57 protein-coding genes and 1 riboswitch (1 of these 58 running past the window's edge) are annotated in these 54,395 nt (G+C 70.9%); of the genes, 28 read left to right on the top strand and 29 right to left on the bottom strand.

Annotated elements, in window-relative coordinates:
• On the top strand, nucleotides 1-346 hold a 346-nt coding region (locus tag ACFVWD_RS04120; RefSeq protein WP_389593851.1), incomplete at its 5' end, for a YncE family protein.
• A gap of 1,175 nt (nucleotides 347-1,521) precedes the next feature.
• Nucleotides 1,522-1,986, top strand: coding sequence for a hypothetical protein (locus ACFVWD_RS04125; protein ID WP_389593852.1), 465 nt, complete (start codon nucleotides 1,522-1,524; stop codon nucleotides 1,984-1,986).
• A 168-nt stretch (nucleotides 1,987-2,154) separates the two neighbouring features.
• Here ACFVWD_RS04125 and ACFVWD_RS04130 read toward each other — a convergent pair whose 3' ends face one another.
• From ACFVWD_RS04130 to ACFVWD_RS04170, 9 genes are all read right to left on the bottom strand, one after another.
• Nucleotides 2,155-3,282, bottom strand: coding sequence for an LLM class flavin-dependent oxidoreductase (locus ACFVWD_RS04130; RefSeq protein WP_389593853.1), 1,128 nt, complete (start codon nucleotides 3,280-3,282; stop codon nucleotides 2,155-2,157).
• A gap of 13 nt (nucleotides 3,283-3,295) precedes the next feature.
• Nucleotides 3,296-4,429: an LLM class flavin-dependent oxidoreductase gene (locus ACFVWD_RS04135; RefSeq protein WP_389593854.1), complete on the bottom strand. Its 1,134-nt coding sequence runs from the start codon at nucleotides 4,427-4,429 to the stop codon at nucleotides 3,296-3,298.
• Complete coding sequence (locus ACFVWD_RS04140) at nucleotides 4,426-5,814, bottom strand: NtaA/DmoA family FMN-dependent monooxygenase (RefSeq protein ID WP_389593855.1); 1,389 nt, start codon at nucleotides 5,812-5,814, stop codon at nucleotides 4,426-4,428. The genes ACFVWD_RS04135 and ACFVWD_RS04140 overlap by 4 nt, the downstream gene beginning before the upstream one ends.
• A gap of 17 nt (nucleotides 5,815-5,831) precedes the next feature.
• Entirely contained in the window at nucleotides 5,832-7,067 is a 1,236-nt protein-coding gene (locus ACFVWD_RS04145) for an LLM class flavin-dependent oxidoreductase (RefSeq protein ID WP_389593856.1), read from the bottom strand.
• Nucleotides 7,068-7,142: 75 nt separating this feature from the next.
• Nucleotides 7,143-7,310 carry a putative leader peptide gene (locus tag ACFVWD_RS04150; RefSeq protein WP_351299306.1) on the bottom strand — a complete coding sequence of 56 codons (168 nt, stop codon included), beginning with the start codon at nucleotides 7,308-7,310 and terminating at the stop codon, nucleotides 7,143-7,145.
• 28 nt (nucleotides 7,311-7,338) lie between these two features.
• Nucleotides 7,339-8,076: a GNAT family N-acetyltransferase gene (locus ACFVWD_RS04155; protein ID WP_389594041.1), complete on the bottom strand. Its 738-nt coding sequence runs from the start codon at nucleotides 8,074-8,076 to the stop codon at nucleotides 7,339-7,341.
• Nucleotides 8,077-8,194: 118 nt separating this feature from the next.
• Nucleotides 8,195-9,220 carry an ABC transporter substrate-binding protein gene (locus tag ACFVWD_RS04160; protein ID WP_389593857.1) on the bottom strand — a complete coding sequence of 342 codons (1,026 nt, stop codon included), beginning with the start codon at nucleotides 9,218-9,220 and terminating at the stop codon, nucleotides 8,195-8,197.
• A gap of 136 nt (nucleotides 9,221-9,356) precedes the next feature.
• A complete protein-coding gene (locus tag ACFVWD_RS04165) occupies nucleotides 9,357-10,181 on the bottom strand; it encodes an amino acid ABC transporter ATP-binding protein (protein ID WP_389593858.1) in 825 nt (274 codons plus the stop codon).
• On the bottom strand, nucleotides 10,178-11,143 hold the full coding sequence (locus tag ACFVWD_RS04170) for an amino acid ABC transporter permease (protein ID WP_389593859.1): 966 nt from the start codon (nucleotides 11,141-11,143) through the stop codon (nucleotides 10,178-10,180). Before ACFVWD_RS04170 ends, ACFVWD_RS04165 begins: the two co-directional genes overlap by 4 nt.
• A gap of 508 nt (nucleotides 11,144-11,651) precedes the next feature.
• Nucleotides 11,652-11,744: riboswitch (SAM riboswitch) on the top strand.
• Nucleotides 11,745-11,780: 36 nt separating this feature from the next.
• Between ACFVWD_RS04170 and ACFVWD_RS04175 the strand changes: the two genes are divergently transcribed.
• Complete coding sequence (locus ACFVWD_RS04175) at nucleotides 11,781-11,855, top strand: putative leader peptide (RefSeq protein ID WP_351299548.1); 75 nt, start codon at nucleotides 11,781-11,783, stop codon at nucleotides 11,853-11,855.
• A gap of 152 nt (nucleotides 11,856-12,007) precedes the next feature.
• Complete coding sequence (locus ACFVWD_RS04180; protein WP_389593860.1) at nucleotides 12,008-12,697, top strand: glutathione S-transferase C-terminal domain-containing protein; 690 nt, start codon at nucleotides 12,008-12,010, stop codon at nucleotides 12,695-12,697.
• Nucleotides 12,698-12,762: 65 nt separating this feature from the next.
• On the opposite strand, the gene ACFVWD_RS04185 is transcribed toward ACFVWD_RS04180, so the two are convergent.
• Nucleotides 12,763-13,278: a YceI family protein gene (locus ACFVWD_RS04185; RefSeq protein ID WP_389593861.1), complete on the bottom strand. Its 516-nt coding sequence runs from the start codon at nucleotides 13,276-13,278 to the stop codon at nucleotides 12,763-12,765.
• 157 nt (nucleotides 13,279-13,435) lie between these two features.
• Here ACFVWD_RS04185 and ACFVWD_RS04190 point away from each other — a divergent pair, with 157 nt between their 5' ends.
• Nucleotides 13,436-13,981, top strand: a complete 546-nt coding sequence (locus ACFVWD_RS04190; protein ID WP_389593862.1) for a MarR family winged helix-turn-helix transcriptional regulator — start codon at nucleotides 13,436-13,438, stop codon at nucleotides 13,979-13,981.
• A 131-nt stretch (nucleotides 13,982-14,112) separates the two neighbouring features.
• On the opposite strand, the gene ACFVWD_RS04195 is transcribed toward ACFVWD_RS04190, so the two are convergent.
• Nucleotides 14,113-14,907 carry a maleylpyruvate isomerase family mycothiol-dependent enzyme gene (locus ACFVWD_RS04195; protein WP_389593863.1) on the bottom strand — a complete coding sequence of 265 codons (795 nt, stop codon included), beginning with the start codon at nucleotides 14,905-14,907 and terminating at the stop codon, nucleotides 14,113-14,115.
• Nucleotides 14,908-14,962: 55 nt separating this feature from the next.
• Complete coding sequence (locus ACFVWD_RS04200; RefSeq protein WP_389593864.1) at nucleotides 14,963-15,847, bottom strand: dioxygenase; 885 nt, start codon at nucleotides 15,845-15,847, stop codon at nucleotides 14,963-14,965.
• Nucleotides 15,848-16,080: 233 nt separating this feature from the next.
• Between ACFVWD_RS04200 and ACFVWD_RS04205 the strand changes: the two genes are divergently transcribed.
• The gene (locus ACFVWD_RS04205) at nucleotides 16,081-16,626 is read left to right on the top strand and encodes a hypothetical protein (RefSeq protein WP_389593865.1); all 546 of its coding nucleotides are present in this window, start codon (nucleotides 16,081-16,083) and stop codon (nucleotides 16,624-16,626) included.
• Nucleotides 16,627-16,757: 131 nt separating this feature from the next.
• Here ACFVWD_RS04205 and ACFVWD_RS04210 read toward each other — a convergent pair whose 3' ends face one another.
• Entirely contained in the window at nucleotides 16,758-17,384 is a 627-nt protein-coding gene (locus ACFVWD_RS04210) for a MerR family transcriptional regulator (RefSeq protein ID WP_389593866.1), read from the bottom strand.
• Nucleotides 17,385-17,507: 123 nt separating this feature from the next.
• Here ACFVWD_RS04210 and ACFVWD_RS04215 point away from each other — a divergent pair, with 123 nt between their 5' ends.
• The 3 genes from ACFVWD_RS04215 to ACFVWD_RS04225 all read left to right on the top strand — a co-directional run bounded on the left by ACFVWD_RS04215 (nucleotide 17,508) and on the right by ACFVWD_RS04225 (nucleotide 20,915).
• Entirely contained in the window at nucleotides 17,508-17,951 is a 444-nt protein-coding gene (locus ACFVWD_RS04215; RefSeq protein WP_389593867.1) for a DUF3291 domain-containing protein, read from the top strand.
• A 66-nt stretch (nucleotides 17,952-18,017) separates the two neighbouring features.
• Nucleotides 18,018-19,460 (top strand): DHA2 family efflux MFS transporter permease subunit, encoded by a 1,443-nt coding sequence (locus ACFVWD_RS04220; protein ID WP_389593868.1) that lies wholly within the window; start codon nucleotides 18,018-18,020, stop codon nucleotides 19,458-19,460.
• A gap of 162 nt (nucleotides 19,461-19,622) precedes the next feature.
• The gene (locus ACFVWD_RS04225) at nucleotides 19,623-20,915 is read left to right on the top strand and encodes a YhgE/Pip domain-containing protein (protein WP_389593869.1); all 1,293 of its coding nucleotides are present in this window, start codon (nucleotides 19,623-19,625) and stop codon (nucleotides 20,913-20,915) included.
• A gap of 55 nt (nucleotides 20,916-20,970) precedes the next feature.
• Here the strand turns inward: ACFVWD_RS04225 and ACFVWD_RS04230 are convergent, their stop codons facing one another.
• The 3 genes from ACFVWD_RS04230 to ACFVWD_RS04240 form a co-directional block, all read right to left on the bottom strand.
• Entirely contained in the window at nucleotides 20,971-21,456 is a 486-nt protein-coding gene (locus ACFVWD_RS04230; RefSeq protein WP_389593870.1) for a hypothetical protein, read from the bottom strand.
• 119 nt (nucleotides 21,457-21,575) lie between these two features.
• The gene (locus tag ACFVWD_RS04235; RefSeq protein WP_389593871.1) at nucleotides 21,576-22,259 is read right to left on the bottom strand and encodes a TetR/AcrR family transcriptional regulator; all 684 of its coding nucleotides are present in this window, start codon (nucleotides 22,257-22,259) and stop codon (nucleotides 21,576-21,578) included.
• Nucleotides 22,260-22,265: 6 nt separating this feature from the next.
• Nucleotides 22,266-23,486: a cytochrome P450 gene (locus ACFVWD_RS04240; RefSeq protein WP_389594042.1), complete on the bottom strand. Its 1,221-nt coding sequence runs from the start codon at nucleotides 23,484-23,486 to the stop codon at nucleotides 22,266-22,268.
• A gap of 124 nt (nucleotides 23,487-23,610) precedes the next feature.
• On the opposite strand from ACFVWD_RS04240, the gene ACFVWD_RS04245 reads away from it, so the two are divergent.
• Complete coding sequence (locus tag ACFVWD_RS04245) at nucleotides 23,611-25,140, top strand: MFS transporter (protein ID WP_389593872.1); 1,530 nt, start codon at nucleotides 23,611-23,613, stop codon at nucleotides 25,138-25,140.
• A 56-nt stretch (nucleotides 25,141-25,196) separates the two neighbouring features.
• On the opposite strand, the gene ACFVWD_RS04250 is transcribed toward ACFVWD_RS04245, so the two are convergent.
• From ACFVWD_RS04250 to ACFVWD_RS04260, 3 genes are all read right to left on the bottom strand, one after another.
• The gene (locus ACFVWD_RS04250) at nucleotides 25,197-26,459 is read right to left on the bottom strand and encodes an NAD(P)/FAD-dependent oxidoreductase (RefSeq protein ID WP_389593873.1); all 1,263 of its coding nucleotides are present in this window, start codon (nucleotides 26,457-26,459) and stop codon (nucleotides 25,197-25,199) included.
• 164 nt (nucleotides 26,460-26,623) lie between these two features.
• Nucleotides 26,624-27,340 carry a response regulator transcription factor gene (locus ACFVWD_RS04255; RefSeq protein ID WP_389593874.1) on the bottom strand — a complete coding sequence of 239 codons (717 nt, stop codon included), beginning with the start codon at nucleotides 27,338-27,340 and terminating at the stop codon, nucleotides 26,624-26,626.
• A 330-nt stretch (nucleotides 27,341-27,670) separates the two neighbouring features.
• The gene (locus ACFVWD_RS04260) at nucleotides 27,671-28,195 is read right to left on the bottom strand and encodes a MarR family winged helix-turn-helix transcriptional regulator (protein ID WP_389593875.1); all 525 of its coding nucleotides are present in this window, start codon (nucleotides 28,193-28,195) and stop codon (nucleotides 27,671-27,673) included.
• Between the two features lie 374 nt (nucleotides 28,196-28,569).
• On the opposite strand from ACFVWD_RS04260, the gene ACFVWD_RS04265 reads away from it, so the two are divergent.
• Nucleotides 28,570-29,613, top strand: coding sequence for a zinc-binding dehydrogenase (locus ACFVWD_RS04265; protein ID WP_389593876.1), 1,044 nt, complete (start codon nucleotides 28,570-28,572; stop codon nucleotides 29,611-29,613).
• Nucleotides 29,614-29,759: 146 nt separating this feature from the next.
• Here ACFVWD_RS04265 and ACFVWD_RS04270 read toward each other — a convergent pair whose 3' ends face one another.
• The 4 genes from ACFVWD_RS04270 to ACFVWD_RS04285 form a co-directional block, all read right to left on the bottom strand.
• Nucleotides 29,760-30,779, bottom strand: a complete 1,020-nt coding sequence (locus tag ACFVWD_RS04270) for a hypothetical protein (RefSeq protein ID WP_389593877.1) — start codon at nucleotides 30,777-30,779, stop codon at nucleotides 29,760-29,762.
• Nucleotides 30,776-31,678 (bottom strand): helix-turn-helix domain-containing protein, encoded by a 903-nt coding sequence (locus tag ACFVWD_RS04275; RefSeq protein ID WP_389593878.1) that lies wholly within the window; start codon nucleotides 31,676-31,678, stop codon nucleotides 30,776-30,778. Before ACFVWD_RS04275 ends, ACFVWD_RS04270 begins: the two co-directional genes overlap by 4 nt.
• A gap of 61 nt (nucleotides 31,679-31,739) precedes the next feature.
• Entirely contained in the window at nucleotides 31,740-32,618 is an 879-nt protein-coding gene (locus ACFVWD_RS04280) for a hypothetical protein (protein ID WP_389593879.1), read from the bottom strand.
• 125 nt (nucleotides 32,619-32,743) lie between these two features.
• On the bottom strand, nucleotides 32,744-33,697 hold the full coding sequence (locus ACFVWD_RS04285; RefSeq protein WP_389593880.1) for a LysR family transcriptional regulator: 954 nt from the start codon (nucleotides 33,695-33,697) through the stop codon (nucleotides 32,744-32,746).
• Between the two features lie 214 nt (nucleotides 33,698-33,911).
• Here ACFVWD_RS04285 and ACFVWD_RS04290 point away from each other — a divergent pair, with 214 nt between their 5' ends.
• The gene (locus tag ACFVWD_RS04290; protein ID WP_389593881.1) at nucleotides 33,912-35,114 is read left to right on the top strand and encodes a CaiB/BaiF CoA transferase family protein; all 1,203 of its coding nucleotides are present in this window, start codon (nucleotides 33,912-33,914) and stop codon (nucleotides 35,112-35,114) included.
• Nucleotides 35,115-35,176: 62 nt separating this feature from the next.
• On the top strand, nucleotides 35,177-36,343 hold the full coding sequence (locus ACFVWD_RS04295) for an acyl-CoA dehydrogenase family protein (protein WP_389593882.1): 1,167 nt from the start codon (nucleotides 35,177-35,179) through the stop codon (nucleotides 36,341-36,343).
• A gap of 27 nt (nucleotides 36,344-36,370) precedes the next feature.
• Here ACFVWD_RS04295 and ACFVWD_RS04300 read toward each other — a convergent pair whose 3' ends face one another.
• From ACFVWD_RS04300 to ACFVWD_RS04310, 3 genes are all read right to left on the bottom strand, one after another.
• Nucleotides 36,371-36,511: a hypothetical protein gene (locus ACFVWD_RS04300; RefSeq protein ID WP_389593883.1), complete on the bottom strand. Its 141-nt coding sequence runs from the start codon at nucleotides 36,509-36,511 to the stop codon at nucleotides 36,371-36,373.
• A 139-nt stretch (nucleotides 36,512-36,650) separates the two neighbouring features.
• Nucleotides 36,651-37,139 carry a DinB family protein gene (locus ACFVWD_RS04305; RefSeq protein WP_389593884.1) on the bottom strand — a complete coding sequence of 163 codons (489 nt, stop codon included), beginning with the start codon at nucleotides 37,137-37,139 and terminating at the stop codon, nucleotides 36,651-36,653.
• Between the two features lie 10 nt (nucleotides 37,140-37,149).
• On the bottom strand, nucleotides 37,150-37,731 hold the full coding sequence (locus ACFVWD_RS04310) for a dienelactone hydrolase family protein (RefSeq protein WP_389593885.1): 582 nt from the start codon (nucleotides 37,729-37,731) through the stop codon (nucleotides 37,150-37,152).
• Between the two features lie 308 nt (nucleotides 37,732-38,039).
• On the opposite strand from ACFVWD_RS04310, the gene ACFVWD_RS04315 reads away from it, so the two are divergent.
• The 3 genes from ACFVWD_RS04315 (at nucleotide 38,040) to ACFVWD_RS04325 (ending at nucleotide 40,621) form a co-directional block, all read left to right on the top strand.
• The gene (locus ACFVWD_RS04315; protein WP_389593886.1) at nucleotides 38,040-39,122 is read left to right on the top strand and encodes a beta-ketoacyl-ACP synthase III; all 1,083 of its coding nucleotides are present in this window, start codon (nucleotides 38,040-38,042) and stop codon (nucleotides 39,120-39,122) included.
• A gap of 154 nt (nucleotides 39,123-39,276) precedes the next feature.
• The gene (locus ACFVWD_RS04320) at nucleotides 39,277-39,630 is read left to right on the top strand and encodes an SCO4225 family membrane protein (RefSeq protein WP_389593887.1); all 354 of its coding nucleotides are present in this window, start codon (nucleotides 39,277-39,279) and stop codon (nucleotides 39,628-39,630) included.
• A 289-nt stretch (nucleotides 39,631-39,919) separates the two neighbouring features.
• A complete protein-coding gene (locus ACFVWD_RS04325) occupies nucleotides 39,920-40,621 on the top strand; it encodes a hypothetical protein (RefSeq protein ID WP_389593888.1) in 702 nt (233 codons plus the stop codon).
• 142 nt (nucleotides 40,622-40,763) lie between these two features.
• Here ACFVWD_RS04325 and ACFVWD_RS04330 read toward each other — a convergent pair whose 3' ends face one another.
• Nucleotides 40,764-41,333, bottom strand: a complete 570-nt coding sequence (locus ACFVWD_RS04330; RefSeq protein WP_389593889.1) for a TetR/AcrR family transcriptional regulator — start codon at nucleotides 41,331-41,333, stop codon at nucleotides 40,764-40,766.
• A 158-nt stretch (nucleotides 41,334-41,491) separates the two neighbouring features.
• Between ACFVWD_RS04330 and ACFVWD_RS04335 the strand changes: the two genes are divergently transcribed.
• Both ACFVWD_RS04335 and ACFVWD_RS04340 read left to right on the top strand, forming a co-directional pair.
• Nucleotides 41,492-42,349, top strand: a complete 858-nt coding sequence (locus tag ACFVWD_RS04335; RefSeq protein WP_168501437.1) for a MoxR family ATPase — start codon at nucleotides 41,492-41,494, stop codon at nucleotides 42,347-42,349.
• Entirely contained in the window at nucleotides 42,346-43,728 is a 1,383-nt protein-coding gene (locus ACFVWD_RS04340; protein ID WP_389593890.1) for a VWA domain-containing protein, read from the top strand. Before ACFVWD_RS04335 ends, ACFVWD_RS04340 begins: the two co-directional genes overlap by 4 nt.
• A gap of 63 nt (nucleotides 43,729-43,791) precedes the next feature.
• Here ACFVWD_RS04340 and ACFVWD_RS04345 read toward each other — a convergent pair whose 3' ends face one another.
• Complete coding sequence (locus ACFVWD_RS04345; RefSeq protein ID WP_389593891.1) at nucleotides 43,792-44,493, bottom strand: SDR family oxidoreductase; 702 nt, start codon at nucleotides 44,491-44,493, stop codon at nucleotides 43,792-43,794.
• Nucleotides 44,494-44,651: 158 nt separating this feature from the next.
• Entirely contained in the window at nucleotides 44,652-46,106 is a 1,455-nt protein-coding gene (locus tag ACFVWD_RS04350; RefSeq protein ID WP_389594043.1) for an MFS transporter, read from the bottom strand.
• Nucleotides 46,107-46,338: 232 nt separating this feature from the next.
• Between ACFVWD_RS04350 and ACFVWD_RS04355 the strand changes: the two genes are divergently transcribed.
• From ACFVWD_RS04355 to ACFVWD_RS04400, 10 genes are all read left to right on the top strand, one after another.
• Entirely contained in the window at nucleotides 46,339-46,821 is a 483-nt protein-coding gene (locus tag ACFVWD_RS04355; RefSeq protein WP_248297180.1) for a MarR family winged helix-turn-helix transcriptional regulator, read from the top strand.
• 321 nt (nucleotides 46,822-47,142) lie between these two features.
• On the top strand, nucleotides 47,143-47,781 hold the full coding sequence (locus ACFVWD_RS04360) for a DUF4255 domain-containing protein (protein WP_389593892.1): 639 nt from the start codon (nucleotides 47,143-47,145) through the stop codon (nucleotides 47,779-47,781).
• A complete protein-coding gene (locus ACFVWD_RS04365) occupies nucleotides 47,778-48,500 on the top strand; it encodes a hypothetical protein (protein WP_389593893.1) in 723 nt (240 codons plus the stop codon). The genes ACFVWD_RS04360 and ACFVWD_RS04365 overlap by 4 nt, the downstream gene beginning before the upstream one ends.
• 23 nt (nucleotides 48,501-48,523) lie before the next feature.
• A complete protein-coding gene (locus tag ACFVWD_RS04370; protein ID WP_389593894.1) occupies nucleotides 48,524-50,347 on the top strand; it encodes a phage tail sheath family protein in 1,824 nt (607 codons plus the stop codon).
• Nucleotides 50,348-50,379: 32 nt separating this feature from the next.
• Nucleotides 50,380-50,835 carry a phage tail protein gene (locus tag ACFVWD_RS04375; RefSeq protein ID WP_067361825.1) on the top strand — a complete coding sequence of 152 codons (456 nt, stop codon included), beginning with the start codon at nucleotides 50,380-50,382 and terminating at the stop codon, nucleotides 50,833-50,835.
• A gap of 183 nt (nucleotides 50,836-51,018) precedes the next feature.
• The gene (locus tag ACFVWD_RS04380; RefSeq protein ID WP_389593895.1) at nucleotides 51,019-52,578 is read left to right on the top strand and encodes a phage tail sheath subtilisin-like domain-containing protein; all 1,560 of its coding nucleotides are present in this window, start codon (nucleotides 51,019-51,021) and stop codon (nucleotides 52,576-52,578) included.
• Entirely contained in the window at nucleotides 52,575-53,090 is a 516-nt protein-coding gene (locus tag ACFVWD_RS04385; RefSeq protein ID WP_067361828.1) for a phage tail protein, read from the top strand. The genes ACFVWD_RS04380 and ACFVWD_RS04385 overlap by 4 nt, the downstream gene beginning before the upstream one ends.
• Nucleotides 53,091-53,283: 193 nt before the next feature.
• Complete coding sequence (locus ACFVWD_RS04390; protein WP_389593896.1) at nucleotides 53,284-53,505, top strand: putative phage tail protein; 222 nt, start codon at nucleotides 53,284-53,286, stop codon at nucleotides 53,503-53,505.
• Nucleotides 53,505-54,206: a LysM peptidoglycan-binding domain-containing protein gene (locus tag ACFVWD_RS04395; protein ID WP_389593897.1), complete on the top strand. Its 702-nt coding sequence runs from the start codon at nucleotides 53,505-53,507 to the stop codon at nucleotides 54,204-54,206. The genes ACFVWD_RS04390 and ACFVWD_RS04395 overlap by 1 nt, the downstream gene beginning before the upstream one ends.
• A 6-nt stretch (nucleotides 54,207-54,212) precedes the next feature.
• On the top strand, nucleotides 54,213-54,395 hold the 5' end (the start) of the coding sequence (locus ACFVWD_RS04400; RefSeq protein ID WP_389593898.1) for a phage late control D family protein. The gene runs 1,035 nt beyond the window's last position; the window shows 183 of its 1,218 coding nt (coding positions 1-183); it begins with the start codon at nucleotides 54,213-54,215; the stop codon falls past the right edge of the window.

Here is a 54,395-nt window from a genome sequence, read left to right on the forward strand (position 1 = left end):
CCCGGTCGGGGTGGCGGTCTCCCGGGACGGAGGCCGGGCCTACACGGCCAATGCCGGCTCGGATTCGGTGTCGGTGATCAACACCGCCACCAACCACACCGTGGGCAACCCCATCGGTGTCGGCAAGAAGCCAGTCGGGGTGGCGGTCTCCCAGGACGGAGGCCGGGCCTACACGGCCAATGCCGGCTCGGATTCGGTGTCGGTGATCAACACCGCCACCAACCGCACCGTGGGCAACCCCATCGGTGTCGACAGGTACCCGGTCTCGGTGGCGGTCTCCCAGGACGGGGGCCGGGCCTACACGGCCAACTCCGGCTCGGCCTCGGTGTCGGTGATCATGTTCTAGCCTCCCCTTTTCGCTTGGGGCGGCGGAGTCGAGTTGGTCGCGGCGGGCCGGTGGTTTTCGGCTGTTGGTCGCCGGGCGGGCATGGCCGCGGCCCGACGCTGGGGTCGGGTTCTCCAGGGATCCTCGGGACGTAGGCGGGCAGGGGCGAGGTGATTTCCTTGTGGATCTTCCTCGTCTCCGCCTGTGGGACCGTCGCGTGGGAGGGGTCCAGTTGCAATCGATCACGTGGGTGGGCTGTCCGGAGTGTCGCCACTACATGCGGCAGGGGCACACGATCGCGGGACGGCCCCGCAAAGACCGCGCCACTACCGCACCCGCCCCACTGCACTCCCCACCTCCAGGCCGTTGACAGTGGTCCGGCTGTAGCACCAAGCTGTAGTACTTAAGCTGACAAATCAGGAGCAATCCATCACCCTGGCCGAGGGAGATCATCATGGTGACAAGCGTCCGGAAGCACATCCGACACCTCGTTGGTGCGTTTTGCGTTGCTGCGCTGCTCGCCGGAGCGGTGGGCGTGACGAGTGCTCAGGCAATGCCTCAGACAACGAAGGCCACAGCGGAATCGCTGAGCGCGAACTGCGCGGGCCCCCAGAACCCGCCGGGCTGTTAGAAGCTGTCGGTGACCGTTTGTGAGCGGGTCGTGACCGACGCTCCGGTCGTCGGGCATGCAATGCCGTGAAAGGTAAGGTCTGCGGCAGTTTGTCAAGCGGCTTGGGCCGTTGGAGACCGTGATGGGTGGGTGTGCGGGGACTGCGAGCCGGGGTGGGACGAGGAGCCTGTAGGTCCCTGGACCTTGACCAGCAGGTTCTTGCGGGCCCAGGAGCTCATGTGCAAGGCAAAGTGTTCTCGGTGGCGGTCGGCAGCGCGGCCGCGATGTCGCGGGGGCGCCAGTCGCGGGCTGGGTCGGTCTGGGTACGACCACCAAGCTGAACACCTCCGTCGGCGAGACGATCGACCTGGCACCGGCCGGAACCAGCCTGGCCACCATCCACCGTGAGCCGGCCCGACCGGCCAAAGCCTCGACGACCGGTTCGCTCACCACCGGCTTCGAGACCGGACAGACCCAGTCGACCTGGACCGACACCGTCGACACCGTCGACACCGTCGATGCCAAGGGCGGCGGCAACTACGGGGTCACGGGTCTGTGTTGCGGTCTCTCGGGCCCCCAGACTGCCGTGCGCACCGGCGAACAGACCCACACGGGCGACGCATCGCTGATGTACTCGGGCTACGCCAACGGCGGGTCGTACGACCACGCGTATATGCAGGTCTACGGCTTCAACGGCGCGCCGCTCACCGTCCGCGGCGACACGACGCTGAGCTACTGGGTCTTCCCGCAGTCCGACGCCACCACTCCATGGGTGTCCGCCGGGTCCGACGACAGCACCTGCGTCGCCGTCGACCTGATCTTCACCGACGGCAGTGATCTGCGGGACTCGGGCGCCACCGACCAGTCCGGCACCGGCACGCATCCGGCCGACCAGTGCGGCCGTCTCACGCTCGACGCGTGGAACCACGTCACCGTGAACCTCGGCGCGGTCAAGGCGGGGCGAGCGATCAGCAAGATCCTCGTCGGTTACGACCGTCCGGGCGCCACAGGTGGCTATCGCGGCGACATCGACGACCTGAGCATCGACTGACACCGAGAATCCGGTCGGTGGGCCGGCACCTGCCGTCGGCCCACCTCTGCGGAGCGCCGGTGGTCGGACCGCCTTGGGGAGGGCGAACCGGGAATTGGCTACCTGTCGTCCGGGATCTGTTATCTGTTATCTGTTATCTGCTATCGGTTATTTGATATCTGTCATTCGTCACCTGCGTCGCCACTCCTCGGCCAGCAGTTCGTACGAGCGCACCCGGTCCGCATGGCCGTGGGTGATGGTCGTGATCAGCAACTCGTCGGCCCCGGTGGCCTCCTGGAGCTGTTCCAACTGGTCGGCGACGTGTCCCGGGGAGCCCACGAACTGGGTCTCGACGCGATCGGCGACCAGCGCCCGGTCCGGGTCGCTCCACACGTGGGCGCGGGCCTCCTTCGGGGTCGGGAACTTGATGGCGCCCTCGGCGGTACGGATGCTGCGGACCCAGAGGCCGTATCCGGTGGCGAGTTCGCGCGCGGTCCCGTCGTCCTCGGCGACGACCACGTCCGCGGACACGCTGACGTACGGCTTGTCGAGGGCGTCGGACGGCTGGAAGGCGGCGCGGTAGCCCTCCGCCGCCTCCAGCACCGTGGCCGGACTGACGTGGTAGTTCGCCGCGAACCGCAGCCCGTTGCGGCCGGCGACCGTGGCGCTCTCCCCGCCGCTGCTGCCCAGGATCCACACCTGTACGTCCGCGCCCTCGCCCGGGACGACGTGCGCCTCGACGCCGTCCGCCGACCGGTACGTCCCCGCGAGCAGGGCGAGGATGTCGTCGATCTGCTCGCCGTAGTCCTGCGACCGGGCGTGCGGCTGTTGGAGCAGCGTGCGCTGAAGGGCGACGCGGGGTGAGCCGAGCAGGTGTTCGAAGGAGAACCGCGGCGGGATGCGGAGACCGTTCGGGGCGCGGCCGTCCACCACGGGGGTCGCGGTCGGCAGCGGGGCGGTGGGCCCTCCCGGCGGGCGCCCGCCGGAGCGGCCGAGGCCCAGGTCGAGACGGCCGGGGTGCAGGGCGTCGAGCAGACCGAACTCCTCGACCGTGGAGAGCGCGGTGCGGTGCCCGAGCTGTACGGCGCCCGAGCCGAGCCGGATCGTGGAGGTGGCGGAGGCGGTCAGGGCAAGGACCACCGCGGGTGAGGTGCCGGCGACTCCCGGGTTGAGGTGGTGCTCGGCGAACCAGTAGCGGGCGTACCCGAATCGCTCCGCCTGCCGGGCCAGGTCGATGGAGTTGCGCAGGGCCTCGGTCGCGGTGGAGCCGGAGGAGATCGGGACGAGGTCGAGGGCGCCGAGGGGGATGTCGGACATGGGGCGGGGCTCCTCAGCGGTCGGCGGGGATGGACGCGGGCGCGGGAGCGGGAGCGGGCACCGGCTCGGACACCGGCTCCGCCTCGGGCGTCGCGAGCACCGGCCCCCACGGGAACGGCGGATCGGGGATCTCGCGTCGCAGCACCGGAGCGACCTCCGACTGGAAGCGCTCAAGGGAGTCGCGGTGCTGGGCGTCGCCGAGACCGCTGGCGTCCGCGTGCAGATGCAGCACCGTGTGCCCGAACCGCTCGTGGTAGCGGTGCACCTTGTCGATGATCTGCTGGGGGCTGCCTATCAGGGCCGAGCTGCGCTCGACGAAGTCCTCCAGCGTCGGGAAGACCGGCTCCAGGCCCAGGCTCTTCTGGAAGGCCAGGTTCCCCTCGAACACCGGGCGGTACGCGGCCAGCGCCTCCTGCGACGTACGGGCCACGTAGAGGCCCGCCGTGCCCGCGCCCACAGCGATGTCGGCCGGGTCGTGGCCGTAGTGCTCCCAGCGCTCGCGGTAGTAGCGGATCAACTCGGCGTAGGGCTCTATGGGGTTGGTGACGTTGGCGGAGAAGAGCGGGTCGCCGTAGCGGGCGGCCAGGTCGACCGACTCCTTGCTGGTCGCGCTGCCGTGCCAGACCCGGATCGGCTGCTGGTACGGCCGGGGCCACACCTCCGCGTCCTTGAGTTCCGGGCGGAAGCGGGTCTCGGCGGTCACCTTGTCCTGGCGCCAGATCTTGCGGAACACCTCGTAGCTCTCGGCGTTGCGGTCCCACTGGTCCTCGGGGGTGACGTCGAAGAGGTCGCGCTGGGCGGCCCCGTTGCCCTTGCCGATGATCAGGTCCAGGCGACCGTCGGAGAGGTGGTCGAGGGTCGCGTAGTCCTCGTACGCGCGTACCGGGTCAAGGAGGCTGAGCGTCGTCACGGCCGTGAAGAGGCGGATGCGCTTGGTGAGCGCGGCGATGTGGCTGAGCACGACGGGCGGCGAGGACGAGATGAACGGTCGCTCGTGCCGCTCCCCCACGCCGAAGCCGTCGAAGCCCAGCTCCTCGGCGAGCAGGGCGTTGTCGAGGACTTCGCGGAACCGGTCGTGAGTGGGCTTCTGCACGCCGGTGATCGGGTCCGGCCGGTGCACGATCAGGGTGATGGCCAGGAATTTCATGACGCCGCACGCTCGTCGCGCACGTCGTCCGGGTGGGCGAGGCCGAGGTGGTCGCGCAGGGTCGTGCCCTCGTACTCGGTGCGGTACACGCCGCGCTCCTGGAGCAGCGGGACCACGGTGTCGGCGAAGGTGTCGAGGCCGCCGGGGGTGATGTGCGGGACGAGGATGAAGCCGTCACTGGCGTCGGCCTGCACGAAGGAGTCGATGGTCTCGGCGACGGTGGCCGGGGAGCCGACGAAGGACTGCCGATTGCCGGTCTCGATGACCAGATCGCGGATGGACCACTTGTTGGCGGCAGCGAGCTCGCGCCACTCGCGGGCGGTGGCGAGCGGGTCGCGGTACATCCGGACCTGGGCGCGGCCCCGGGCGATGGTGTGCTCACCGAGGTCCGGGTCGATGTCGGGCAGGGGGCCGTCCGGGTCGTACGCGGACAGGTCGCGGTTCCAGACGAACTCCAGGTGCTTGATCGCGGTGGCGCCGCTGACCTGCTGGCGACGCACCTCGCGGGAGATCTCCTCCGCCTCGGTGTCCGTGTCGCCGAGGACGAAGGTCGCGGCGGGCAGGATCAGCAGCTGGTCGCGTGTACGGCCGTAGCGGGCGAGGCGTCCCTTGACGTCCGAGTAGAACGCCTGGCCCTCCTTGAGGGTGGCGTACCGGCTGAAGATCGCGTCGGCGCTGGAGGCGGCGAACTCGCGCCCCTCGTCGGAGTCCCCCGCCTGGAAGATCACCGGGCGTCCCTGCGGGCTGCGCGGGACGTTGAACTGCCCCCGGATGTCGAAGTGCCGGCCCTGGTGTACGAAGGCTCCGGCCTTCGCGTCACGCAGGAAGGTGTCGGTCTGCTGGTCGGCGACGATCTCGTCCCCGTGCCAGGAGTCGAAGAGCTCGTTCGCCGTGTGCAGGAATTCCTCGGCCCGGGAGTAGCGCTCCTCCTGCGGGAGGAAGCCGCCGCGGCGGAAGTTCTCGCCGGTGAAGGCGTCCCAGGAGGTGACCACGTTCCAGGCGGCGCGGCCGTCGGAGAGGTGGTCGAGGCTGGCGAACTGGCGGGCCACCTCGTAGGGCTCGTTGAAGGTGGAGTTGATGGTGCCGGTCAGGCCGAGGTGTTCGGTGACGGCGGCGAGCGCGGTGAGGATCGTGAAGGTGTCGGGGCGGCCGACGACGTCCAAGTCGTAGACCTTGCCGCCCTGTTCGCGCAGTCTCAGCCCTTCGGCGAGGAACAGGAAGTCGAACTTGGCGCGCTCGGCGGTGCGCGCGAAGTGGGCGAAGGAGCTGAACTCGATGTGGCTGCCGGCCTCGGGGTCGCTCCACACGGTGGTGTTGTTGACGCCGGGGAAGTGCGCCGCGAGGTGGACCTGCTTGCGGGGCTTGTCCTGTGACGTGCTGCTCATGAGTGGGTCCCTCCGGCTCAGGCGGTGGCGGCGTAGCGGTTGACGGGGCGGGAGAGGCCGAGCAGCCCGCGCAGGGTGTCGGACTCGTACGACTGCCGGAAGACGCCCCGGCGCTGGAGTTCGGGCACGAGGCCCCGGGTGACGGCGGGCAGGTCGTGGCCGAGGACGGCGGGACGCAGCCGGAAGCCGGACAGGCCGGCCTCCGTCAACTCCTGTAGCAAGTCCGCCAGTTGGGCGGGTGAGCCGGTGAAGATGCGGGCGTCGCTGGTGTACGGGTAGCCGGCCAGCGTGTCGAGACGTTCGCGGCGCGCAGCGGCCTCGGCCGGGTCGTCGTCCAGGAACACCACGAGGTCACCGAAGAGGTGCAGGGGTTCGTCGGCACGGCCGGCCGCCGTCTGCTCGGCGCGGATCTCCTCGACGATGGCACGGGCCTGGCCGGCGTCGTGCGGGGTGACGTATCCGATGTCGGTGGCCCGCGCCACCAGCCGGTAGGGGATGGTCGCGTGGGCCAGGGCGCTGACGATCGGCTGGCCCTGCGGCGGGCGGGGGGTGATCGAGGGGCCCTTGACGCTGAAGTGCTTGCCCTCGAAGTCGATGTAGTGCAGTTTGTCGCGGTCGACGAAGCGTCCGGTGGCGACGTCCCGGATCTCCGCGTCGTCCTCCCAGCTGTCCCAGAGCCGCCGCACCGCTTCCACGTGGTCCGCGGCCTCGTCGAAGAGGTCGGTCGTCAGCTCCCGCACGGCCGGGCTGTCGAAGTCCTCGATGCGCAGCGGCGGGAACGTACGGCGGCCGAAGTGCGCGGCCTCGTGGGTGCGGGCCGACACCTGCACCCGTACGCCCGCACGGCCCGTGCTCACGTAGTCGAGCGTGGCGATCGCCTTGGAGAGGTGGAAGGGCTCGGTGTGGGTGACCACGGCTGTCGGGACCAGTCCTATGTGACTGGTCAGCGGGGCGACGCGGGCGGCGATCAGGACGGCGTCGAGGCGCCCGCGGACCTGGTCGGTGCGGTCGTCGGGCTCGGTGAGGTGCGAGGACTGGAGTGCGAGGGCGTCCTCGATGGTCACGAAGTCGAGGAGACCGCGCTCGGCCTCGGTGACCAGGTCCGTCCAGTACCCGGCGGTGAGCAGCTCACGGGGGCGGGCCACCGGCTCGCGCCAGGCGGCCGGGTGCCAGCCGGCGCCGTCGAGTGCGACGGCGAGGTGCAGAGGGGAGGACGAGGGGGAGGAATCGGGCAGCGAAGATGATGCGGACACGGAGGAGGTGCCTTCCTGGTCGACCGTACGAGAGCGCGGCCCTCTACGCGAAGGGCGCGGCGGCGGGGTGACAGGTCAGGGACGACAGAGCGCGCCGGCTACGCGCTGCAGATCGATGTGCGGCCGGGAGTAAAGACGTACACGGCGGCGCGGGGTGAGCACCATGACGCGAAGATCGGACCCGACTCGCACGTCCCTCACCTCCGCCCTTGCGTCCCGGCGGGCCTGTGGCCGCGCCGACATCGTGAACCTGTTCAACACAACGGCCCGCCTACGCCGTCTGTTCCTGCTGGGCGCCCGGAGTTCGGACGAGGAGGAACTCCGAGCGGCGGCGCAGGGTGAAGCCGATCGACTCGTAGAGCCGGATCGCGCCGGTGTTGGTCGCGGAGGCATGCAGGAAGGGGGTGTCTCCGCGCTCCCTGATGCCGGCCGCGATCGCGCGGACGAGTCGCGTGGCCAGGCCCTTGCCGCGGTGGTCCGGGGCGGTGCAGACCGCGCTGATCTCCGTCCAGCCGGGCGGGCGCAGCCGTTCGCCGGCCAGGGCGACGAGCCGGCCGCGGTGCCGGATGCCGAGGTAGGTGCCGAGTTCCACCGTGCGGGGCAGGAAGGGCCCCGGCTCGGTCAGGGCGATCAGGTCCAGGATCTCGGGGACGTCGTCCAGTCCGAGCCGTACCGCTTCGGGGGCGGGCTCGGCACGCAGCGAGGTGTCGACCAGTTGTACGCCCTGGCCGTGCTGCACCGTCTCCCAGCCCTCGGGCACCGACTTCGCCCCGGTCACGGGGGTGACGGTGCCGGGTCCGACGAGCGCGGCGAGGTCGTCCCAGGCCCGTGGGTCGGCCGGGTCGGCGAGGGCGGTGAACGGGGAGACGTCCAGGGGGTAGCGGGCGGCGCGGCCGACGCGCTCGGCGAGGTGGGCGTGCGGGCCGGTCAGCGCGGCCCAGGCGGCGTTGTCCAGGATGTGAGGTGCCGCCGGGCTCTGCGGCGGGGTAGGTCGGGCAACGGTGGACATGGCGGTGTCGGACCTCCAGGAAGCGGTGCGGATGTCCAGGGAACGGATCCGGACCTCGGGGACAGGCAACGGATCCGGTCCTCCGGGACAGGAAACGGATCCGGTCCTCAGAGAGCGGTCAGGAGTTGCTGAGCGGCAGCCCGGGCGGGTTGATCTGCGAGGTGCTGACGGCCTCGTTGGAGAGGTTCCAGGCGGCGAGCCACTTGGCGTACTGACCGTCCTTGATCAGGTGGTTGATCGCGTCGGCGACCGGCTTGGCCAGCCCGCTGTCCTTCTTCGCGGTGGCCGCGATCAGCCCCTGGAGGGTTGCGCCCGCGCCGGAGAACTTGCCCGCGTTGCGGGTCGGGTTGGGCGTCTTCGCGACCTGGGTGATGTGGTACGAGATACCGGGGTTGGGCCCGAAGTAGGCGTCGATCTTCCCGCTGGACAGCGCCAGATAGACGCTGTTGTTGTCCTGGAAGTACTTGACGGTGAGCTTCTTGCCCTCCTTCGCGAGCTTCGCCTTCCACTCCAGCAGGATCTTCTCCTGGTTGGTGCCCGCGCCCACGGAGACGGTCTTGCCGGCCAGGTTCTCGTAGTTACCGTCGAAGTTCCAGGTGCTCTTGTTCAGCACCTCGAAGGCCAGGTTGTCCTGTCGGTAGGAGGCGAACTCGTACTTCTTCTTGCGTTCCTCGGTGTCCGTGACGTTCGAGAAGGCGACGTCGACCTTGCCGCTGTCGATGCCGACGAACAGGTTCTCCCAGGTCGAGTTCTTCACCTCCGCCTTCAGTCCGAGGACCGCGGCGACCAGTCGGCCGAGGTCGGGTTCGGCACCGGTGAGGGTCTTCTGGTCCTGGCCGACGTACGCCAGCGGCGGGAACCCGGCGGGCAGCGCGCCGACGCCGACGACCAGCTTGCCGCTCTTGGCGACCGACTTGGGCAGCTCGGCGCTGATGGACTTGACCTCGGGCACCTTGAGGTCGGTCTGCCGCGCGGCGCCGTTGGAGAGCGCGCCCACGGTGACGGTGCCGGAGGCAGCGTTGTCGGAGGTGGTGGCCGCGTCGCTCTCGCCCCCGCACGCGGCGAGACCGGCGGCGAGGGTGGCGACGGCGGTGGAGGCGGTGAGGCCACGGAGGAGTCTGCTGCGGAGGGTGAGGGTGCGCATGGCTGTCCTTGTCCGATGTTCGTGAGTGAGGTGTGGTGAGGGAAGGCGTGGTGGATGAAGGTGAGGTGGACGAAAGTGAGGTGGACGAAAGTGAGGTGGATGAAAGTGAGGTGGATGAAAGTGAGGTGAGGGAAGTTCAGAGGACCTTGCTCAGGAAGTCCCTGGTCCGCTCGTGTACCGGGTAGTCCAACACCTCGGTGGGCGAGCCCTGTTCGATGACGCGGCCCTCGTCGAGGAAGACGATCCGGTCGGCCACCTCGCGGGCGAAGCCGATCTCGTGGGTCACGATGACGAGCGTGGTGCCGCTGGTGGCCAGGTCCTTGATGACGGCGAGCACCTCACCGACCAGCTCGGGGTCGAGGGCGGAGGTGGGTTCGTCGAAGAGGATGACTCCGGGCCGCAGCGCGAGCGCGCGGGCGATGGCGACCCGCTGCTGCTGGCCGCCCGACAACTGCCGTGGATAGGCGTCGGCCTTGTCGGCAAGACCCACGCGGTCGAGGAGGGTGCGCGCGAGTTCCCGGGCCTCGGGCCGCTTCAGCCGTCGGGTCGCCACCGGCGCGGCCGCCACGTTGTCCAGAACCGTCAGATGCGGGAACAGGTTGAAGTTCTGGAAGACGAACCCGATCCGGCCGCGCTGGGCCAGGATCGCCCGCTCGGTCAGCTCCTTGAGCCTCCCCCGGCCTTCGGCCGGGGGGACCCCCGTCTCGCTGCGCTCGCCGTGCCGGCGTACGCCGATCAGCTCGCCGTTCAGGCTGACATGGCCGATCTCGGGCTTCTCCAGGTGGTTGATCACCCTGAGGAGGGTGGACTTGCCGGAGCCGGACGGGCCGAGGATCACGGTGACCTCGCCGGGCCGTACGGTCAGGTCCACTCCGTTCAGCACGCGTTGGCTGCCGTACCACTTGTGCACATCGCGCACCTCGACGGCGGCCGGTCGGATCGCGAGCGTCTCGCCGGTCATATCGCCGCCTCCTTGCGGACCCGGGCCCGCAGGTCACGCAGGCCGGTGCGGACCTTCTGCAACGGGGTCGGCGGGAGGGAGCGCAGCGCGCCCCGCGAGTAGTACCGCTCGACGTAGAACTGGACGACGGACACGACGCTCGTGAGGATCAGGTACCAGACGGTGGCGACCAGCAGCAGCGGCACGATGTCGCCGGGGTAGGTGGAGCCCATGCTCTGCACCGAGCCGAAGAGGTCGAGCAGCGAGACGTAGAAGACCAGCGAGGTGCCCTTGATCAGGCCGATCAGCTGGTTGACGTAGTTCGGGGTGATGGAGCGCAGCGCCTGCGGGAACACGATCTTCCTGAACTGGTAGCCCTTGGGCAGACCGAGTGCGGAGGCCGCCTCGTGCTGGCCCTGGTCGACGGAGAGGATGCCGCCCCGGACCACTTCCGCCGCGTACGCCGCCTCGTTCAGGCTCAGTCCGACGACCGCGACGACCATGTCGGTGGCGAGCCGGGACTCGTCGAAGGTGAGGAAGGCGGGGCCGAAGGGGACACCGAGGCTCAGCGTCTTGTAGAGCGCGCTGAAGTTGTAGAGGAAGAGCAGGACGACGATGAGCGGCACCGAGCGGAACAGCCAGATGTAGACCCAGCTCACCGCGCGCAGCACGGGGCTCCTGGAGAGCCGGGCCAGGGCGAGCAGGATGCCGCCTAGCAGGCCCAACACAGCGCTGTAGAGGGTCACTTCGAGGGTGATGAGCAGGCCGTCGAGGATCGTGGGACGCAGGAACCAGTACTGGAACCTGTCCCACTGGAAGAAGGGGTTGGTCGCCAGCCCGTGGACGATCTGGGCGACCACGACGAGCACGATCACCGAGGCGATCCAGCGGCCGGGGTGGCGCAGGGGCAGCACGCGCTGTGCCGCGGCCGGGCGGGGCTCCGTCGTGCTCAACGGCACGGCGGAGCCCAGGGATTCACTCATGGAGGGCTCCAACGAATGCGGACACACCGCCGCGGCCCGTACGACGGCGGTGCGCGCGGGGACAGACGGATGTCAGGGGGTACGGAGGGGGAGGCTCACCGACAGCGCACCAACAGGATGGCGAGCGAGGGATGTTGAGCCGTGCGGACGTTCAACGCCGCGAAAGGCGGAAGCGGTCAGCCCTGACAGAGACAGCGGGCGCCGCGGGAGGTACAACACACTGCGGTGGCGAGGCAGCCGTGGCGCCGCGAAGCGGTCGTCCCGTCAGCTGCGTACATCGCGTTCACCGTCACCATTCCGCCCCGCTGGGCCTCGAACGCACCGGAATCGATCCGGTCCGATGCGGCGTAAGTTAGGCATGGCCCCAAACGAATGTCAACGCGCACCGGCCGGAATGACCACGTGGTGAGACCGCGTATATGCCTTCTTGACGGCTCCGCGGACCGGACCGAGACTGACGGGGACGGTCACGATTGTCAGCGCCCGTCGTGCGGGTTTCTCCCGTTCGACGCGGTTATCGGCCCCGGCCCGCTGACAGGCAACCCTTCCACCGCGACGGGGTGCCCCGGGTTCCGCCGGTGCGGCGGGGCAAGCGTGGTCTCGCCTCTCGCGAGCCCCGGACACGGGAGCGATGGGAATGGCCAGGAGGAGCACGAACGGTCTGACCAGGCGCCTGCACATCGATCTGCAGCGGGTCTCCAGCGCGTATTAGTCCAGGCGGTCCGTCCAGCGCGTACTGGTCCATGCGGTCCGTCCGGTCGGGCACGTCCCACGATCCGGACCGGTCCGTACGTCAGCGCAGTCACTCCGTTCCGCCACCGCCGCCCAACGGGCCGCGGGGGCTTCGACGTTCCCTGGAGAGTCATGCCCAAGACAGTCTCGCTCGCCGCGCCTCGCCCCCACCGCATCCGCAGCCGCATCGGCGTCGGCCTGGCCGGCGGCTTCTACCCGGCGCCGCACCGCTATCAGCTGTACCTCACCGAGGGCTGTCCGCGTTCACTGCGCATCTCGGTCACCCTGGAGTTGCTCGGTCTCCACGACTCGGTCGCCACCACGCTGCTGACGCTTCCCGCCGAGACACCCGACGCGTTCGCCGCACTGCGCGGCGCGTACGAGGCCACCTGGCACCACTACGACGGTCCGCTCACCGCGCCCGCGCTGTGCGACCGTTGGAGCGGACGGATCGTGAGCAACCACACGCCCGACATCCTGCGTGACCTCGCCGGGCTGCCGGTCTGCCAGAACGACGCCCGCCTCCCCCGGCTGAACCCACCGGCCCTCACCGCGGACATCGACGCCCTGCGCGAACTCCTCGACCGGGACGTCACCCCCACCTCGCCGCCGCTTGCGCGCACGACGGCACTCCAGTCACTGGACCGGCAACTCGCCCCGCGAGCCTACGCGTTGGGCGACGAGCTGACGGCCGCGGACGTCGACCTCTGGGTGGCCCTGACCCGACTCGACCCGACGGAATCCCTCGCCCCGTACGGTCGGCTCCGGGACTACGTACGTCGGCTCGACGCCCACCCTGCCTTCCACGGCAAGGTGCGCTGAGCGCGTACGCCAAGGTCGCCGGGGCCGGTAGGGCCGCAGGGCCCGGGCCCCGGCGCCGCGTCGGCTCAGGCCTTGGCGCGGGTGAAGACGAGCGTGCCGGTGACGGTCGTCAGGCCGCGGATCATGCCCATCTGGTTCCAGCCCATGTCGAACTGGTCGCGGTCCACGGTGAACTCCGCGGTGAGCGTGACGCTGTCGGCGCTCGCCCCGGTCACGCGGCCGGTGACGGGCTGCGGCCGGCTGATGCCGCGCACGGTCAGCTGCCCGTTGATCTCCGCGGTGTCGTCCTGGCCGAGGACGGCGTCGCGAACGGCGAAGGTGATCGCGGGGTGGCGGTCGGCGTCGAAGAGGTCGGCGGAGCGGAGGTGCTTGTCCCGCTTGGCGTTCTTCGTGTCCAGGGACGCGACGTCCAGGGTGATGGTGCCGCGGGCGGTCCCGTCGGGCTGCACCTCGCCCTCTCCGGTGACTCCGGTGAAGGTGCCCTTCACGGTGACCATGCCCCACATCGTCTTGTGCTTGATGGCGACGACGGTGCGGGCGGGGTCGAGCTGCCACAGGCCGGTTTCGACGGCGACGGTCATGAGAGTTCTCCAGACGGTTACGGGCGGTGCACAGGGGTGCGCGACGCACGGGGGCGCGCGGCACACGGGGACTGTGGGGACAACGTGGTCATCCAAATTTGGATGACTCCACGCTAGCCGGTTCTTCAAATTTGGACAACCGGTAGACTGGGACACTATGGCCGACCCTTCCGCCCCCGCTGACCTGCCCGAACACGAGCCGTCGGGTGACGGTGAGCTGCTGCCCGCCCCGCTGCGGGCCTGGATGCGTCTCCTGGCGGCGGCCGGGGCGATCGAGCAGCAGCTGCGCGCCCGCGTCAAGGACACCCTCGACGTCTCGCACGACGAGTTCCTGGTGCTGTGCCTGCTGGCCGACCAGCCCGGGTCCAGCCTGCGGATGACCCAGATCGCGGAACTGCTGGGCCGTCCCAAGACGCGGCTGACCTATCAGGTGGCGTGTCTGCAGCACGCGGGACTGATCACACGGCGGTCGGCGTGCGGCGACCGGCGCGGTATCGAGGTGGTCCTCACGGACAAGGCGCGGCGGCTGCTGCGCGAGTCCACGGGCCCGCTGGCCGACGCCGTCTCGCAGGCCATCGCGCAGACGGCCTGCGCGCAGCGGTACGAGGCACTGCACGACTTGTTGCCACCCTCGCCGCGTCCCGGTGCGGACTCCGGGCACGTCGAGGGTGGCGATGCGGCCCCCGAGGGGCCGGGGAAGTAGCCCCTTCAGGGGCGGACAGACCTACGGGGGCGCGGAGTTGGACGCCGGGCCGCGCGGAACGCCGCGTGTCGAGGGACGGACCGGCGGATGTCGGGGGCGAACCGGCGGATGTCGAGGGGCGAACCGGCGGATCAGAACCCGGGGAAGACGCGTCGCAGGTCGTCGAGGGTGAGGGTGTCGCCCTTGAGGGTCACCTCGGCCGGGGTGTGGTCGGCGGCGTGGCGGCCGGTGACGAGGCGCAGCCACCACTCGGCCGGTGCGCTCAGGACGGCGTCGGGCTCGGCAGGTTCGTCGGTGAGCACGACCGCGTCGACCAGGTCGAGCCCGAACGCGCGCCGCGGAGCGGTGGTGTGGACCGCGAGGCGAACCTGCCGTCCACCGAGGGCCTCGACCTTGCCGAGGAAGCCTATGAGCAGTCCGGCCTGGTCGAGGAGCGGCTCGACCGCGGCGGGCGCCAGAACCGCCGTACGGTCGAAGGCCACCTCCACGTCCCAGGTGTGGTGGGTGAACTCGCCGAGCCGTAGACCCGCCACCGTCGCGACGTCCACAGGCGCGGGCAGGAAGCCGAGGTCGACCCGGAGTTCGGCACGGGCCCGCGGGTCGAGAGCCTCGTACCCACGCACCAGCGCCTCGTTGGCGGTCACGAAGCTCTCGGCGCGCTCGACCGGGGACATCGCGTCCCAGCGCGCCCACACCGACTTGTTGAAGTCGCCGCCCTTGGGCCCGGTGCCGTTCAGCGCGCCCTCCAGGGAGGCCAGGCCGATCTCCGCGCCGCTGCCCAGGTGGCTGAGGACCTGGGACACGTCCCACTCGGACGCCCCGGACTGCCGGGTGAGGTCGGCGGTGGCGAGCCCGTGCACCACGGCGGTCAGGTAGTCGTGTCCGCCGCGCAGGGCGTCGATGGTCTGGTCGGCATGGTCGTTCATGTCTCAACTCCGTTGAGGTGAAAGCGGTTTGTGTCGGTACGGAGGGTTCAAGGGTTCACACCGCGGTCTGGAAGGACCGCTTGGAGAAGCCCATCATGAAACCATCGACGGTGGTACGCACCGCCCGGTCGGCGCTCGGGGCGGCGCCCAGCGTGACGAACAGCGGGATGTAGTGGTCGACCGTCGGATGGGCGTACGGCATACCGGGCGCCCTGGTCCGGAAGGCCGCGAGTTCGTCGACGTCCCCGCGGGCGAGCGCGTCGGCGACCCAGGCGTCGAAGTCCGAGGACCAGCCCGGCACTTCGCCCCGCGTCAGCATCTCGCGGGTGATGAAGGGCAGTCCGTGCGTCATGAACCCCGAGCCGATCACGAGGACGCCCTCCTCCCGCAACGGGCCGAGCCGGGCGCCGAGTTCGAGGAGCCGGCCGGGGTCATGGGTGGGCAGGCTGAGCTGGAGCACCGGGATGTCACCCAAGGGGTACATGGCCATCAGCGGCACCCAGGCGCCGTGGTCGAGGCCGCGGGAGGGGTGCTGGTACAGCGACTCGCCGTCCGGCATGGTCCCGGCCACGCGGTGCGCGAGGGCGGTCGCGTCGGGAGTGTCGTACGTCATCGTGTAGTAGCGCGGATGGAAGCCGCCGAAGTCGTAGACGAGCGGGGTGTGCGCCGCCGGGGCGGACAGACACAGCGGCGCCGCCTCCCAGTGCGCGGAGACGATCAGGACGCTCTTCGGCTTCGGCAGGGACTGGGCCCACTCGAACAGTTCCCTCAGCCACGGCCCGTCGTCGAACAGCGGGGGCGCGCCGTGGCTCAGGTACAGCGCGGGAAGGGGTCCGTCCGCGGGTGTCCACACGCGCTGGGACCGGGCTCGCGGCAGTGCGTCGACCAGGAACCGGTCGTACGCTCCGGCGGGCACCTCGGGATCGAGGAGGGAGTTCATGCCGGTCCTTACGTGGGTGAGGGTGCCCCGGCTCGCGGGCTCAGACTTTTAAGTTGAACCTTCAAGTTTGACTGTAGGTCGTCCCACTTGAGACGTCAACCAAACGGCCGCGGATGGTGGCGCCGGAGGCCCTGAGAAGGGCGCCGTACGCGATCGGAACTAGTCCGATCTTCGTATGCGTGATCGGACGCCGGTTGGACGCGGTGGCCGACGGGCTTCACTAGGGTCGGCTGGTGTCCACGGTCAGGCGCAGCTCAGCGGTGGACCGTCCGGAGTTCGGGCTGCCCGCCGAAGGAGTCCACCGCGTGTCGCACCATCCCTCCGTCCCCTCGCCGAACGACCGGATCACCGGCGCCCACCCCGCCCGGCACACCGCGTTGCTCCTGCTGCGCGGGTACACCGACGGCGACGCGCGGGCAGTCGCCACGGCCCTGGACACCCTGGACGAGACCGCCCTCGACGACACGTACACCTATCTCTGTGCCGTCATGGACGTCACCCTGCGCCTCACCCTGACCGCCCAGCCCGCGGCCCGCGACGTGGGCCGGGCCGCCGAGCAGGCGGCCACGGCGGCTCCCCCGCACTATGAGTTCGCCTTCGGGCAGGCGGTCCGGGCCTGGGCCGCGGGCGACACGGAGGCCCTGACCCGCGCCGCCGACGCCGACCTCCCGGGGGCCGTGCATCTGCTGGCGGTGATGACCGTGGCCCTGGGCGTCTCCGTCCTCGACCACGACGGTCTGAACGCCCTGCTCAACTGCCTCCCCGAAGACCCGCGCTGATCGCGACGGCCACCTGACCGGCGCTCCCCGGTCAGCACCATCCGAACCACACCGTCCACCCCCTGGCGACCGTCCGATCAACGGCGACCGTCGCATCAACGACGACCGTCGCATCATCAACGACGGTCCGCTCAACGACGACCGCCCCCGTGGCGCCGCGCCGACTCGTTCTCCTGGGCCATGCGGCGCAGCGCCATCAGCGCGGGTTCGAGCAGGACCGTGAGCAGCAGCGCGCGCTCGGCCAGTTCCAGCGGGTCGTCGATTCCGTCCAGTTGGTCGAGGTCGAGCGCCGCGGTCCGTTCGGCCAGCCGGGCGTACGGCACGAGCGCGCTCCGGTCGAACGGGACACCGAGGCCGCGCAGCGAGCCCAAGGTCTCGGCCAGAGTCGCCCGCGCGGGCGCCGACTCGTGGACATCCCAGCCCAACTCCTCCACGAGCGCGTCGACTTCGGCCCGCTCAGTGGAGTCCTGCGCGGAATCCTCGGCGGGCCCGATCGAACCGAGGGTGAGACCGAGCAGGCGATGGGTGTCACCGGCGTGCTCCGCCAGGGCTCCCAGGACCTCCCGGGTGGTACTGACGGACAGCCCCCGGACGCCGGTCAGCGCGCGGATCAGACGGAGCCTGCGCAGATGGTTCCCGTCGTACTCGGCCTGGGTCGCCGACAGTTGCCGGCCGGATGGGAGCAGCCCCTCTCGGAGGTAGTACTTGATCGTCGTGACGGAGACTCCGCTGAGGCGGCTCAGCTCGGACATACGCATCGGATCGGCTCCGCTCTGGTCATTGGATACCTTCACTGTCTAACATGGATAGTGGAGGTATCCAATGGGTGCTCCCCCTGGGCCTCCGTCCGTCGTCCTGCCTCCGTGGAAGAAGGCGCCACCGTGCCCACGCTCCCCTGGACCACCGTCAACGTGCCCGCAACGGACTCGCGGGCGTTCGTCATGGCCTCGCGCTTCGAGGTCCGTTCCTTCCGTGACGTACCGCGTTTCTTCCTGCGGTCCCTGGCCGCGTGGAAGCAGGTGAAGAGCGCGCCCGGCGCATACGGCGCCACGCTCGTCGCCCAGCCGTTCAAGCGCACCTTCTGGACGCTGTCGGCCTGGGAGGACAAGCGGGCCCTCTACACGTACGCGAAGACCGAACCGCACCGCTCGATCATGACCGGGCTGCGGTCCACGACGAGCGGCTCGGTCTTCACGTTCTGGGAGCTTCCGGCCTCGGAACTCCCCCTCGACTGGGCGGACGCCCGGCGACGGCTCGCCGAGCAGGAGCGCGCCGACGCCACCGGCGAGCGCGGACCCTCGGGCGCCGGACCCGGCACCGCCTGACGCTCCCCCGCTTCTCCCCGCCCCTCCCCTGGACCGATTCCTCATCTCCCAAGGAGACGTACCGACATGACGCTGTCCGAGGAAAGCCCGGCCCTGGACGACCCTCCGGTCGCCCCGGCGCGCGAACGACGAAGGGTGCCGCTGTGGCTCGCGATCGTCGCGTGCAGCGTGCCCATGTTCATGGTCGCGCTGGACAACCTCGTCGTCTCCACGGCACTGCGCACCCTGGCCGTGGACCTGGAGGCGTCCACCCAGCAGCTCCAGTGGTTCGTCAACGCGTACGTGCTCAGCTTCGCCTGTCTGCTGATGACGGGTGCCGCCCTGGGCGACCGGTTCGGGCGCCGACGGGTCTTCGTGATCGGCATCGTCGTCTTCACCCTGGCCTCCGCCGGCTGCGGACTGGCCGACAGCAGCGCGCAGTTGATCACCTACCGCGCCGTCCAGGGCTTCGGTGCCGCGGCCGTGATGCCGCTGTCGCTGACCCTGCTCTCCCAGGCCGTGCCGGAGCGGCTGCGCGGCCTCGCCCTCGGTCTGTGGTCGGGCATCAGCGGGCTGGCGGTGGCCATGGGCCCGGTGGTCGGCGGCGCGGTGGTCGACGGGCTGGACTGGCGGTGGATCTTCTGGATCAATGTGCCGGTGGGTGTCGTGGCCGTACCGCTCATCCTGCTCACCCTGCGCGAGAGCTCGCTTCCGGGCGTCCGCCTCGACCTGATCGGGATGGTCCTCGCGGCCGCCGGACTGTGCGCCGTGGTGTGGGGCATCGTGCACGGCAACACGGACGGCTGGACGTCGGCGAAGGTGCTGGGGGCGTTCCTGGGGGGCGCGGTACTGCTCGCCGCCTTCGTTGCCTGGGAGGCGCGGGTTCCCGAGCCGATGCTGCCGCTCTCGTTCTACCGGATACGGGCCTTCACCCTGACCAACGTCGTCTCCGCGGCGATGTACTTCGGCGTCTTCGGTTCACTGTTCCTGCTCGCCCAGTACCTCCAGATGGTGCCGCAGCGCACACCGTTCGAGGCCGGAGTACGCACCCTGGCCTGGACCCTGATGCCCATGTTCGTCGCCCCCGTCGCCGGACTGCTCTCCGACCGGGTGGGCGGCGGCCGGCTGATGGCCCTCGGGCTCTTCCTCCAGGGCGTGGGTCTCGGCTGGATCAACGTGGTCGCGGACATCGACACCCCGTACTCCGCCCTCGTCGCCCCGATGATCGTCGCCGGTGTCGGTATGGGCCTCGTGTTCGCCCCGACGGCCGCGGTCGTTCTCGGCTCGGTCAGCAAGGAGCACGCCGGCAAGGCCTCCGGCGCCAACACCACCGTCCGCGAGATCGGCGGCGCCCTCGGTATCGCGGTCCTCAGCTCGGTCTTCGTCGCCCACGGCAGCATGGGCACGCCCCAGCGGTTCATCGCCGGTCTGCACCCGGCGGTGTGGGTCGGCGTCGCGGTCGTCCTCGTGGGCGCGGTGTGCGCGCTGGGCATCCCGCGCAGGCCGCGACCGGAGGGAGTGGACGTGTGAACGCCGGTCCGCACGGCGCTCCGTAAGAGGCGCGGTGCCCCCGTGGCGCTCCGTGCGCGGCGCGTCGCTGACCGCCGCGCCGCCGCAGCCCCCATCCTGGCGTGGTACGGGCGCCCGTACCCGCCCACGCAGGTTCCGCGCCGCACCCACCCACGGAGAGCCATGGCCGCCGACAGCACGTCCACCGCCGACGACACCCCCGTCCGGGCAAGCGCCGCCGTGCTCCTGCACCGGCCGAAGCTGTGGCTGGTGCCGACCGTGCTGTGCGGTCTGCTGGCGTTTCTGCTGTCACTGCTCTACATGGGCGGCATCGTGAACCCGAACGGGGAACTGCGCCACCTGCCCATCGGCATCGTCAACACCGACCAGGGCAGACCGCTGCCCGGCCAGACCACGAACCTCGGCACACAGATCACCCGCTCGGTCACCGCCGACACCTCCGGCAAGGCCGACTGGCAACCCCTCACTCTCGCCCAGGCCCAGGACAGACTGACCTCCGGCAAGATCTACGGCGCCCTGGTCGTCCCCGCCGACTTCACGACCACCACCACCGCCCTCACCACCGCGAACGCCACCACGCGGCCCACCCTGACGGTGGTCACCAACCCCGGCATGGGCAGTCTCGGCTCCTCCCTCGCGAGCCGGATCACCCAACAGGCCGCCCAGCAGGCCTCCCTGGCCATCGGCGAGCAGCTGATGGCTTCCCCCGCCACCGCACAGGCCGACGCCACCACCCGCCTCGTGCTTGCCGACCCCGTCGCCGTAGCCACCCGGGTCGGCCACCCGATCGGGGACCACAGCGGCCTGGGACTGAGCGCGTTCTACTACACCCTGCTCCTCGTCCTCGCCGGGTTCCTCGGCGGCAACGTCATCAGCAACGGCGTCGACACCGCCCTCGGCTACGCCGACAACGAGATCGGCCCCTGGCACACCCGCCGTCCCACCGTGCCCATCAGCCGCACCCAGACGCTGCTGCTGAAGATGGCCATGACTGCCGGGATCACCGTCCTCACCACCACACTGGTCGTGATCGCCACCGTCGGGATCCTCGGCATGGACGCCTCGCACCTGCCGCTGCTGTGGGTCTACTCCTACTGCGCGTCGCTGGCGGTCGGCCTGGGCGTGCAGGCCATCAACGCCGCCTTCGGGGGCATCGGCCAGCTCGTCTCCATGTTCGTGTTCATCGTCCTGGGCCTGCCCTCCTCCGGTTCCACAGTGCCCCTCGAAGCCGTCCCGGGCTTCTACCGTTTCCTGAGCATCTTCGAACCCATGCGCCAACTCAGCGTCGGTGTCCGCGCCATCCTCTTCTTCGACGCCCGCGCCGACGCCGGCCTCACCCGCGCCTGGATCATGATCGCCGTCGGCGCCGCGCTCGCCCTCCTCTTCGGCCTCGCCATGACCCGCTACTACGACCGCAAGGGCCTGCAGCGCCTCACCCCCCAACCCTCCGGCTGATCCCGCAGAAGGCGTCACGCGGAGAGGGAGGGCGCACCCTGGGGACGGATTCCCGTCAAGGCCCTGTCGTGGCGTTGGAACCCCCCAGTCGCTGGACGGTTCCACCGACCTTCGCGCGCAGCGGTTCGAGGACCTTCGGCTGTGCGCTGATCGCCCAGCGCGGGCCGACGAGATAGGCGCCGCCGTAGATCGCGGCGCTGTCCAGCCAGGTCAGCTTGTAGCGCTCTTCGGGGAACGTCGTGATGAGGTAGTCGCCGGTCCCGGTGTGGCAGGCACCCTCGCGGAGGTCCGTCGCGTCGATGCGGATCGTGACCTTGCATCCGGTGAGGTTCGCGATCACCTCGACGTCCGCGGGCGCCACCACCTCGACGGCGGCGGTCTTCTTCGACGCCTTGCGCTCGTCCGCCGCCTCCTCCCCTCCGGCGTCGCAGCCCACGGCCAGGGGAAGCAGGGCGAGGCCCCCGGCGACCGCGGCCCGGCGTACGAGGCGGGTGGGGGAGGGCGTTCGGCCGAGGTGTCCTTGCCGTCGCTGCTGGGGCACGTCGTCTCTTTCCCTCTGCGGTGCGGTTCGCGCGTACTCGAAAGGAGATACGAAGGGATGCCGGGCCCTGTTCACGACGGGCCGCCAGGACGACGTCCTCCGATCCGTGTCGGGCGGGATCAGTCGAGGCAGATCTCACCCCGCTGTCGGCGCGGGCAGGGCGTGATCGGCGCCGGCCACAGCGCGACGAGGGCATCGGTCAGGCCGAGTGCGGTGTCGTGCCAACTGGACCGGGGCGTGGGGGTGTTGTCGGCGAGGGCTCGCTCGCGCTCGGCGCACATGTGCACCATCAGCTCCCGCGCCATGTCACTGCGCTCGGCGTGCACTTCGACCGGCAGGTCGGAGAGGCACCGGTGCAGCCGTTCGAGGACCATCCTCATCGACGGGGAGCTGAGGGTCTCGTCGATCACGATCCGGCGCAGCGCCGGGTCGGTCATCACCTGCGCGGTGAAGCGTGCGTACCAGGAGGGCCGGCCGAGCTCGGCCAGATGTTCGGTGAGGGGGTGTACGAGGCAGGTCACCCAGTCGCGGATGTCGGCGCTCTCCTCGTCGATCTCGGCGAGCAGCCGCAGGCGCACCTGCTCGATCCGCACGAAGTGCTTGCGCACGATCGCCCGCACCAGGTCGGCCTTGGTGCCGAAGTGATAGCCGACGGCGGCGTTGTTGCCCTGCCCCGCGGCCTCGCTGACCTGGCGGTTGGAGACCGCGTACACCCCTTGCTCGGCGTACAGCCGCTCCGCCGCGGTCAGGATCGACTCCCGCGTCGCACTGACCTGTTCGGCCCGTACGGTTCTGGCCGCCATGGCCGGTCACCACCTCACCGGGACTTCGCGCAGCCCTCCGACGACCAGTCCCTCGAGCCGTCGCAGCTCCTCGACCGGAACGGCCAGGTCGAGCGAGGGAAGCCTACGCAGCAGTACGTCGAGGACGGTCCCCAGCTCGGTCCGGGCGAGCGCCTGTCCCAGGCAGGAGTGCGGGCCGACGCCGAACGCCAGATGGGTGTTCGGGGTGCGGTCGAGGATCATCTCCCCGGCGTCCTCGAAGGCGGTCTCGTCCCGGTTCGCGGCGGCCATGCTGCACAGCACGGTGGTGCCCTTGGGCAGTACCGTATCGCCGACCTCGGTTTCCTCGCCGATGTAACGCGGCATGCCGAGTCCCGGGTTGGCGTCCATGCGCAGCGCCTCCTCGACCGCGGGCCGCACCAGCGACGGGTCCGCGAGCAGCCGCTCCCAGTGCCGCCGGTCGGCCAGCAGCATGGCGACCATCTTCCCGATCATGTTCGCCGTGGTCTCGTGCCCGGCGACCAGCAGGCCCTGGCCGGTGTACACCAACTCCTGTTCGGTGAGCCGGTATCCGGTCGGGTCGGTGGCCGTGAGGAGGTCGCTGAGCAGGTCGTCACCCGGGTGCGCCCGCTTGGCGGCGACATGGACGGTCATATAGGCGACGAACTCGGCCTGTGCCGCGTCGATTTCCGCCTGCCCGTACTTGGTGAGGTTGAGCAGGGTGTCCGACCAGTAGGAGAACCTGTCCCGGTCCTCGTCGGGAACGCCGAGCAGATCGCAGATCACCCACACCGGCAGTGGAAAGGCCAAGTGGGCCTTCAGGTCGACGGGTTGGCCGTGCTCCACCATGGCGTCGATGAGGTGGTCGGCCATCGCCTCCATCCCCGGGCGCAGCGCGGCCATCCTCTTGGCGGTGAACCACTTGCTCACCATCCGCCGCCGGCGCCGGTGGGCCTCGCCGGTCTGCGGCATGGCGTTGGACATCTCGTTGTTGAAGGCCCCGCCCGATTCGGTGGCGGAGATCCGGGCGGCGTCGTCCGCGTTCAGCAGGCGGCTGAAGCGGGGATCGGACAGCACCTGTCTGACGTCCGCGTAGCGGGTCAGCAGGGATGCCTCGTCGCCGCTGGGCAGGGTCACGCGCGCCACCGGGCACCGCTGTCGCAGTCTCGCCCATTCCTCGGGGGGTCCCAGCGGTGTCGCGCCGGGGATCGGGTAGGTCAACGCCGGCTCGTCGTCACGTACGTCCATCGCGGTCTCCTCCGTCTCCTCCGATTCGGCCGTCTCCACACGATCAGGCAACCTCAGCCAGTAATCTAAGTCAATCAGCTGACTTAAAATCTGGCCATCGCAGCACCCAGACGGAGGCTCCGCCATGCCCGAGGCCCTTGCTCACCCCTCCGACTCCGGGACGAGCGGTCCGCCACGTCCGGACACCGTCGTGGCGGTGCTGGCCTTCGCCGGGATCGTCGTCTCGCTGATGCAGACCCTGGTGATCCCCCTGGTCCCGGAGCTTCCCGGGTACCTGGGCGCCTCTGCCTCGGACACCACGTGGGCGATCACGGCCACCCTGCTCGCGGGCGCCGTCGCGACCCCGGTGGTGGGGCGTCTCGGCGACATGTACGGCAAGCGGCGGATGCTCCTGGCGAGCCTCGCCATGCTCGTGGCCGGATCCGCCGTGTGCGCGCTCAGCGAGGGCCTGGCCCCGATGGTCGTCGGACGGACCCTGCAGGGCCTGTCGGCCGGTGTGATCGCGCTCGGGATCAGCATCATGCGCGACGAACTGCCGGCCGAGCGGCTCGGCGGGGCGACCGCGATGATGAGCGCCTCGCTGGGCATCGGTGCCGCGCTCGGTCTGCCCGCGGCCGCGTTCCTCGCCGATCACGCGGACTGGCACCTGCTGTTCTGGACCGCGGCGGGCTTCGGCGTGGTGGCGGCCGTACTCGTCGTGACACTCGTACCGGAGTCGTCCATGCGCACCGGCGGACGCTTCGACCTGGTGGGCGCGGCCGGGCTGTCGGCCGCGCTGCTGTGCCTGTTGCTGGCGATCTCCAAGGGGGCCGACTGGGGCTGGGCGAGCGCCACGACCCTCGCCCTGTTCACGGTGGCCGTCGCCGTGCTGCTGGTGTGGGGCCGCTGGGAACTGCGCGCGGGGCAGCCGCTGGTGGACCTGCGGACCACCGCGCGGCGTCGGGTGCTGTTCACCAATCTCGCCTCCGCCGTGTTCGGCTTCTCGATGTTCGCGATGGCTCTGGTGCTGCCGCAGCTCCTGCAACTGCCGAAGGCCACCGGCTACGGCCTCGGGCGGTCGATGATGGTCGTCGGCCTGGTCATGGCGCCCAACGGCCTGGTGATGATGGCCACGGCACCGCTGTCCGCGCGGATCTCCAAGGCCAAGGGGCCCAAGGTGACGCTGATGCTCGGCGCCCTCGTGGTCGCCGCCGGCTACGGCCTCAGCGTCACGATGATGTCCGCCATCTGGCAGCTCGTCCTCGTCTCCAGCATCATCGGGGCCGGCGTCGGGCTCGCCTACGGCGCGATGCCCTCGCTCGTCATGGGGGCCGTGCCGGTGTCGGAAACCGCCGCGGCCAACAGCCTCAACACGCTGATGCGGTCCATCGGCACCTCGGTCTCCAGCGCGGTCGCGGGTGTCACCCTGGCCCAGATGACCACCACGTTCGGCTCCGCGGCCCTGCCCTCGGAGAACGCCTTCCGGGTGGTCATGGCCATCGGCTCCGGCGCAGCCCTGGTCGCCTTCGGCTTCGCCGCCTGCCTGCCCCGCCGAAGCCCGCTCGCCGGCACCCCGTCGACTCCGGTGACCGGGGAGCCGTCCACGCCCGCGGACACTTCGGTGGGCACTTCGGCGGACACTTCGGCGGGTACGGCCGTGGAGACGAGGCCGTAGGCCGCGGGCCGACGGGGCCCGCGTGGCGACACGCGGGCCCGCCTGCGGGGGGGTACTCAGAACGAGGGTTCGCCGTGGACGACCTCCTTGGCATCGGCGTCCGTCGCCCATGCCCACGCCCGTATCGCCTCGTGCCAGCTGGTGCCGGTGGCAATGGCCTGCCGCCAGGGACGCATGGCCTTCGGCGGCAGCCCCACCGCGAGGGCTCCGGCCAGCCGGTCACCGGTGCGGTAGATGGCCAGGAACCGACGCTCGCTCATCTCGCCCTCCACCACGACGATCTCGTCGTGCCCGCGTAGATGGCCGAACGCCTGCACCTTCATGTCGTACTGGTCCGACCAGAAGTACGGCATCGGGGCGAAGGGCCTGCGGGCCTCGGGGTGGAGCAGGTTGTAGGCGGCGGTGCTGCCCTGCTCGGCGGCATTGGTCCGGTGCTCGATCCGCATCGACGTACCGAACAACGGGTTGTACCAACGGGCGACGTCCCCCGCCCCGTACACCCCCGTCCCGGCCGCGCAGAACTGGTCGCACACCAGGCCGTCGGCCACCTTGAGGCCGCTGTCCTCGAGCCACCCGGTGTTCGGCACACACCCGATCGTGACCAACACCTCGTCGGCGTCCACGAGTTCACCGCCCGCGAGCCGCACACCGTCCTCCGTCACCTCGGTGACGATCACACCGGTCCGCAGATCGACGCCGTGCTCCAGGTGAGCCGCCGAGAACACCCGTCCGACCTCCTCGCCCACCGCGTGCGCCAGCGGAACGGGTGCCGGTTCGAGGAGCGTGACCTCCGCGCCCATGCCGCGCGCCACGGCGGCGGCCTCCGCACCGAGGAACCCGGCACCGACGATCACGAGTCGCCGCCCGTGCCCCAGCCGTTCCCGCAGGGTGAGCGCGTCGTCCACCGTCCGCAGTACGTGCGCGCCCTCGCCGGGGAGCCTGCGCGGGCGCACCCCGGTGGCCACGATCAGACCGTCGTACGACAGTTGCGTGCCGTCGGCCAGCAGGACCGTACGGGCGGCCGCGTCGAGAGCCGTCGCGGCGACCCCCAGCCGCAGATCGAGATCGAGCCCGTCCAACTCCGCCTGAGCGCGCAGCGCCAGCCGTTCGGGCTCCCACTGCGCGCCGAGGACCTGCTTCGACAGCGGCGGCCGGTCGTACGGCGCGTGCGCCTCCTCACCGACCAGGGTGAGCGTGCCGTCGTACCCCTCCCTGCGCAGTGTCTCCACCGCCGCGAGCCCGGCGGCCGAGGCGCCGACGACCAGAATCCGCCTCGCCTGTCCATCAGCCGGAACACCACGCCATTGTGTGTCGGCCATGTCACTCCTCGGTCGTGGGGTCCGACCTCAGCCGCAGGCCGGAACAAGGTAGTCGAAGACCCGGTTGTAGACCTGGTTGAGCCCAGGCAACCGAACCGGGCTGACGCCCTCCGGCCTTTTCCCTGACTTCAAGCTGACGTGATCGAGGTCACACGATTGCGATTTCAGAGGGTGGCGCGGCCTAACCAGTAGCCGAAGCCCCGGCGGGTGTGGATGAGGGCCGATCCTTCCCGGTTCACCTTGCGTCGAAGGCGGGACACGAGCTTCTCGATCGCGTTCTCGGCACGGACCTCACCCCAGACGTGCCGGCTGATCTGGTTCTTCGAGAAGACCTGTTCGGCGTTGACCAGCAGATGCCGCAGCAGCCGGTACTCGGCGGGGGTGAGATCGAGCGCCCGCTGTCCGCGCCGCGCCTGACAGGCCGCGTCGTCGAGGACCAGGTCGCCATAGCGGGGCGAGCCGTCCCCGCGCCCCGCGCCCCTGCCGCGCAGCAGTACCTGTACCCGGGCCAGCACCTCGGCGATCCGGAAGGGCTTGGTGACGTAGTCCACCTCGCCCAGGCCGAGATCGGGGATGAGACTGCCCAGGGAGTCGCACTCGGTGAGGAACAGCACGGGCGGTCGCCCGGTGGGCGCGAGCCGGTGTCTGCGGGGGACGCCGCCCAGGTCGGTCGTCATCGCGTCGAGGACCACCAGGTCGAAGCGGTGCTCGGCGAGCTGGGCCGTCAACTCGGCGCTGTCGGCCGCGACTTCGACGTGATAGCCCGCCAGTTCCAGTGTGGTCGAAAGCAGTTCGGTGATTTCGAGGCCGTCGACCACCACGAGGACATGCTGACCCTGCCCACGCACCGGCGACCGCCGCTCACTCACGTATCCGTACATGGAAAGACCATTCGTGACATGGAAAGACCATTCGTGTAGGGCCGAACTTCACGCGGGAGCGACACCGGGCGACGAGAGGGGCGCGGTCGGAGGTCTCCGCCGGGTCCGCCGTGCGGCGGGGGCGGTACGTCGGACGCGTACGGGTGAGGGGAACGGTGCACTCACGGGGACTCCTCCGCGGGTCCCCGAAGGGACGTCCGCCACCGTGGAGTGTGCTGCGGCACTTCTGAGCGGGCTCCAGGGGCGGCACTTCCGAGTGGTCGGGCTGGGGGTGGTGCGGGTTGCCGCGGGCGGTTCGGCGGGGTGCGCGGGTTGCTGCTGAACGGTGGATCAGGCCGGGTGGGCAGCCCCGGCCGGCTCCCGGGGGGTCTCCTCGTCCTCGATGGCGTAGGACAGGAAGTCGTCCACCATCCGGTGGAACAGGCCGGCGAGCTGCTGCAGCTCCTGCGGCGACCAGTCCGCCAGAGCCATCTGCATACCCCGCGTACTCGCCTCACGGATGCGGTGGACCGCCTCCTCGCCTGCCGGGGTGATCTGAATGCGCTGCGCACGGCGGTCGTCGGGGTCCGGAACCCGGGTCACGAGACCGGCCTTCTGCAGCTGCTGCACCTGCCGGGTGATGTGGGACGCCTCCACGGCCAGCCGGGCCGCCAGCTCGCCGGGGCGCATGGGCTCGGAGTCGGCGATCTGCCGCAGCAGCGCCGTCGCGGCGCGGTCCAGCGCCACTCCGGCCAGCGCCATCAGCCGATCGTGCTGGCGGATCCCTCTGGCCAGGTAGGTGATGCGGCTCAGGGCGCGCTCGATCTCCATCATGGCGGTCGAGACGGGGACGTCTGCGGACGGCGGTGTGGGCATGGGCCCAGTCTAACATCTGATTGCCTGAGTCAAGTAACTTAGAAACCATTTGCTTGACTCAAGTACTTCACATATGCTTGCCTGACTCAAGTAAGCCAGTGGCCGACACACAGACCGGGGCCTCCTCGAGCGGAGGCGGCCTCGCCGCGCCGAACCCGTGGGGACGGGGGACGGCGCAGTCCCGGGCCCGGCGGCCGGTTCACTCCCCCGTCCGCCGCCGGGCCCGAGGGCACCGACCCGCGTCACCTCTCCCCTGTCCGCCGTCCGATGACGGCCCCTGATCCGATCGGATCGCGAACCGCGCGCCCCGGTCCCGGCTCGTCCGAGCCAGAAACAAGCAACTGTCGCAGCGTCTTCAGAAAGCGAAGCCCTCCATGGCCACCATGAAGTCCGTACAGACCGGTCCCGTCAACGCCATCGACATCGTCGAGGTCGAGCGCCCCGTACCCGGTCCCAAGGACGTCCTCATGCGCATCCGCGCCTGTGGCATCTGTGGAACCGACACCTTCTTCCTGCACATCGGCGGCGCGCCCTTCGGCCCCGACGGCTCCATGGTCTCCATCCCCCTCGGTCACGAGCCCGCGGGTGAGATCGTCGAGGTCGGCGCCGAGGTCGAGGACCTGAAGGTGGGCGACCGTGTGGTGGTCAACCCCCAGGACGCCCCTTCCGGCATCATCGGCTGCGGCGGCAAGTACGGCGCCCTCACCGAGTACCTCCTCATCGAGAACGCCGAGATCGGCAAGAGCGTCGCGGTGTTCCCCGGGACCGTTCCCTTCGATGTCGCGGCCCTCAACGAGCCCATGGCCGTGGCCCGCCACTGCGTCAACCGGTCCGGGGCCGAGCCGACCGACAAGGTCGTGATCTTCGGCGCCGGTCCGATCGGTCTCGGCGCGGCGATCTGGCTGAAGCTGCGGGGCGTCCAGCACGTCACGGTCGCCGACGTCATCCCCGCGCGCCTGGAGACCGCGCTCGCCGTCGGTGCCGACGCCGTCATCAACTCCGCCGAGGAGAACGTGACCGAGCGGCTGACCGAGCTGCACGGCCAGGCCGCGAACGCGCTCGGGCAGCCCCGTCCCGACACCGACATCTACATCGACGCGGCCGGTGTCGCCGCCGTCATCAACACCACGGTCGAGTCGGCGAAGTGGGGGGCCAAGCTGGTCATGGTGGCCGTGCAGAAGAAGTCCGACGCGATCGATCTCGGTGGGATGCTCCGCAGTGAACTGACGCTCATCGCCTCGCAGGGCTACCCCACCGAGATCTTCGAGGTCACCCCCGAACTCGTCGAGCACCACGAGCGCTTCGCCAAGCTCATCAGCCACCGTGTTCCCTTCGGTGACGCCAAGCACGCGTTCGAGCTCGCGCTGACGCCGGGTGCGGCGGAGAAGGTCGTCGTGACCTTCGACGACGAGCGGTAGTCCCGGGGAGCTTTGTCGGGTGCGGGTGCGGGTGTGAGTGTGAGTGAGGGTGCGGGTGCGGGTGCGCGGGGGCTGGTCGAGCAGTGCCCGCGCCCCTCAAAGACCGGGGACGCGGGCACTGTTCGAGGAGTCGAGACTCGGACGAACTACCTCCGGCTCCTTCCGATCGACGCGGGAGCCAGCAGCAGGTTGGGGTCGGTGGATGTGGTGTAGGCGGCGCTGAGCACGTAGAGCGTGCCTCGGCGCAGCGCGACGGAGGTCGGGTTCTGCAGGCCGTCGGCGGCGGTGAGTACGGTCGACGAGGTGCCGTCGCGGCGGATGCGTACGACCGTGCTGGGGCCGTTGAGCGCGGCCAGGATCTCGTCACCGTGGCCGGTGAAGGCGAAGTCGTCGATGCCGGCGAGATCCGTCGCCCGGATCCGGACGGGGCCGGGCCCGCCGCCCGGGACGAACGGGATGCGCAGCACGGTGCCCCGGTCGAGGTTGGTCGCCCACAGCGCGTTGTCGTGGATCTTCAGACCGTTGACGCCGAGGAAGCCGGTCGAGGCGAGTTCGGGGGCGGCGGACCAGGTGGCCGGTTCACTGTCGGTGGAACCCTTCGTGGGGACGGTGTAGATCTTCCCCAGTACGGAGTCGGCGACGTAGAGCCTGCCGCGGTGTTCATCCAGCACCAGTCCGTTGGGCAGGCCGTCCGCGGGGAGGGCCGCGATGCGCTGCGGGGTGCCGCCCGGGCGCAGCCGCCACAGGCCGGTCAGGTCGGAAGTGCCGGTGGCGTAGAGGAAGTACAGCGTTCCGTCGTGGGCGCGGGCGATGCCGGTGGTCAAGGCGAAGCCGAGGACCGGGGTGTGCACTCCGCCGTCGGCGGGGGCCGGCAGGGTGGCCAGGACGCGGGTCGCGCCCGCCGTGCTGACGGCGGCCACCTGTCGGGCGGCCGCGAAGGTGACGTCGGCCGTGCCGTCGGGCTCCAGCGCGATGTTCTCCGGCATCTGCCCCCGTGCCAGGTCGAAGTGCGCGGCGATACGGGGCTTCGCGAGCGGCCCGGTGGAGGCCCCCGCGGGGGACGCGGTGAGGGCGGTCACTGCGGCCATTCCGGCGGCCGTGACCGTGTAGGCAAGTGCGGTCAGTTTCCGTGCGGTCGGTTTCCGTGCGGTCAGTTTCTTTCTCATGCTTCTTTCGCTGTTTCCTTCGCGATGGTTTTCGGGCGCACGGCGGACGGACCGGCCGCCGCCGTGCTGTGGGTGAGGAGGGTCATGGCGGCCCGGGACGGCGAGTCGGCCTCGGTGGTCGCGACGACGACGTACTGTCCCTGTTCGGTGTGCAGCGTCTGCTGGGTGACGTCCATGGCGCCGACCAGCGGATGCCGCATCGCGTAGACCGCGACGTCACTGGTCTTGACCCGGTGGTCGGCCCACATCGCCGCGAACTCGGCGCTGTTGACGGTCAGTTCACCGACGAGCGAGGCGAGTGCCGGGTCGTCGGGGTACTGCCCGGACGCCAGGCGCAACGTCCCCACGACGGCTCTGGCCTTGGCCGGCCAGTCCGCGTACAGATCGCGTGTGTGGGCGTCGAGGAACACCAGCCGGGCCATGTTGGGACGGTCACCCGGCCGGTCCGGGCCGTCCGGGTCGAGGTGTCCGGCGTACAGCGCGTGCCCGGCACGGTTCCACGCCAGTACGTCGCTGTACCGGCCCGTGACCACCACGGGCACCTCCGGGAGCACGCCCAGGAGTTGGGCGACCGCGGGTGAGACCCGTTCCGGCGCCGGGCGGCGCGTTCGGGGCCGGCGCCGGGCTCCGGCGGACAGCTCCCGCAGGTGCCGTCGTTCGGCCTCGCTCAGCCGCAGTGCCTGGGCGATCGCGTCCAGGACGTCCGGGGAGGCCTGGGACTGCCCCTGCTCCAGCCGCGCGTAGTACGACTCGCTCACCCCGGCGAGCCGGGCCAGTTCCTCGCGCCGCAGTCCCGGCACGCGACGGCGTTCGCCGTACGTGACCACGCCGAGGTCCTCGGGCCGCAGCTGCGAGCGGCGCGCCCGCAGGAACTCACCCAGCTGTCGTTTTCCGTCCATGCGCCGAGTATTGGGCTCCCCCGCGAGGGCCAACCACACCCTGATCGGGATACCCGAGGGCTCAGCGCTCGGTGAACGTCACCTCGGCCGTGGCGTGCGCGGGGTCCCGGTAGGTGGCAACGGACAGGTCGGCGCGGTCGTCGCGGGGCGTCCCGCGGGCCAGCAGGTGTTCGCCGGCGAAGACGGGGCTGCGCAGCCGGTAGGACAGGGAACGGACCTGCCGGGAGGGGGCGTCGCGGCGCACCAGTTCCAGCATCAGGAGGGCCAGGAGCGGGCCGTGCACGACGAGCCCGGGATAGCCCTCGACGTCCCGGGCGTACGGCGCGTCGTAGTGGATGCGGTGGGCGTTCGCGGTGAGCGCGCTGAACCGGAACAGCAGGGGCGGGTCGGGGTGCAGGGGAAGGTGCCAGTGGCCGTCCGGCCGGGGTGCCGCCGAGAGGTCGGGCGCCGCCCGGGTGTGGGGAGTCGAGGTGCGGCCGGAACGGTAGACGAGGTCCTGTTCCTCGACGAGACAGGTACGGCCGCGCTGGCGGAGTTCGTGGCGCTGGGTCACGAAGAGGAGTTCGCCGCTCCTGCCCCGCTTGGCGGTCACGGCCCCCAGGCTGCTGACGCGCTCGGCGCGCTCGCCCAGGCGCAGCGGCTCCTCGACCGTGCACCGCCCTCCGGCGACCATCCGCTGCCGGTCGGGGACCGGCGGGAGGAAGTGCCCGTGCCGGGGGTGGCCGTCGGCTCCGAGGTCCCGCTGAGCCGGCCAGCGCAGGAAGTAGAGCCAGTGCCACAGGGGCGGCAAGGGGTCCCCGGTGGTGGCGACGGGTGCGGGCTCGTCCAGGAGGGCCGACAGCGCGGCGACCGGGACGGCGGACAGGTCGTCCACGTCGGTCACCGCCTCGGGGGCCCACGACTCCACGTAGGACCGGAGCGGGCCTGGGGTGCGCTGCATTCCTCCATCATGTTCGCTGATGAACGAAGTTGGACAATAGAAGGTTCTGATGCCTCTATAGCCCGGCGGTATGAGAGCCCGGTCCGCCCGGTCGGCCCTGTCGACTTCCCCGGCTCGCTCGCACTTCACTCCCCCTCGGTCGCCGCGCCCTGCGCGAGCAGCTGTGCGGCGGGCCATCTGCCCTCGTGTACGGCTGTGCGGACCTGGCGGGTCAGCTCGCGGGCGACGACCTCGACTGCCGGTGGGGTACGCCCCGTCCTCGGCATCCCGAGGACGATCGAGCGCCACACGTCCGGCTCGGTCAGCGGCGCGGCGCTCAGGGTGTCCGCGGCGACGTCCTCGGCGATGCCCACGCCCGGCAGGATCGTCCATCCGTGACCTGCGAGGACGAGCCTCTTCTGTACGCGCATGGAGTTGGTCTGCACGGCCACGTCCAGCTTCGCTCCGGCCCGGGCGGCGGCCGCGTCGATCAGGCTGCGCAGCGCGTGACCTGCCGTGGGCATCACCAGCGGGTGGGCGGCTACCCGCGCGAAGGGAACGGGCCGGTCGGGGCGCAGGCCGCCGTCCGGCGGCGCGACGGCCCACAGGTGCTCGCGGACGAGGGGATGGGCGTTCAGCGACGGGGTGCCGGCCAGGTTGTAGAGCAGGCTCAGGTCCAGGTCGCCGTCGTCGAGCCACTGCTGGAGATGGCCGGAGTACGCGGTCATCAGACGCAGTTCGATGCCGGGCCGGTCGCGGGCGAGGGCGGACACCAGCGGCTCCGCCAGCAGGTCGGTCGCGCTCTCCAAGAGACCCACGGTCACGATGCCGGTGACCGCCCCCGGGGCCGGCTGGATCTCTGCGCGGGCCCGCTCCAGTTCGTTCAGGGCGCGGCGGGCGCGTTCGACCATGAGGGTGCCGGCCTCGGTGGGGCGCATGCCCTGGCGGGTGCGCTCGAACAGGGCGACGCCGAGTTCCTCCTCCAGCGTGCGGATCTGCCGGGTGACCGCGGGCTGGACCAGGTGCAGCAGTTCCGCCGCCCGCGTGACGCTGCCGACCTCGGCGACGGTCACGAGCGCCTTGAGCTGCTTCACGTCCACCGCTGCCTCCCGTGCATCCGTGTCCCCGCACGCGCATCCGCAGCTTCGGCGGCGCCCACATCCGTATCCGCATCCGTATCCGCATCCGCATCCGCATCCGCATCCGGTATGGAGCCATCAGGTCTTGCTATTTCACCGAGGCCTCCATGAGCGACCATGATGGCATCACGGCCGCGTCGCCGCGGTCTCCCGGCCAGCCTCTGGAGGTCGCCCCATGACCGAGCTCTCCGAAGCGCTTCCGCTCTCCGGTGTCACCGTCGTCAGCGTCGAGCAGGCGGTGGCGGCGCCCTACGCCACCCGTCAGCTGGCCGACCTCGGCGCCCGGGTGATCAAGGTGGAACGCCCGGGAGGCGGCGACTTCGCCCGTCGCTACGACACCACCGTGCACGGCGAGTCCAGCTACTTCGTCTGGCTCAACCGCTCCAAGGAGTCCCTGACCCTGGACCTGAAGTCGGCCCGGGGCCGGGACATTCTGGAGCGGCTCCTCGCCGGTGCCGACGTCTTCGTACAGAACCTGGCGCCTGGCGCGGCCACCCGGCTGGGACTGGACGCCCCGGCGCTGCGGGAGCGGTACCCGTCTCTGATCCCGTGCACCATCTCCGGATACGGGACCAGCGGGCCCTGGGCCGATCGCAAGGCGTACGACCTGCTCGTGCAGTGCCAGACCGGGCTGGTCTCCCTGACGGGGAACGAGCACGGGTCCGCCCGGACCGGGGTGTCGATCGCCGACATCGCGGCCGGGATGTACGCCTACTCGGGCGTCCTCACCGCCCTGTTCACACGCGCCACCACGGGAGTCGCCCGCGCGGTGGAGGTCTCGCTGTTCGAGGCGCTGGCGGAGTGGATGGGGCAGCCGGCGTACTACACGCGCCACGGCGGCACCCAGCCGCCACGGCTCGGCACCCAGCACGCCACCATCGCCCCGTACGGCGCCTACCCCGCGGCCGACGGCAAGGACGTGCTCTTCTCGATCCAGAACGAGCGCGAGTGGGCCGCGCTGTGCGAGCGGTTCCTGGGGCGCCCGGACCTCGTCGACGACCCGCGTTTCGCCACCGGCTCGGACCGCGTGTCCCACCGGGAGGAGCTGAACGCGATCGTGGCCGAGCGGTTCCGCGCGCTGGACAGTCAGGAGGCGATGAAGCTGCTGGACGCGGCGGCCATCGCCAACTCCGGTGTGAACACGGTCGAGGAGTTCCTCACCCACCCCGTACTCGAGGAGCGAGACCGCTGGCAGGACGTACGACTGCCCGGGGGCGCGGGGCCGGTGCCCGCGCTGCTGCCGCCCGTCGACCTGACCGGTGTCACTCCCCGTATGGACGCCGTTCCCGCCGTCGGCGAGCACACCGACACGATCCTGGCCGCGCTGGGACACAGCGCGGCCGACATCGACGCCCTCCGGGCCGACGGCGTCGTCTGAGTCCCCGGCCCGACGGCTTCCTCTCCTCCCCTCCCCGCCCGTCCCCCAAGGAGCGGCACAGCATGAGCACTCTCGACGTCCTGTCCGAGGACGAGCGGCTCGTCGTCGCCACCGTGCGCGAGTTCGTCGACAAGGACGTCAAGCCGGTCGTCCGGGAACTCGAGCACACCGACACCTACCCCGAAGCCCTGATCGAGCGGATGAAGAAGCTCGGGATCTTCGGACTCGCCGTCCCCGAGGAGTACGGCGGCACGCTGGTCTCCACCTCCTGCTATGTGTTCGTCACGGAGGAACTCGCCCGCGGCTGGATGAGCCTGGCGGGCGCGATGGGCGGCCACACCGTGGTGGCCAAACTGCTGCTGCACTTCGGGACCGAGGAGCAGAAGCGCCGCTGGCTGCCGCGGCTGGCCACCGGCGAGGTCCGGGCGACGATGGCTCTGACCGAACCCGGCGGCGGGTCCGACCTCCAGGCGATGCGGACTCTCGCCCGCAGGACCGCGGACGGCTATGTGGTCAACGGCTCGAAGACGTGGATCACCAACTCGCGGCGGTCCGGGCTGATCGCCCTGCTGTGCAAGACCGATCCGGACGCCACCCCCGCGCACCGGGGCATGTCCGTCCTCCTCGTCGAGCACGGCCCCGGGCTCACCGTCTCCCGCGACCTGCCGAAGCTCGGCTACAAGGGCGTCGAGAGCTGCGAGTTGTCCTTCGAGGACCACCGCGTGCCGGCCGACGCCGTCCTGGGCGGAGTCGAGGGCGAGGGGTTCGCCCAGATGATGAAGGGGCTGGAGACCGGGCGGCTCCAGGTCGCCGCCCGAGCCCTCGGCGTCGGCAGGGCGGCCCTGGAGGACTCGCTCGCGTACGCACGGGAACGGGAGTCCTTCGGCAAGCCCATCTGGCAGCACCAGTCGATCGGCAACTACCTCGCGGACATGGCCACGTCCCTCTCCGCCGCGCGCCACCTCACCCTGCACGCCGCGCGCGAGGCCGACGCCGGCCGGCGCGTGGACATGGAGGCGGGCATGGCCAAGCTGTTCGCCTCCGAGACCGCCATGCAGATCGCCCTCAACGCCGTGCGCATCCACGGGGGTTACGGCTACTCGACCGAGTTCGACGTGGAGCGCTACTTCCGGGACGCCCCGCTGATGATCGTCGGCGAGGGCACCAACGAGATCCAGCGCAACGTGATCGCGCGCCAGCTCGTCAAGCGGGGTGGGCTGGACGCGTGAGCCGGTCCCGCCCCGCTCGTCGGCCGGTCAGGGCAGGTCCCGACCCGCCGCCTCCAGCGTCGCCAGGTCACGCACCGCGAAGCGAAGGTGCTCGCACTCCTCGTCCATCACCACCTCCAGGCAGCTGCCGACCGTGCGTGTCTCCTCGGGGTAGCCGGGCGCGGGCATCCGCGTGCAGGGCCGTTCGTTCGGCTGTCCGCCGGTGGGGGCTGGTCGCGCAGTTCCCCGCGCCCCTAAAAGCCCTGGGGTCGTCCGGCGTTCCAGGGCGAGGCCGGGGCACACCCCCCACCCACCCCGGCCCGCATCTTCAGCCCGTCCGGCGTTTGAGGACGAGGCCGTTCAGGCCGATGCGGTCGGTGACGAAGACGAGGTGGCGCAGGATCTCGACGAACGACCACTCGTCGTCGACCCGTTGGTGGCGGGCCGCATCGGGCAGCCGCTCGGCGCGGGCGACCGCGTCCGACCAGAGTCGTTCGATCGTGTCCCACATCGCGCGGTGGTCGTCGGCCGTCCGCATGCCCCGCAACTGCACGCGTTCGGGGTGTCGTCGGTCCAGCTCGGCGGCCACGAACGCGGTGACGTCGACGCCGTTGACGACGAAGTTGCTGACGTGACCGGACACTTCGACGTCTACGAGCCACGAGTCGACGATCTTGACCCGGCTCAGGTCGCAGTCGACGAACGTCGTCGCGGTGAGGTCGGCGACCGCGAAGCGCGCATCGCGGAACGCGTCCGTGTGGTCGCTGTCGTACTCCCCCGCCGACCACCGGTGCGGACCGTACTGTGCCGCTGCCATGGGCGGGCCCCTACTCGATGGCGTCGAGGAGGACGAGCACGCGCCGGGTGAGCAGGGTGGCGGCGTGCTCGTCGTACGACGGCAGGCTGTTGTCGGCGAACAGGTGCTGCTTGCCGGGGTAGAGGAACAGTTCGGCGGCGTCGGGGGCCGATTCGACGAGGGAGCGGGCCGCGTCGAGGTCGCCCTCGTCGACGAAGTACTCGTCCGCCTCCATGCCGTGGATCTGGACCGGGACCTCCTGCGGCCAGTCGCCGCCGAACTCCGAGGCCGGGACACAGGAGTGGAACAGCAGCGCGCCCTTCGCGCCGGTCCGGGTCTGGGCGAGGTACTGCGTCGGCAGGACGCCCAGCGAGAAACCGGCGTACACCAGCTCGGCGGGCAGCTCGGCCGCGGCGGCCCGGCCGCGCTCGACAAGGGTGCCGAACCCGATGCCCTGGGCGTGCGCGGCGCCTTCTTCCAGGTTCTCGAAGACCCGCCCTTCGTACAGATCCGGCACGTGGACGGCGTGTCCCGCTCCCCTGAGCGACTCGGCGAACGCGTGCACGCCGGGCGTCAGTCCGAGCGCGTGGTGGAACAGCAGTACTTCAGCCATGTCGGCCCCCTCCGTCGGTGCGCAGCCCAGGTGACTCCGCGGGACCGAGTATGGACGGGGGCACTGACATCGCCCGGCGGTCGCCGTGCACCCACGCCAAACACCTCCTCCGGTGGGCGGGCGTGGTGTTCGACGGGCGCCCGGACCTAGACATTCCGCATTTCGTCCATCGGATGCGCGGTACGACGGCGGAGTGCTTCTTTGCCGAAGTACACGCCCCCTGAGCGCACTTGTCCCCAGTGATCCACAACGGGTTGGGTGAGCACCATGCTGCTGACCGGCAGCTGACGCGGGGAGAGGTGGTTGTGATGTCAGCTGCTGTGGTCTGTGGGATCGGCACGTGCCTGCCGGAGCATGTCGTCAGCAATGACGACCTGGCGGCCCGGCTGGACACCTCCGACGCCTGGATCCGTTCCCGAACCGGCATCGCACGGCGCCGGACCGTGGAGCCGGGCACCAGTACCAGTGATCTCGCGGTGGCCGCGGGACGGGCCGCACTGGACTCCGCGGGGCACGGCGCCGACTTCGTCCTGCTGGCGACGACGACCCCGGACCGTCCCTGCCCGGCGACGGCGCCCGAGGTGGCGCATCGCCTGGGGCTCGGCGAGGTACCGGCGATGGACGTCTCGGCGGTCTGCTCGGGATTCGTGTACGCGGTCACGGTGGCGAGATCCCTGATGGCGTCCGGGACCTGCGCCCGCCCGCTCGTGATCGGCGCCGAGGTGTACACGTCGATCATCGACCCGCTCGACCGGGACACCGCGGTGATCTTCGGCGACGGGGCCGGGGCGGTCGTGCTGCGCGAGGGCGGGGCCACGGAGCCGGGAGCGCTGCGCGCCGTCGACCTCGGCAGCGACGGCTCGGGCTGCGAACTGATCACGGTGGCCGCGGGCGGCTCCCGCCGTCCCCGTGCCGACGGCGAACTCCCGCGCTCCCAAAGATACTTCCGGATGCAGGGTCGTACGGTGTACCGGCACGCGGTGCACCGGATGACCGCCTCCTCGCGGCTCGTGCTGGAACGGGCCGGCTGGTCGCCACAGTCGGTGCGTGCCTTCGTCGGCCACCAGGCCAACCAGCGGATCCTCGACGCCGTGGGCGACCGGCTCGGCATCGACACCCCGCACCGCTTCGGGAACATCGCCGAGGTCGGCAACACCGCCGCCGCCTCCATCCCCCTCGCCCTCGCGGACACCGCCGCACGTGACCTCGTACGGCCCGGCGAGCGCAGCCTGCTCACCGCCTTCGGTGGGGGCCTGACCTGGGGTTCCATCGCCCTGTCATGGCCGGCCGCGGTGCCGGTCCACCGGCCCCTCCCGGTCCCCGCCGCGCACCGCCCGGCCACAGTCCCGGCTCCGGTGCCGGTGCCCTGTCAGAACGGACCGCAGCCGTGACACCCGTATGCCACCCGAGTGAATCAGTCGGATCGGATGAGTAGTCGTACTCATGCCCGCTCGCGGACGCAGCCGCCATCGTGATGTCAACGCCCCTCCGACACCCACGCGAAGAGGGGGACCGCGTCACCGGCTTCGTCCGACGGAGGACATCATGAACATCTCGCGCCGCACCCGTACCGCGCTCATCCGGGCCACGGACAACTGGCTCTCCCGTGTCTACCTGGCCGCCGTCACCGCCGCGACCGGCTACTTCCTCTTCGACGCCCTCTTCGTCGACCACCCCGACGCCTCGATGGCCGCCGTGGTGCCCTGGCTACTGACCGCCCCACTGAGCCTGCTGTACACCCTCCTGCCCGACGGCACCCTCTCCGGCACGAGCACCGGCCTGTTCACCGCCCTCTATCTCGCGGGGATCACCTTCGCCGCCCTCGCGAACGCCGCCTTCATGGGCCACGTCGTCCGCAGGCTCCGCCAGCCGTTCCCCGGTACCGCGCCCAGCGCCTGAGGGTCGACGCCTGGCGCACTAAGCGGCTACGGCGAAGTCAAATGCTGATCCTTCTCGGCGAACAAGCCCTCGCCCAAGCCGAACAGCGAGGGATCAGCAGTGCATTTCACCGCATCCGCCGCCACGGACCGGCCGGTGTTGCTCGCGGATCTTTGAGTACGCGTACTCATGCACTCGTGTACGGCGCCGGGAAATGTATGGCGACGAACGTTAAGTGTCTGGGAGGGGCGGGGAATTGGGATTACATCGGAGACTGGGCGCTGGAGTGCTGGTGGTGGGATGTGCGTTGATGACGACGGTGGCCACCGCATGCTCCCGACCGCCCGCCGACAGTGAGCTGCGGGCCAAGGCCCAGGGAGCCGACGCACAGCGCAAGCGCGACTCGGAGGAGGCGCATATCCGCGGACTGCTGGCGCCGTTCAGCCACGTGGACGGCCTGCACCCCGGATATACGATGTTCGAGGACGGATGCGCCAAAGCCAGCGAGGGCAACATCTTCGAGCCCGCCACGGGCCCCTTGCTGACCTGCTCGATGAGCGGGCGCGCCGTGTTCGGGGTCGAAGGTGAGGTCGCCGACGTGCTGCGGCATATCGACGCCGCGCACATCGCGCAGTGGCAGCCCAATGTCAACGGCCCCGGGAGTGCGTCCGGGGGATCGATGGACTACGCGCTGATGTACCAGCGGATGCGGGGCGTGGAACCCGACGGGCAATTGATGCCCGCTCCCTACCTGGAGTCGGTGAACGAAGATGTGACGATCACATGGGACACGGCGCCCCACGGAACCACGCCCCCTCTGCGGCAGGTGGAGGGCAAGGAAACGCCCGCCTGCCCCCCAGGAAACGTCGTGTACTCCCGGTGCGACATCACCCCCCAGCGCCCTGAAGCCGTGCCGTCCATCCGCGCCCGGTACGGAACGGTTCTCCAAGTGGACATCCGACCGACTCTCTCAGACGGAACCTACTTCAAGGTGCCCCGCCCCCGGTCCTAAGCGGATGCGGTGAAGTGCACTGCGGATCCTTCACTGTTCGGCTTGGTCGAGGGCTTGCACGCCGAGAAGGATCAGCATTTGACTTCGCCGTAACTGCTTAGTCGGTGGACAAGGGTGCCGACGAGGCGGGCATCGGGCCCGCCTACTTCACCCCGCCCGCATCCAGCAGCGCCGTCACCGTCGTCGTGGTCAGCCCTTCCAGCGTCTCGATCCCGGCACCGGCCCGGGCGCTCGCGCCGTCGAAGACCAGCATCAGCTGCCGGGCGAGAAGCTCGGGATCACGCGCACCACCCAGCTCTGCCTGCGCACGGAACACCTCTTTCATACGCCCCTTCGCACCGCCCGCGACCACCGACGCCGGGTGCCCGGGGTCCTTGAGTTCGACGAGCGCGGCGAGGAACGGGCAGCCGCGGTACTCCGGCCGCACCGAGGCCGCCTCCACCTGCTCGAAGATGCCCAGGATGCGCTCGCGCGGCGTCCCGGCATCCTCCGGATCCGGCGCGAGCTGCTTCTCGTACCGCGGAATCCGCCGTTCCAGGCTCGCCGCGAGGACGTCGTCCTTGCTCTCGAAGAGCTGGTACATCGACCGCTTCGAGACACCGGCCGACCGGCACAGCGCCTCGATGCCGACGGATACGCCCTCGCGGTAGATCAGGTCGGCCGCCGCGTCCAGCAACCGGTCCCTGGTGGACGCCTTGTCTGTAGTGGCCATAAGGGCAGGTTACCGCGCGGGACGAGATTGGGAAACCGATCGGTCTCCCCGGGCCGCGTGGGCGCAATCACACGTGACACAGCGGCTGAACAAGCGCTTGGATAGTGACGATCGGACCGTGTGTCCCACCCCGCCGTGCCGCGCTGGAGGCCCCGTTGCTGTTCACATCCGTCGACGATGTCTCGGCGCGTCTCGCCGAGACCGGCTATCTGGCCTCGCCCGCGGTCGCGACCACGGTCTTCCTGGCCGACCGTCTGGGCAAGCCGCTGCTGGTGGAGGGCCCCGCCGGGGTCGGCAAGACCGAACTCGCCAAGGCCGTCGCCCAGGTGGCCGGGGCGCGGCTGGTCCGGCTCCAGTGCTACGAGGGCGTCGACGAGTCCCGGGCGCTGTACGAGTGGAACCACGCCAAGCAGTTGCTGCGCATCAGCGCGGGCCGCGACGAGACGTGGGACGAGGCGCGCACGGACATCTTCAGCGAGGAGTTCCTGCTGGCGCGCCCCCTGTTGACCGCCATCCGCGGCGACGATCCCAAGGTGCTGCTGATCGACGAGACCGACAAGGCCGACGTCGAGGTGGAGGGGCTGTTGCTGGAGGTGCTCAGCGACTTCCAGGTCACCGTCCCCGAGCTCGGCACGATCGCCGCGACCAGCCGGCCCTTCGTGGTTCTCACCTCGAACGCGAGCCGTGAGCTGTCGGAGGCGCTGCGCCGCCGCTGCCTCTTCCTCCACATCGGCTTCCCGGAGGAGGAGTTGGAGCGTCGCATCGTACGGCTGAAGGTGCCGGGTCTGGACGCGACGTTGACGGAGTCGGTGGTGCGGGTGGTCGGCGCACTGCGCGAGATGGACCTGCGGAAGGTGCCCTCGGTCGCCGAGACGATCGACTGGGCGCGCACCCTGCTCGCGCTCGGGGCCGACACCCTCGACGAGACCGTCGTACGTGACAGCCTCGGCGTGCTCCTCAAGCACCAGGACGACATCCTCAAGGCGGCCGCCAAGCTCGACCTGGACGCCATGTGAACGCGCCGACGGGCGTCGCCGAGCGGCTGACGGGGTTGGTCGGCGCGTTGCGTGCACACGGCGTGCGGATCGGCACCGGCGAGACCGTGGATGCCGCGCAGGCGGTGGCGGCGCTCGGCCTGGCCGACCGGGAACTGCTGCGCGAGGGCCTCGCCGCCACGCTGTTGCACGGCACGGGACAGCGCCGGGTGTTCGACCCCGTCTTCGACCTGTACTTCCCGCGTCTCGTCGGGGCACCGATGTCCGAGGGTCAGGAGAGCGACGCTCCCGCCGCCGACCGGGAGGAGCTGCGCGACCGGCTCGCGGCCGCGCTCGCCGCGGGCGACCGCGAGACGCTGGAGCGGCTGGCGGTCGAGGCGGTCGACGGATTCGGGGGCTACGGCTCCTCGCCGGGGTCGGACGGCTGGTCGTCGTACCAGACGCTCGACCGGCTCCGCCCGCAGACGCTGATGGCGCGCGTCCGTGACAGCGTCCGGGCGCGCCAGGACGGCGTGGCGGGGTTCGCCGACCGGCTGCTGGAGGACGAGATCCGGCGGCGTATCGAGATGTTCCGCGCGCTGGTCGCCACGGAGGCGCGACGCCGGGTCGCCGAGCGGCGCGGCCGGGACGAGTTGGCGCGGCGGGCGGTGGCCCCGACCGCCGACCGGGTCGACTTCCTGTTCGCGGGGCGGGACCGGCTCGCCGAGCTGCGCAGGACGGTGCAGCCGCTGGCGCGCAAGCTGGCCACCCGGCTCGCCGCACGCCGCCGCCGGGCCGCGCGCGGCACCATCGACCTGCGGCGGACCCTGCGCGGTTCACTGTCCACCGGCGGGGTGCCCATGAAGCCGGTGCTGCGCAGGCGCCGCCCCGTCCGGCCCGAACTGGTGCTGCTGTGCGATGTGTCGGGCTCGGTGGCGGGCTTCTCGGACTTCACCATGCTGCTGGTGCAGGCGTTGCACGACCAGTTCAGCAAGGTGCGGGTGTTCGCCTTCGTCAACCGGATCGACGAGGTGACCGGCCTGCTCGTGCACGGCGCGGCCGATCCGGAGGGGCTGGGTGCCCGGATCCGCTCCGAGGCGACGCTGACGGGCTGGCACGGCAGCAGCGACTACGGCGTCGCGTTCGGCGAGTTCGCCGAGCGGTACGTCGACGCGGTGGGGCCGCGCACGACCGTGTTCGTCCTCGGCGACGCCCGTACGAACATGGGCGACCCGAATCTGCCGGCCGTCCGGCGGTTCTCCGAACGGGCCCGCCGTGTCTACTGGTTGAACCCCGAGCCGCTCTCCCAGTGGGGTACGGGCGACTCGGCGGCGCCCGAGTACGCCGGGCTGGTCGAGATGCACGAGTGCCGCAACGTACGGCAGCTCAGCGGGCTGATCGGCCGACTGCTGCCGGTCTGACCGCCGGGTGGCGGGACGGGACCGACCTCCCCGCGTCCCCGTCTCCCGGTGTCCCCGTGTCCCTTACGCGACCAGCTGCGGGTACATCACGCCCAGGTCCTCGGCCAGTTGGGCCTTGACCTGCCGGGTGAGGTCGTCGGCCAGCACCTCGAAGGCACCGGACTCGATGCCGTCGAGGGCCTGCGCCGCGACGCTCTCGGGCGAGGACTTCGGCGCGTCCACCTTCGCGGCCATGTCGGTGTCGACGTAACCGACATGGAGTCCCGTGACGTCGATGCCGCGCGGCCTCAGATCGAGGCGCAGGGAGTTGGTCTGCGACCAGAAGGCCGCCTTGGAGGCACTGTAGGAGCCCAGGAGCCCCACCCACGACAGCACCGAGTGGACGTTGAGGATGTGGCCGCCGCCGTTGCGCTCGATGATCGGCACGAAGGCGCGCGTGACGAGGAGAGGGCCGTAGAAGTTCGTCTCGAACTCGCGGCGGACGTCCTCGACGGGCGAGTCCAGGAAGTTCGCGTTCACGGACGCGCCCGCGTTGTTGATCAGGACGGTGACGTCCTGCGCGCGCTCGGCGGCCGCGGCGACGGACGCGGGGTCGCTCACTTCCAGCGCCAGCGGCACCGCGTCGGGGTGCGTGACGGTCCGCGGGTCGCGTGCGGTGGCGTACACCTTGGACGCGCCGCGCTCGTAGAGGGCCTGCACCAGTGCCCGGCCGATGCCGCGGCTGCCGCCGGTGACCAGGACGACCGAACCTTCGATGGATGTCATGAGAGCTCCCGAAGCCACGGGAAACCGATCGGTTTCCCTTCACCGGAAGAGTAAACCGATCGGTTTCCAAGGGCAAGGCGGGAGGCGAGGAGGGACAAGGAGCGGACACGAAAACGGCTCGCCCCGATGGACGGGGCGAGCCGTTGACCGTGTCCGGATCAGGACGTGACGGCCGCCGTCTCCACGACAGCCTCGTCCGCCGCCGCATCGTCGGTGGCGGCGTCGTCGGTGGCGGAGGCCTTCTTCTCGACCGTGTATTCCTGGGCCGCACCCCGGGTCAGACCGACCAGCGCCACGGCGACGATCAGCACGAACGCGACTCCGGCGATCGCGAAGCTCAGCGTGAACTGGCTCTCGGCGGGCAGCGCGGGCGCGCCGGCCGGCAGGTGCTGGATGGTCTTGGACGCCAGCAGCGAGGTGATCACCGCACTGGCGATCGCGCTGCCGACGGAACGGGAGATGGAGTTGAGTCCGTTGGCGATGCCGGTCTGATGGTGCGGCACACTCGCCACGATGAGCGCGGGCATGGCCGCGTAGCCGAAGCTGATCGCGACACCGATCAGCAGGCCCGCCAGGATGATCGACGCGGACGTGTCGTGCGCCAGGGTCAGCCACGCGAAGCCGACGACACCGAACACCGCGCCCACGGCGAGGGTGAACCGCGCCCCGATCCGCCCGACGAGGATCCCGCCGAACTGTGCGGCGAGCAGCGAGATCAGCGTGGTCGGCAGCAGGTACTCGACCGAGGCGCGCAGCACCGAGGCGCCGAATCCGTAGCCGGTGAGCTCCTTCGGCATCTGCGCCAGGTACGCGACGCCGATGAACTGGGAGAACATCGCGAAGCCGAGGAAGAGGCCGGCGAGGTTCGTGAAGAGCACCGGACGGTGGGCGAACATCCCCATGTCCACCATCGGCGCGCGGACCTTGCGCTCGACCAGGACCCAGACGCCCGCCATGACGACCGCGGCGACGAACAGGCCGACGGTGCGGGCGGAGGACCAGCCCCACTCGTGTCCCTGCGAGATCGGCAGCAGGAGCAGGACGAGCAGCGCGGCGAGCGTTCCCGCGCCGAGCCAGTCGGTGCGGCCGCCGGTCGTCGAGCGTGAGGAGGGGACGCGCAGGACGACGCCGACCAGGGCGAGGGCCGCGAGACCCACGGCGAGCCAGAACACCCGGTGATAGTCGGGGTCCGAGCCCCGTGTGAGCAGTCCGGCCGCCACCAGGGCGAGTCCGCTGCCGACCGCGAGCGTGCCGCTCACCAGCGCCATCGCGCCGTGCAGCTTCGCCGGGGGTATCTCCTCGCGCAGGACCGAGAGGGCGAGCGGGAAGATCGCGGTGGCCGCACCCTGGAGCACCCGGCCGACGATCAGCCACAGCAGCGAGGTGGTGGTCGCCGCCAGCACCGAACCGGCGATCATCAGCAGCAGAACCCCGATCAGCGTGGGCTTCTTGCCGTGCATGTCGCCGAACCGGCCGAGCAGCGGGGTGAAGACCGCGGCGGACAGCAGGGTCGCGGTGGTGACCCAGCTGACGTTGGCGGTGGTGGTACCGAGGTCGCTCTGGATGATGCTCAGGATCGGTACGACGAGGGTCTGCATCATCGAGACGATCATGGCCGCGAGGCCGAGGACCAGGACGAGTGAGAGGTCGCCGGTGGGACGCTTCTGCGCCACGCGATCAGTGGGTGTCACGGCTTCTTCCGTAGGTCAGACGGGGCGAGGGACTACTGCACGGAAACTTGAAGTCCATAAAGCTATAGGGACTGGAAGTTTGAGGTCCTCAAGTAACTCGATAGAGGTAAGCATCGAAGATTGAGGTAGTCAAGTTTCGGGTTACGCTGGATCCATGTCCGCGACATCTGGAACGAGCCGCTCCACCGAGGCGTCCGACGCCGGACCCCTCGCCGTCTCCAACGTCATGCTTCTCGACACCCTGTGGGCGTCGATGGTCAGCCTCTACGCGGATCTCACCAGCGCCGCCGCCGCGCACGGCCTCACCTACAGCCAGGCCAAGGCGCTCAACGTGCTGCGCCAGGGCCCGGCTCCGATGCGGGCCCTGGCGGGCACACTGCGCTGCGACGCCTCGAACATGACCGGGATCATCGACCGGCTGGAGGCCCGCGGCCTCGTCTACCGCGAGCCCAGCCCCACCGACCGGCGGGTCAAGAACGTCGTCCTCTCGGAGGACGGGGCGGCCGCCGTGTCGAGCATCCGTGACGGCATGCACGGCACCCACCAGGCCCTCGACTCACTCACTGACGCCGAGCGGTCCACCCTCGAAGGCCTGCTCTCGCGACTGTTCGTCGCCGAGGACGACCGGGCTTCCTGACCCCCGAAGACCCCCGAGCAGGACGCCCCACCCAAGCTGTTCCGCTGCCTGCCCAGCTCCTCCTAGGTCCTGTCGTCAAATTCCCGTCTGCCCCGCGACGCCATGCACGCGCCCCCAAGCTCTCGACTCCGCTCGAGCAGGGGGGACCCCCATGACCCCGCGGGGCCCGCCCTCTGGGCGGACGACGGGAATGTGACGACAGGACCTAGGGAGGGACCCAGGGATTTCCCGGAAGAGCCGGGGTGCGGCGCGGCCCTAGCCTCGCAGGTGATCGGCCGGGGTGGCAGGCGAAGCCCCGGGCAGACACAGGGGGTGGTCGCGGTGGGCAGTGCCGATGTGATCGCCGATGTGTCCGACATCCTGGTGCACGTCCTGACCGCCGCGGTACGCGAATCAGACGCCCATGCCCGGGTACGGCTCGTCGAACTCGTCGGGCAGCAGCGGGGCGGCGGCCATGGAGCGCTCGGCCTCGAACTCTTCCTGTACGAGGTCGCCGAGGACCCCAGCGCACGCAACCGCCCGTCCCGCCACACCGTGGTCGAGGATCCGGGCACCGGTGCCGTCCGGCAGGAACGGCGCAGGGCGGACATGGCCCTGCTGCTGCGTTATCTGCTCATCCCGACCGGCGGCACCCCCGACGCCCAGCAGCGGATCCTCGGCCGGGCGATGCGGGCGCTGTACGACGACGCCATCCTCCAGGGCCCGTTGCTGGTGCCGGCCGCGCAGAGCAACAGCGTGGCCGACGCCGGGGAGTCGCTGAAGCTGCGGCTGGCTCCCCTGTCGCTCGACGAGCGGGCCAAGGTGTGGTGGGCGATCTCGCAGCCGTACCGGCTCTCTCTCAACTACGAGGTGCGGGTGGTCAATCTGGCCTCCCGCGACATCACCACGGAATCGGCCGTCACGGGCGGTGACGTCGGCGTCGGCGTCGGCGTCGGGCCGAGCGCGGGAGGCCGCCCGTGACGGCCGGCGGCCCGGCGGTGGACACCGTACGGATCGCGGTGGGGCCGGTCTGTCTGCTGCCGTGGGACACCTTCACCGGACGCGCCCCGGTCCTGCCCGTCACCGCCCTGGTCGAACGCCGGACGCCCGGCGGGCAGTGGGCCGCCGAGGACGACGTACCGGTCGTGACGACCCCCAGTGGCGCGATCGTGCTGCCGTCCCTGGCGAGCGCGCGCCCCGTGCCCGCGCCAAGTGCCGTACAGCGACTACGGATCCGGCTCGTCTCGCCGTATCTGCTGGACGCCGAGCACCCGGCCGGCGTGGAGTTCGACGCCCCGGCGTACGCGGTGCCCGCGGTGACCCGGACACGGCTGTACCCGCTGCCCGCCTACCCGTTCCCGCCCGGCACCCGGCTGCTGCACGGACGGGTGCGGCAGGGCGGGAGCCCGGTGGCGGGAGCGGCGGTCGCCGGCCGGGCCCGCGCGGACGCGGAGCATCTGCCGCGGATCGCCGCGTGGACGGAAGTCGCGGCGACGGCCGGGGACGGCGTCTTCCGGCTGCCGCTGCGGCGGGTCGGCAGCAGGCCGCAGCAGCCCCCGCCGGATCCCGCCGCACCCGACGGCGAGTGGTTCACGGTCACGGCGTTCGCGGAGCCCGGCCGGTCGGGCGGCCCCGAGGTGTCCGTCCAGCTGACCGCCCAGGACATCCGCGGTACCGAGCAGCTCATCGAGATCCCGTAGCGGAGTAGCGGAGGAAGCCCCCGATGCCCGAATACCTCAGCCCAGGCGTCTATGTCGAGGAGATCTCCACCGGCCCGCGGCCGATCACCGGGGTGGCCACCAGCACCGCCGGCCTGGTCGGGCTGACCGCCCGGGGCCCCGACTCGGGCAAACCCAAGCTGGTGACCAGCCTGTTGCAGTTCCACCGGCTCTTCGGCGGCTTTCTGCCCGAGCCGGACCCGGCCGGCGTCCGCGCGGCCGACGGGAACGGCATCCGGTGGTGGCTGCTCCCCCTCGCGGTGAAGGGGTTCTTCGACAACGGCGGGCAGCGGCTGTACGTCAAGAGGGTCGTCCCCCCGGACGGCGCCGCCACCCAGGCCGCCGCGACGCTCCACGACACCGCCACACCGCCCGTGCCGGTCCTGTCCGCACAGGCGGTACAGGCGGGCGAGGGAGGCAACGGCCTGCATGCCGTACTGCGCCTCGCGCGGTCCGCCGGCTATCCCGTCGTCGCACCCGCCGCGGCGCCCGTCGGCGTCCCTCCGGCCACCGTGACCCTCGCCCGCATGGGTGCGATCGGCGACGGCGACACCGTCCTGCTCCTCCCCGCCGACCGTACGAAACAACCCAGCCTGCACACGGTCGTCTCGCACGCGCCCGCCGGGAGCGACGTCACCCTCACCCTGGACCGCCCGCCCCAGGCGGCGGCCGTCGAGGGCGACGCCCTCGTCCTGGCCGGGTTCCGGCTGGAGATCATCGACGCGCCGCCCGGCGTCCCGCGGGTCACCCGGACGATCCCACCGGCGTCCCAGGCGGCCTCCGCCGGTCTGAGCACGCTCGCCCTGGACGTCGGTGCCGCCCCGGACGCACCGCTCACCCTCACCATCGGCGCGAGCCCGCTGCCGTATCTGAGCACCCGTCTCTCCCGGACCGATCCGGGCCGGCCGCTCGCCACCCTGGATCTCTTGAACGGCGACAGCGGCGGCACGGCGCTCACCGCCGCCGACTACATCGGCGTGGACGGCGGCAGCGGGAACCGGACCGGCATCCAGGCGCTCGAGGACATCGACGAGGTCGCGATCTGCGCCGTGCCCGGCGTCTGGGAGCCGACCGTCCTGGACGGACTGAAGACGCACTGCGAGATCCTCGGTGACCGGTTCGCCGTGTTCGACGGACCCCCCACGACCGATCTGGAAGTCGTCAGGGGCTTCCGGGCCGCGCTGTCCACCGACCGGGCCGCCCTGTACCACCCCTGGCTGCACGTGCCGGATCCCACGGGCACCGGCAGCGCGGACGCACCCCCGTCGGGACACATGATCGGCGTCTACGCCGACACGGACGTCAGGCGCGGGGTCCACAAGGCCCCGGCCAACACCGTGGTGCGCGGCATCGTCCCCGGGGCCGGCCTGGCCGCGGACGTCACGAAGCGCGAGCAGGACACCCTCAACCCCTTCGGGATCAACGTGCTGCGCGCCTTCCCCAACCTGGGCCAGCGGGTATGGGGCGCGCGCACGCTGGCCGACGACACCCGGTGGCAGTACGTCAGCGTCCGGCGGCTCTTCCTCTTCATCGAGGAGTCGCTCGACGAGGGGCTCCAGTGGGTGGTCTTCGAGCCCAACTCCGAGCAGTTGTGGGCCTCGGTCCGGCAGACCATCGGCGCCTTCCTGACCGGGGTCTGGCGTGGCGGCGCGCTCGCCGGCGCCACCGCGGAGGAGGCGTTCTACGTCATCTGCGACCGGACCACCATGACCCCGGACGACCTCGCCCAGGGCCGGCTGGTCTGTGAGGTCGGGGTCGCACCGGTCTTCCCGGCCGAGTTCGTCGTCGTCCGGATCCAGCAGGCGACCCGCGAGTCGACGACCTCCTGACCCGTACCGAAACCGAAAGAGAGGGGTCGGCCGTGCCGCCCGTTCAGCGTGACGATCCGTACGGTGCCTACAACTTCCTCGTGGAGGTCATCGGCATCGCCCCCGACGGCCATGACGTGACGGCGTCCTTCACCGAGGTCACCGGGCTCACCGTGGACATCCAGCCGATCGAGTACCGCGACGGCAACGCGAAGAAGCCCCATGTGACCAAGCAGCAGGGCCTCGCGAAGATGTCCAACCTGGTCCTGAAGCGCGGCATCACGGGCCATCCGGAGTTCTGGAACTGGGTCAAGCTGTCGATGAACGGCAGGACCGAGCGTGCCGAGGGCGCCATCACGCTCCTCGACGAGAACCGCAGCGCGGTCATGCGCTGGAACTTCCGCCGCGGCTGGCCGGTGAAGTACACCGGCCCCTCACTCGGCGCGACCAAGAACGAGATCGCCATGGAGACGCTCGAACTCTGCGTCGAAGAGCTCGAGATCGCGTAATCGAAGGGCTCTGGATCGTGTAGGCGAAGAGCTCTGGACCGCGTAACCGGGAGAACATCGCGCAACCGGGGGACCATCGTGCCCGCATCCACCCTTGAACCGCCGCCGCCCGCCCACCCGTCGCCGCCATCGTCTCCACCACCGCCACCACCATCGCCGCCCTCATTGCCGTCACTGCCGGGAGTGACCGCAACGGCGGTCGCGGCGGCCGATCCCGTCCAACCGCTGCGCACCGACGTGGCCTGCTTCGCGGGCCGCACCCGGCGCGGCCCCCTGGCCTCCCCGGTGCGCGTCACGGACTGGGCGGCCTACACCGCCGTCTTCGGCGGCCTGGACGCCGCGCTCGATCTGCCGTACGCCGTGCGCGGCTACTTCGCCAACGGCGGCGCCGCGCTGTGGGTGCTGCGGACGGAACCGGCCGGGCCCACCTCGGCCGCGGCCGCCTGGCCGGCCGGAGCACCCTCCCCGTTCGCGACCGCGGCGGGCTGCCGGATCGAGGCGGCCTCCCCGGGCGGCTGGGCCGACGGCACCCGGGTGACGGTCCGGCACCGCCCGGCCGGGGCCGCCGGGCAGCCCCAGGTACTGGTGCGGGTCGATTCCCCCGGGGAGTCCCCCGAGTCGTTCGGCTGGCTGCGGGCCGCCGAACTCCCCGCCGCCGTGAGCGCGCTCTCCCGGCTCGTCCGGCTGGTCCCCGACGACCTCGCCCCCGTCGCCCCGGCTGCCACGGCCCACGCGGGCACCCACACGGTCACCCTCACCGGTGGGACTCCCCGCCCCGGCGGTCCCGACGACAGCGGCACCCTGGCCGACGCCTACGCCGACGCCGTACGGGCCATGACCGAACTGCCGGAGCCCGCCCTGCTGGCCCTGCCCGACCTGGACCGCTGCGGGGTCGGCGAAGGGCACCGGGAGGAGCTGGCCGATCTGCTGGTCGAGGGCTGCGCGCAGACGCTCGACCGGCTGGCCCTGCTCGACCCGCCCCGCGCACTGGGCACGGACGCCGATCCGGTGGCGGCGACGCGCCGGGCCACCGACTGGATGGAGGCCCTGCGGCAGCGCCACGACACGGCGGGGCTGCAGGCCTGCGCGGTGCACTGGCCGCCGCTGCGGGTGCCCGATCCCCTGGCCACCGTGCCGCCCGCGCTGCGGACGGTACCCGCAGCCGGCCATGTCGCAGGAACGGCGGCGCGGCTCGACCGTGAGCGGGGCGCGTTCGCGACCCCGGCCAACGCCTCGCTGGAGGATGTCGTCGACCTCGCACACGTCCTGCGCGCCGAGCAGGAGACGGCCGTGTACGCCTCGGGCGCCAATCTGCTGCGCTGTCCGCCCGGCCGGGGACCGCTGGTGTGGGGAGGGCGGACCGCGGTGCCGCCGACGCGGGCCGGGGGCGTCGGCGACGGCTGGTTCATCGCTCACCGCAGGCTGGTGCACCGGCTGGTGCGGGCGGCCCGCGCGGTGGCCGAACCGCTGCTCTTCGAGCCCGACACGCCCGGTCTGCGACTGCTGCTCGTGCAGGGCCTGACCGAGGTGCTGCTCGGTCTGTTCGAGGCGGGCGCGCTGGCCGGGGAGCGGCCCGCGGAGGCCTTCCGGGTGCGCTGTGACGAGGGGCTCAACCCGCCGGACCTGGTGGCGCTCGGGCAGCTGGTCTGCCAGGTGGAGGTGGCTCCTGCCGCGCCCATGGAGTTCATCGCCGTCCGGCTGCTGATGGGCGGGCGGGGCCGGCTGGAGGTGGTGGAGGCATGACCGAACAGGCCCTGGAGTTCTTCACCGAACCGCTGCCCAAGTACCGGTTCCTGGTGGTGCTGGGCCCGGCGGCCGCCCATCTGCCGCCCGAGCAGGCGGCGTTGCTTCCGCTGACCGCCCAGGGCGCCTTCCAGCAGGTCACCGGGCTCGGGGCGCAGCTGGAGGTCACGGCGTATCCGGAGGGCGGGGTCAACGACCGGCTCCGGCAGTTCCCGGTGCGCCACGCGTGGAACCGGATCGTGCTGCACCGCGGGGTGGCCCGGGGTCCGGGCCTGTGGGCCTGGTACCGGGCCGGGCTCGGCAATCCGCTGGGCGCGCGGCGCAGCGGCGCGGTGCTGCTGATGGACGCGGCCGGGGTGCCCGGCGCGGTGTGGGCCTTCCGTGGCGGCCTGGCCTCGAAGTGGACGGGCCCCGATCTGCACGGGGAGCGCAGTGAAGTGGCCCTGGAGCAGCTGGAGATCGCGCACGAGGGGCTGGTGGCGGTGGAGCAGGCGGTACCGGAGCTGGGGTGACGCGGACGCCGCCGACGTGGCGGTACTGGCCGACATGGCAGGACGGGCCGACGTGCCGGGACGGGCATCGCGGAGTGGCGTGATTCAGGGGTTCAGGGGTTCAGGGGTTCAGGGGTTCAGGGGTTCAGGGGTTCAGGGGTTCAGGGGTTCAGGGGTTCAGGGGTTCAGGGGTTCAGGGGTTCAGGAGAGAGAAATGCTGACGATTCATCACCTTTCCGTCGACTTCGAGGTCGGCGGCGACGACACGGCGGTCTTCGCCCGGCTCTTCGCGGAGCACATCCGGGAGTGGTCGCAGCGGCAGGACGACGTAAGGGCCCGCGGCCGGCTGCTGGCCCGGGAGGCTTCGCTGACCGGTGACGGCCCGGCCCGCGAGTCCTCCGGCGGGCCCGCTGCCGGTTGCTTCGGGGGGTCCTGATGGCTCCGCTGCCCGGCCTGTCCACGGGGCGGGACGCCGCGCCGACACTGGCGACCCTGGTCGTCCGGCCGTCCGACTCCGTGTCCGGGCCCGCCCAACCGCTGCTGACGCTGCCGGTCAATCCGACCGAGTACGCGGTCTCCAAAGCGGTGACGTTCGCCGAGATCGGCATTCCGGGTCTGGACGCGCCGCCCCTTCAGTTCGTACGGGGCGGCGCGCGGACCCTCAAGCTGGACGCCCTGGTCGACGCCGCCGAGGAGGCGGAGTCCCGGGACCGGAATGTGCAGCGGCGCTGGCTCGACGACTTTCAGAATCTGACGCTCCGTCAAAGCCCCACGCACGCACCGCCGGTGGTGACCTTCGCCTGGGGCGCCAATCCCCCCTTCACCGGGGTCGTGGACAGCCTCTCCTTCACCTATGTCCTCTTCGACCGGGACGGTACGCCGACCCGGGCCAAGGTGTCGTTGTCCCTCAAAGAGTTCAGAACGGCCAAGGAGCAGCAGCTCACCACGGCGACGAGTTCACCGACCGTGCGCAAGGTCTGGACGGTGCGGCGCGGCGACACGCTCTCCTCCATCGCCGCCGCGGTGTACCGGGACTCCGGGCGCTGGCGGGAGCTGGCGGCCGCCAACACCCTCGCCGATCCACGGGCGCTCACTCCCGGCACCGCGCTCGTCGTGCCCGCGCTGGAACGGGGGTGAGGGGCGATGGCACCGCCGCCGAACGCGCTCGCGACTCCGCTGCCGGCCGACTCGTACGCCCCGTGCTTCGAGGTCGCGCTGGACGGCTCCGAGATCGCCGCCCAGATGCGCGACTGCGTGCTCGACATCCAGGTGGTCCGTGAGCTGGACAAGACCGGAACGTTCTCGCTGGCGCTGAGCAACTGGGAC

Source organism: Streptomyces sp. NPDC058086, from assembly GCF_042885015.1.
In the GTDB taxonomy this organism is placed as follows: Bacteria; Actinomycetota; Actinomycetes; order Streptomycetales; family Streptomycetaceae; genus Streptomyces.

Excerpts from the sequence above, each read along its gene's own strand:
- ACFVWD_RS04130 (WP_389593853.1), bottom strand. The coding sequence starts at position 3,282 with ATGTCCGACATCCCCCTCGGCGCCCTCGACCTCGTCCCGATCTCCTCC.
- ACFVWD_RS04135 (WP_389593854.1), bottom strand. The coding sequence starts at position 4,429 with ATGAAATTCCTGGCCATCACCCTGATCGTGCACCGGCCGGACCCGATC.
- ACFVWD_RS04140 (WP_389593855.1), bottom strand. The coding sequence starts at position 5,814 with ATGAGCAGCACGTCACAGGACAAGCCCCGCAAGCAGGTCCACCTCGCG.
- ACFVWD_RS04150 (WP_351299306.1), bottom strand. The coding sequence starts at position 7,310 with ATGTCGGCGCGGCCACAGGCCCGCCGGGACGCAAGGGCGGAGGTGAGG.
- ACFVWD_RS04155 (WP_389594041.1), bottom strand. The coding sequence starts at position 8,076 with ATGTCCACCGTTGCCCGACCTACCCCGCCGCAGAGCCCGGCGGCACCT.
- ACFVWD_RS04160 (WP_389593857.1), bottom strand. The coding sequence starts at position 9,220 with ATGCGCACCCTCACCCTCCGCAGCAGACTCCTCCGTGGCCTCACCGCC.
- ACFVWD_RS04165 (WP_389593858.1), bottom strand. The coding sequence starts at position 10,181 with ATGACCGGCGAGACGCTCGCGATCCGACCGGCCGCCGTCGAGGTGCGC.
- ACFVWD_RS04170 (WP_389593859.1), bottom strand. The coding sequence starts at position 11,143 with ATGAGTGAATCCCTGGGCTCCGCCGTGCCGTTGAGCACGACGGAGCCC.
- ACFVWD_RS04180 (WP_389593860.1), top strand. The coding sequence starts at position 12,008 with ATGCCCAAGACAGTCTCGCTCGCCGCGCCTCGCCCCCACCGCATCCGC.
- ACFVWD_RS04185 (WP_389593861.1), bottom strand. The coding sequence starts at position 13,278 with ATGACCGTCGCCGTCGAAACCGGCCTGTGGCAGCTCGACCCCGCCCGC.
- ACFVWD_RS04190 (WP_389593862.1), top strand. The coding sequence starts at position 13,436 with ATGGCCGACCCTTCCGCCCCCGCTGACCTGCCCGAACACGAGCCGTCG.
- ACFVWD_RS04195 (WP_389593863.1), bottom strand. The coding sequence starts at position 14,907 with ATGAACGACCATGCCGACCAGACCATCGACGCCCTGCGCGGCGGACAC.
- ACFVWD_RS04200 (WP_389593864.1), bottom strand. The coding sequence starts at position 15,847 with ATGAACTCCCTCCTCGATCCCGAGGTGCCCGCCGGAGCGTACGACCGG.
- ACFVWD_RS04210 (WP_389593866.1), bottom strand. The coding sequence starts at position 17,384 with ATGCGTATGTCCGAGCTGAGCCGCCTCAGCGGAGTCTCCGTCACGACG.
- ACFVWD_RS04220 (WP_389593868.1), top strand. The coding sequence starts at position 18,018 with ATGACGCTGTCCGAGGAAAGCCCGGCCCTGGACGACCCTCCGGTCGCC.
- ACFVWD_RS04225 (WP_389593869.1), top strand. The coding sequence starts at position 19,623 with ATGGCCGCCGACAGCACGTCCACCGCCGACGACACCCCCGTCCGGGCA.
- ACFVWD_RS04235 (WP_389593871.1), bottom strand. The coding sequence starts at position 22,259 with ATGGCGGCCAGAACCGTACGGGCCGAACAGGTCAGTGCGACGCGGGAG.
- ACFVWD_RS04240 (WP_389594042.1), bottom strand. The coding sequence starts at position 23,486 with ATGGACGTACGTGACGACGAGCCGGCGTTGACCTACCCGATCCCCGGC.
- ACFVWD_RS04245 (WP_389593872.1), top strand. The coding sequence starts at position 23,611 with ATGCCCGAGGCCCTTGCTCACCCCTCCGACTCCGGGACGAGCGGTCCG.
- ACFVWD_RS04250 (WP_389593873.1), bottom strand. The coding sequence starts at position 26,459 with ATGGCCGACACACAATGGCGTGGTGTTCCGGCTGATGGACAGGCGAGG.
- ACFVWD_RS04255 (WP_389593874.1), bottom strand. The coding sequence starts at position 27,340 with ATGTACGGATACGTGAGTGAGCGGCGGTCGCCGGTGCGTGGGCAGGGT.
- ACFVWD_RS04260 (WP_389593875.1), bottom strand. The coding sequence starts at position 28,195 with ATGCCCACACCGCCGTCCGCAGACGTCCCCGTCTCGACCGCCATGATG.
- ACFVWD_RS04265 (WP_389593876.1), top strand. The coding sequence starts at position 28,570 with ATGGCCACCATGAAGTCCGTACAGACCGGTCCCGTCAACGCCATCGAC.
- ACFVWD_RS04270 (WP_389593877.1), bottom strand. The coding sequence starts at position 30,779 with ATGAGAAAGAAACTGACCGCACGGAAACCGACCGCACGGAAACTGACC.
- ACFVWD_RS04275 (WP_389593878.1), bottom strand. The coding sequence starts at position 31,678 with ATGGACGGAAAACGACAGCTGGGTGAGTTCCTGCGGGCGCGCCGCTCG.
- ACFVWD_RS04280 (WP_389593879.1), bottom strand. The coding sequence starts at position 32,618 with ATGCAGCGCACCCCAGGCCCGCTCCGGTCCTACGTGGAGTCGTGGGCC.
- ACFVWD_RS04290 (WP_389593881.1), top strand. The coding sequence starts at position 33,912 with ATGACCGAGCTCTCCGAAGCGCTTCCGCTCTCCGGTGTCACCGTCGTC.
- ACFVWD_RS04295 (WP_389593882.1), top strand. The coding sequence starts at position 35,177 with ATGAGCACTCTCGACGTCCTGTCCGAGGACGAGCGGCTCGTCGTCGCC.
- ACFVWD_RS04300 (WP_389593883.1), bottom strand. The coding sequence starts at position 36,511 with ATGCCCGCGCCCGGCTACCCCGAGGAGACACGCACGGTCGGCAGCTGC.
- ACFVWD_RS04305 (WP_389593884.1), bottom strand. The coding sequence starts at position 37,139 with ATGGCAGCGGCACAGTACGGTCCGCACCGGTGGTCGGCGGGGGAGTAC.
- ACFVWD_RS04310 (WP_389593885.1), bottom strand. The coding sequence starts at position 37,731 with ATGGCTGAAGTACTGCTGTTCCACCACGCGCTCGGACTGACGCCCGGC.
- ACFVWD_RS04315 (WP_389593886.1), top strand. The coding sequence starts at position 38,040 with ATGTCAGCTGCTGTGGTCTGTGGGATCGGCACGTGCCTGCCGGAGCAT.
- ACFVWD_RS04320 (WP_389593887.1), top strand. The coding sequence starts at position 39,277 with ATGAACATCTCGCGCCGCACCCGTACCGCGCTCATCCGGGCCACGGAC.
- ACFVWD_RS04325 (WP_389593888.1), top strand. The coding sequence starts at position 39,920 with ATGACGACGGTGGCCACCGCATGCTCCCGACCGCCCGCCGACAGTGAG.
- ACFVWD_RS04330 (WP_389593889.1), bottom strand. The coding sequence starts at position 41,333 with ATGGCCACTACAGACAAGGCGTCCACCAGGGACCGGTTGCTGGACGCG.
- ACFVWD_RS04345 (WP_389593891.1), bottom strand. The coding sequence starts at position 44,493 with ATGACATCCATCGAAGGTTCGGTCGTCCTGGTCACCGGCGGCAGCCGC.
- ACFVWD_RS04350 (WP_389594043.1), bottom strand. The coding sequence starts at position 46,106 with ATGATCGTCTCGATGATGCAGACCCTCGTCGTACCGATCCTGAGCATC.
- ACFVWD_RS04355 (WP_248297180.1), top strand. The coding sequence starts at position 46,339 with ATGTCCGCGACATCTGGAACGAGCCGCTCCACCGAGGCGTCCGACGCC.
- ACFVWD_RS04370 (WP_389593894.1), top strand. The coding sequence starts at position 48,524 with ATGCCCGAATACCTCAGCCCAGGCGTCTATGTCGAGGAGATCTCCACC.
- ACFVWD_RS04385 (WP_067361828.1), top strand. The coding sequence starts at position 52,575 with ATGACCGAACAGGCCCTGGAGTTCTTCACCGAACCGCTGCCCAAGTAC.
- ACFVWD_RS04390 (WP_389593896.1), top strand. The coding sequence starts at position 53,284 with ATGCTGACGATTCATCACCTTTCCGTCGACTTCGAGGTCGGCGGCGAC.
- ACFVWD_RS04395 (WP_389593897.1), top strand. The coding sequence starts at position 53,505 with ATGGCTCCGCTGCCCGGCCTGTCCACGGGGCGGGACGCCGCGCCGACA.